A 55,844-nucleotide genomic window follows, 5' to 3' on the forward strand; every position below is an offset into this window, starting at 1 on the left:
TTCTAAAAGCGCAACTTCTTTTTTTACTCAGAAGCCGCCGCCACTCTCTCAAACCCCTCACCAGCCAAACTCAGCAACCAAAGGCTACGTATCAGTCAGCGAGCCCGCCAGTATACGAGGGTTTTCGATAGGGACGCAAGAGGCGTCCTACAAAAATTTTCAAACGGCGGGGAGCATGCCCGCATCCGGGGCGACCAAGCCCAGCGGGGGCGGACAAACAAGGGGCACGCAACCGGGACTGACGGCCGACGAGGCAGGGAGTTTCTCTGGAATGTCATGTCCCACGGCTGTTCGACGGCCCAGGAGCACATCCGCCATCGGCCAGTCGAGACACACCCCTTATAGAAGTAGATGCACAAAAGCAGGGGCCAGCACCAGACGTACCTTCTCACGCGTCTTCCGCGCGGCCCCGCAGCCGAGATGAAGCGACTGGCCAGTCACCCGCACAAGCCAGCCCTTGCTGCCGCACTTCCAGCCGCGTCACACCCGAACAGCCCCGCGCTCCAGAACTGAACGCAGCGCGACGCCCGTGTGTGTGCCTTGCGCGACCACATCCTCGGGCGGCGCCGACGCCACCACCCGTCCGCCGCCGGATCCACCTTCCGGCCCCAGATCGACGATCCAGTCGGCTTCGGCGATGAGGTCGAGGTCATGCTCGATGACGACGACGCTGTGATTGGCATTGACCAGCCGATGCAACACGTGGATCAGCTTCTCGACGTCCGCCATGTGCAGGCCGACCGTGGGCTCGTCCAGCACATACAAGGTGTGGGGCGCCTTGTTGCCGCGGCGCGTGACGTCGTCGCGCACCTTGCTCAGCTCGGTCACCAGCTTGATCCGCTGCGCCTCGCCGCCCGACAGCGTCGGTGAAGGCTGCCCCAGCGTGAGGTAACCCAGCCCCACATCCTTGAGCAACTGCAGCGGATGGCTGATGTTCGGCATGCTGGCGAAGAACGCGACGGCCTCGTCCACCTCCATCTGCAGCACGTCGCCGATGCTCTTGCCGCGCCAGGTGACGGCCAGCGTCTCCGGGTTGAAACGCGCACCGTGGCAGACCTCGCAGGGCACCTTCACGTCGGGCAGGAAGCTCATCTCGATGGTGCGCACGCCCGCGCCCTCGCAGCCGGGGCAGCGGCCTTCGCCAGTGTTGAAGCTGAAGCGGCCCGGGCCGTAGCCGCGGGCCTTGGCTTCCAGCGTGTCCGCGAAGAGCTTGCGGATGGTGTCCCAGAAACCGATGTAGGTGGCGGGGCAGCTGCGCGGCGTCTTGCCGATGGGGGTTTGGTCGACCTCGAGCACGCGGTCGATCTCCTCGTAGCCGGCCACGCCAGTACAGCCGACCCACCGGGGGCGCTTGCCCGCCGCGTCGGCATCACGACCGGCCTTGGTCATGCGCTGCTGCACGATGGCCTGCACGTTGGCCAGCAGCACGTCGCGCGCCAGCGTGGACTTGCCCGAACCGCTGACGCCGGTGACCACCACCAGACGGTTGAGCGGAATGCTCACGTCGACCGACTGCAGGTTGTGCAGGTTTGCGCCGGCCACGGCGAGCCAGGACACGGCGCCCTCGCCTTCCTCGGCGGTCTCTGAAACCAGCCGCCGTGCATGCAGCGGGTGCCGGATCGCATCGCGCAGATACCGGCCGGTCAACGACTCCTCGGACTGCTGGACTTCGTCCACAGTGCCCTGCGCGACCAGACGCCCGCCGCGCTTGCCCGCGCTGGGGCCGATGTCGATCACATGGTCGGCGCGGCGGATGGTGTCCTCGTCATGCTCGACCACCACCAGCGTGTTGCCCTTGTCGCCCAGCTTGTGCAGGGCGTCGAGCAGGATCTGGTTGTCGCGTGCATGCAGACCGATGGTCGGCTCGTCCAGCACGTAGCACACGCCCTGAAGGTTGCTGCCCAGCTGCGCCGCCAGGCGGATCCGCTGCGCCTCGCCACCGCTGAGCGTGGGCGCACCGCGGTCCAGGGTCAGGTAGCCCAGGCCGACTTCCTCCAGGAATTCGAGCCGGCTGCCGATCTCGGGGATCAGGTCGCGCGCGATGTCAGCCTGCCGGCCTTCCAGCGCCAGCGACTCGACCCAGCGCCGCACGTCCGTCACCGACAGCCGCGCGATCTCGGCGATGCCCACGCCCGCGAACTTGACCGCCCGTGCCGTGGCATTGAGCCGCGTGCCTTCGCAGGTGGGGCAGACGGTGTCGCCCACATCCTCCGCCTCGGGCTCGGCGAAGGTCTGCTCGCGGCCACGTTGATCGTCGGCCAGCACCGAGTCGTCGAAGACCTTGCGCTGTTCGCGCGTGAGCTTGACGCCGGTGCCGACGCAGTCGGGGCACCAGCCGTGCTTGCTGTTGTAGCTGAACAGGCGCGGGTCGAGCTCCGCATACGACGTGGCGCACACAGGGCAGGCGCGCAGCGTGGAGAAAACATGCGCATGGCCGATGCCGGCGGTGGACTGCCCCGCCTCCATCGCAGCCCGCAGCGCGCCAATGTCGGACAGTACGTGCACCACGCCCTTGCCGTGCTCCAGCGCCGAGGTCACTGCCTGGCGCAGCAGCGACTCGGCCGAAGGCAGCACATCCGCGCTGGCCACCGGCAGCTCGATGCTGTGTTCCTTGAAGCGGTCCAGGCGCGGAAAGCCGGTGGTCGGCAGGAACTGGCCATCCACCCGCAGGTGCGTGTAGCCGCGGGGGCGCGCCCAGTCCGCCAGCTCGGTGTAGACGCCCTTGCGGTTCGTCACCAGGGGCGCCAGCAGGCCGACGTGCTGGCCGCGGAACTGCCGCATGACCTGGGCCACGATGCTGTCCGGCGTCTGCGGCTGCACGGCCGCGCCATCGCGGATGCAGTGCTGCACGCCCAGCTTGACGTACAGCAGCCGCAGGAAGTGCCAGACCTCGGTCGTCGTGCCCACCGTGCTCTTGCGACCGCCGCGCGACAGCCGCTGCTCGATGGCGACCGTGGGCGGAATGCCGTAGACGGCGTCCACCTCCGGCCGGCCAGCCGGCTGCACGATGCTGCGGGCATAGGCATTGAGCGATTCCAGGTAGCGCCGCTGCCCTTCGTTGAACAGGATGTCGAAGGCCAGCGTCGACTTGCCCGAGCCGCTCACGCCCGTCACCACGCTGAACTTGCCGCGCGGAATCTCCACGCTCAGGTTCTTGAGGTTGTGCTCGCGCGCATTGACGATCTCGATGGCGTCGCGGCCCAGCGCGGGCACCGGGCGGTACCGCGCGGCCGATTCCCGCACGACGCGCGCCGCGGGCCCGAGCGCCGTCTCGTAGGCGGCGAGGGCCATGCCGGTGTGCGTGCCCGGCATCTCGCGCACCTGCTCGGGCGTGCCCTGGGCCACGATGCGTCCACCGCCGTCGCCGCCTTCGGGGCCGAGGTCGATCACCCAGTCGCTGGCGCGGATCACGTCCAGGTTGTGCTCGATCACCACCAGCGAATGGCCGGCGTCGAGCAGCTTGCGCAGGGCGCGCATCAGGCGGGCGATGTCGTCGAAGTGCAGGCCGGTGGTCGGCTCGTCGAAGAGGAAGAGCGTGCCCTTCTTGGCCAGCGGCTGGCGCGACTTGCTGCCGCCACCGGCCGCCTCGGCCAGGAAGCCAGCCAGCTTGAGGCGCTGCGCCTCGCCGCCGGACAGCGTGGGCACGGGCTGGCCCAGCTTCACATAGTCCAGGCCCACGTCGACGATGGGCTGCAGCACGCGCTGCACTTCCCTGTCGTTGGCGAACACGGCCAGGGCCTCGGCCACGGTGAGGTCGAGGACGTCGGCGACGTTGTAGACGCCCATGCCCATGCGGCCGGCGCTTGGTGCGTCCTGGGTTGGCTGCGAGGTCGAGCGGGTTGACCCGGCTTCGACGACAGGCTCAGCCCGAACGGTGGGGGCGTGCTCAGCCCGAACGGTCCTCGGGCGCTCGATGGTGACTTCCAGAATCTCGGGCCGGTAGCGCTTGCCGTCGCAGTCGGGGCAGCGCAGGTACACGTCCGACAGGAACTGCATCTCCACGTGCTCGAAGCCCGAGCCGCCGCAGGTCGGGCAGCGGCCGTCGCCAGAGTTGAAGCTGAATTTGGCCGCCGTGTAGCCGCGCTGCCGGGCCAGCGGCGCGGTGGCAAAGATTTCGCGCACGGCATCCCACGCGCCCACGTAGCTCGCCGGGTTGGAGCGCGCCGTCTTGCCGATGGGCGACTGGTCGACGAACACTACGTCCGACAGGTGATCCGCGCCCAGCAGGCGGTCGTGTGCGCCGGCCGTCTCCGTGGGCTTGCCGAAGTGGCGCATCAGCGCCGGCGCCAGCACGTCCTGGATCAGTGTGGACTTGCCCGAGCCGCTGACGCCGGTGATGGCCACCAGGCGCTGCAGCGGGATGTCCACCGTCACGTCCTGCAGGTTGTGCTCGCGCGCGCCCTCCAGGATGAGCCGCGGCGTGTTCTCGGAGACGAGTCGCTTGAAGCCCATGCCGATGTGCTTGCGCCCACCCAGGTATTCGCCGGTCAGCGTGTCGGCCCCCCGCAGCTCGTCGACGGTGCCGTCGAACACGATCTGCCCGCCGCGCGCACCGGGACCCGGGCCCATGTCGATCACACGGTCGGCCGCGATCATCACGGCGGGGTCATGCTCGACGACCACCAGCGTGTTGCCGGCATCGCGCAGGCGCTGCATGGCCTGGGTGATGCGGTCCATGTCGCGCGGGTGCAGGCCGATGCTGGGCTCGTCCAGCACGAACAGGGTGTTGACCAGCGAGGTGCCCAGCGCCGTGGTCAGGTTGATGCGCTGCACCTCGCCGCCGGAGAGCGTGCGGCTCTGCCGGTCGAGCGTGAGATAGCCGATGCCCACGTCGTGCAGGTAGCGCAGGCGGGTGGTGATTTCTTCGAACAGAAGCTTGAGCGCCTGTCTTTCTCCTTCCCCCTCTGGGGGAAGGCTGGGATGGGGGCTGCCCTCTGCATCGAGCGCCGCAGGCCCACACCCCTGCCCTCCCCCAGAGGGGGAGGGGGAAGAAAGCCGGTCGAAGAACTGCCGCAGGCGCTCGATGGGCATGAGCATCAGGTCATGCAGGCAGAGGCCCGGCAGCGCCTCCAGCTGTTCGCGTGACCACTTCACACCGACCGGCATGAAGCGCTTGGCCGGCGCGAGGACGGCATCGGCATCCTCCTTGCCGCCCACGCGCCAGAGCAGGCTCTCCAGCTTGAGCCGCGCGCCGCCGCAGGCCGGGCAGGGCGTATAGCTGCGGTACTTGGACAGCAAGACGCGGATGTGCATCTTGTAGGCCTTGCTCTCCAGGTAGCCGAAGAAGCGCCGGATGCCGTACCACTGCTTGTTCCAGTTGCCTTCCTTGAAGTTGGGCGTGCCTTCGATCACCCAGTGCTTCTGCTCGGGCGTGAGCTTGTTCCAGGGCGTGTCGCGCGGAATGCCGGCCGATTCGGCATGGCGCATCAGATCCTCCTGCGCCTCCTGCCAGGCCGGCGTCTGGATCGGCTTGATGGCGCCGGCGCGCAGCGTGAGCTTGTCGTTGGGAATCACCAGGTTGAAGTCCACCCCGATAACCCGGCCGAAGCCGCGGCAGGTGTCGCAGGCGCCCACCGCGGAGTTGAAGCTGAACATCGACGGGATCGGGTCTGCATAGCGGATGTCGCTCTCGGGGCAGTGCAGGCCGGTGGAGAACTTCCAGGTCTCGGCCTCGCCGCCCTCTTCCGCCGGCAGCGCATGCACCATCACCCGGCCGGTGCCGCGCTTGAGCGCCACCTCCAGCGCCTCGATCACCCGAGCGCGCTCGGTGTTCGCGATGCGAAAGCGGTCGGCCACCACGTCCAGCACCTTGCGCGGGCCGGTGGGCGTACCCACCTCGCGCTGCGCATGCACACGGGTGAAACCGCTGGCCGACAGCCACTGCTCCACCTCCGCCTCGCTGGTGCCGCCCGGCAGTTCGACCGGGAAGGTGACCACCACGCGCGGATCGCCAGCCGCCGCGGCACGCGCCTGCAGCTCGGCATAGATGGAATCGGGCGTGTCGTGGCGCACCGGCAGCGCGGTCTCGCGGTCGAACAGCCGGCTCGCCCGCGCGAACAGCATCTTCAGATGGTCGTTCAGCTCCGTCATCGTGCCGACCGTGGAGCGCGAGCTGCGCACCGGGTTGGTCTGGTCGATGGCAATGGCGGGCGGCACGCCCTCCACCTTGTCGACCGCCGGCTTGTCCATGCGGTCCAGGAACTGGCGGGCGTAGGCCGAGAAGGTCTCCACATAGCGGCGCTGGCCCTCGGCATACAGGGTGTCGAACACCAGGCTGGACTTGCCCGAGCCGCTGGGCCCGGTGACCACCGTCATCTCACCCGTGCGGATGTCCAGATCGATGTTGCGGAGGTTGTGCTGGCGAGCGCCGCGGATGCGGATGGAACCCTGTGTCATGCGTGCCTTGGGGATGGGGGCAGAGATTCTAGGAACGCGAACCCACCCGCACCGGCGCAAGGCTTTGGCCGGAATCCAGCCCCACGATGATCACCGGAGGCAGTTCCGCACCGTGCGGAGCGGGATCGGTGCAGACGTGCTGCACCGGTCGCGGCTGGCACCTTGCCCTGCCCCCGCCCACCGCCGCGCGGGATAACGCCGATGACAAACGTCAGCATGGCGACTAAGATTTGATCAAACATCAAAACTCCGACCCGCATGGCTCTCGCCACCCCGTCCGACGCGTCGGCCACCGACACCCTGGGCCTGCTCAAGCCGATCACGCGCTCGTCCGTGAACGAGTCGGTGTACCAGGCACTGCGCAACAAGCTCATGAATGGCGAATTCCGCGCCGGCCAGCCGCTGGGCATCCAGTACCTGGCCGATGCGCTGGGCACCAGCACCATGCCCGTGCGGGAGGCGCTGCGACGGCTGGTCGCGCAGCAGGGGCTGGAGCCATTGCCCAACGGCACCACGCGCGTGCCCCTGATCACGCGCGACAAGCTGGCCGACATCCGCCGCGTGCGGATGCTGGTGGAAGGCCAGGCCACCGAATGGGCCACGCCGCGGCTGCTGCCCGCCCAGCTGGACGAGCTGGACGACATGGCCCGGCGCATCACCCGAGCACGGCACGCCCCCGAGAGCCTGCCCGCCAGCCTGGAGATGAACCTGGTCTTCCACTTCACCATCTACCAGGCGGCGCAATCGCCGGTGCTCATCGCGATGATCGAAAGCCTGTGGCTGCAATCGGGCGCCTACCTGCGCGCCACGCGCGCGTACCTGCACACCGACGAGCAGCCCTCCGACCATCTGCACGAGCAGACCGTGGCCGCCCTGCGCGCGGGCGACGCCGCCGCGGCGCGCCGCTGCATGGAGCAGGACATCGCCTGGGTTTTCGACCGCCTCGACCCCGAACTGCCCGATCACCCCCCTTCCACGCCCTTGAAGATCCGCCCCACACCATGACCGACCAACCCCGCTCCCTGCACAAGCACCGTTCCCGCGCCGTCACCGAAGGCCCGGGCCGCGCCGCCCACCGCGGCTTCCTGCGCGCCACCGGCATGGACGACGAGACGCTCGCCAAGTCGATGGTCGGCATCGTCAGCACGGCCGGCGACAACACGCCCTGCTCCAAGTCGCTCGGGCCTCAGGCCGACTACGCCCGCCTGGGCGTGGCCGAGGGCGGCGGGCACCCGGTGAGCTTCACCACCATCTCGGTCTCCGACGGCACCTCGATGGGCCACGACGGCATGCGCATGAGCCTGCTGTCGCGCGAGCTGATCGCCGACAGCGTGGAGCTGGCCGTGCGCGGCCATGCCTACGACGGCCTGGTCACCTTCGGCGGCTGCGACAAGACGCTGCCCGGGATGATGATGGCCATGGTGCGGCTGAACGTGCCTTCGGTCTTCGTCTATGGCGGCTCGATGCTGCCGGGCTATTCGCCCGAGGGCGAGGAGCGCACGGTGCTCACCGCCATCGAGGGCACCGGCCGCCACCAGACCGGCGCCATCACGCTCAAGCAGCTGGACCAGATCGAGCGCACCTGCGCCATGACCGTAGGCGCCTGCCCCGGCCAGTTCACCGCCAACACCATGGCCATGGTGGGCGAGGCGCTGGGCCTGTCGCTGCTGGGCACGGCCACCATCCCGGCCGTCTACAGCGAGCGACTGGCGCTGGCGCGCCGCGCCGGCCTGCGCGTGATGCAGATCATCGAGAACGGCGGCCCGCTGCCGCGCGAGCTCATCACCCGCGAAAGCCTGGAGAACGCCTGCGCCGCCGTGGCGGCCACCGGCGGCAGCACCAATGCGGCGCTGCACATCCCGGCCATCGCACACGAGGCCGGCATCGCCTTCACCTTCGACGACGTGGCGCGCGTGTTCCAGCGCACGCCGCTGGTGGCCGACCTGTCGCCCGGCGGCCGCTACCTGGCCAAGGACCTGAACGTCATCGGCGGCGTGCCGGTGGTGCTCAATGCGCTGCTCCAGAGCGGCCATCTGCATGGCCACACCATGACCGTCACCGGCCGCACGCTGGCTGAAGAGCTGGCCGCCTTCCCGGGACCGGATGGGCGCATCGTGCGCGAATCGGCCAAGCCCATCCATGCCTCGGGCGGGCTGGTCGTGCTCAAGGGCAACCTGTGCCCCGACGGCGCCCTCATCAAGATCGCCGGCCTCAAGTCGCTGCAGTTCGACGGTCGCGCCCGCGTCTTCGAGACCGAAGAGGACTGCATGAAGACCGTCGCCGCCCAGGCCTACGAACCGGGCGACGTGCTGGTGATCCGCAATGAAGGTCCGCGCGGCGGCCCCGGCATGCGAGAGATGCTGGCCGTCACGGCCGCCATCTACGGCCAGGGTCGTGGCGAGCAGGTCGCGCTGCTGACCGATGGCCGCTTCTCCGGCGCCACCCGCGGCATGTGCATCGGCTACGCCAGCCCCGAGTCGGCGGCCGGCGGGCCCATCGCCCTGGTGCAGGACGGCGACCGCATCCGCATCGACGCGGCGGCCGGCAGCATCGTGCTGGACGTCGAGGAAGCAGAACTCGAGCGCCGTCGCGCCGCCGCCAAGCCCTTCCAGCGCGAACGCCTGGCCGGTGCGCTGGAGAAGTACGCCAAGCTGGTCGGCCCCACCCACCTGGGCGCCGTCACACATTCCGGGTGCGTCGATTGGCCCTATCCGGAAGAGGACCAGGTGCCGTCGCTCGACGAAGGCCTCGGCGACAAGGACGCACAGCGATGAGCACCGGCCACCTGACGATGAACCGCGCGCCCCGAAAGGCCGAGCGATGAGCGCCGCCGCAACCCCACGCCCGCTGACCCTGGCCTTCTGCGGCCTGGGCCTGATGGGCGCGCCCATGGTCCGCCGCCTGCTGGCCGCCGGCCACACCGTGCGCGTGTGGAACCGCTCGCCCGCCAAGGCCGCGCCACTGGCCGCCCTGGGCGCGCAGGTGGCCGCCACGCCGGCCGAGGCCGCTGAAGGTGCCGATGGCGCGCTGATGTGCCTGTTCGACGCCGACGCGGTCGAGGCCGTGGTCTTCGGCACCGACGGTCTGGCACACGTGCGCGGCCTGCGCTGGCTGGCGGACCATTCCAGCATCCATCCGCAGCGCACCCGCGACTTCGCCGCCCGGCTGCAGGCCGCCAGCGGCGCGCACTGGCTGGACGCGCCGGTCTCCGGCGGCATCGGCGGCGTGGAGGCCGGCACGCTGGCCATCATGGTCGGCGGCGAGGCCACGCATCTGGACGAAGCCTTCGGTGCCCTGCGCGCCTATGCCGGCAACATCACGCACATGGGCGCCAGCGGGGCCGGCCAGGCCACCAAGCTGTGCAACCAGACGCTGGTCGCCACCGCCGTCGTCGCGCTGGCCGAGGCCATCGGCTTTGCCGAGCGCAACGGCATCGCCATCGAGCGCCTGGCACCGGCGCTGGCGGGCGGCTGGGCAGACTCCAAGCCGCTGCAGGTCTTCGCGCCACGCATGGCGCAGGCCCAGCCGCAGATCATCGGCGCGCTCGCCACCATGCTGAAGGACATCGACACCGTGGCGGCCGTCGCACGCGACAGCGGCGCGCCGATGCCGGTGACCGGCGCTGTGCAGCAGGTGCTGCGCATGGCCGATGCCATGGGGCTGGGCGAGGCCGAGCTGTCAGCGGTGGTCGCACTGATGACGCCGCAGCGCCTCGACGCTTTCCTCGCGCAAGCCGGGAAGCAATGAAGCATCCCCGGCAAAGACGGTTCCGCGAGCGCGCCGCAGGGGCCTGCTCCGGGGCCATTCGAACTCTCACGCTTCCTGCCTGACCCACGCCTCATGCAATTGAACGCCAATCTGGAGTGGCTCTACGGCCACCTTCCGCTCGACCAGCGCTTCGCCGCCGCCGCAGCCGATGGCTTTGCCGGCGCGGAGATGCTGCAGCCTTACGAGCAACCGCCGGCCTGGTATGCCGACGCGCTGAAGGCGCAGGGCCTCACCGCCGTGCTGCACAACACGCCGATCCGGCCGGACAGCCCGGGCCGGCTGGGCTGGGCCGCCATCCCCGGCGGGCAGGCGGAGTTCCGTGATTGCTTCGACCGCGCCCGCGCCGTGGCCGAGGCCACCGGCTCGCGCCGCATCCACGTCATGGCCGGCGACTGCCGCGCGCACGATCCCAAGGCCTGCCGCCAGGCGCTGGACCAGAACCTGGCCTGGGCCCTGCGGCATGCGGAGTCGGACGACCTGATGCTGATGCTGGAACCGCTCAACCGCGCCGACATGCCCGGCTACTTCTACTGGCTGCCCGAGCAGGCGCTGGAGGTGATCCGCGCCTTCGACTCGCCGCGGCTTCGGCTGCAGTTCGACCTCTACCACTGCGTGAAGGAAGGGCTGGACCTGGCGCAGGAGCTGGAGCGTTGCCGCGGCTTCATCGGCCATGTGCAGTTGGCCGGCGCGCCCGACCGCCACGAGCCCGACCTGTCGCGCGACGACCTGCTCGCCACCGTCGCCGCCCTGCCCGCCGCCGGCTACGACAGCTGGCTGGGCTGCGAATACAAACCCCGCAGCACGGCCGCCGAGGGTCTGGCCTGGGCCGCGCCGCTGCGCCAACAAGGATTGCTCTCATGACCCGTATCCTCGTCACCGGTGCCGGCGGCTTCGTCGGCCAGGCGCTCGTGCGGCGGCTGCTGGCCGGCGTCGATGCGCTGCCGCTCACGCAGCTCGTCGCCGTCGATCTCGCACTCGACCTGCCGACGCATCCCAAGCTCACACAACTGCGCGGCTCCGTCGCCGATGCGGCCGTGCGCGCCCAGGCCCTGGCCGAGCCGCCCGACGTGGTCTTCCACCTCGCCGCCATCACCAGCGGCCAGGCCGAGCGCGAATTCGAGCTGGGCCTCACCGTCAACCTGCGCGGCACGCTGGAGCTGTTCGAAGACCTGCGCCGCCAGCACGACGCCACCGGCAAGGCCGCGCGCCTGGTGCAGACCAGCTCCATCGGCGTCTTCGGCCTGCCGCTGCCACCGCACATCGACGACGCCACGCCCATCGTGCCCACGATGTCCTATGGCGCGCACAAGCGCATGCTCGAGATCCTGCTGGCCGACTACAGCCGCCGCGGCTGGATCGATGGCCGCTCGCCGCGGCTGCCCAGCGTGGTGGCGCGGCCCGGCCTGCCCAACGGCGCGCTGTCGGCCTTTGCCAGCGACCTGATCCGTGAGCTGGCCGCCGGCCGCAGCTACGAATCGCCCGTCGATGCCGAAGGCACGCTGTGGCTGCTCTCGCTGCCCGCCTGCGTGGACGCGCTGATCCATGCCGCCACCCTCGATGCCGAGCGCCTGCCGGCCACCCGTGCCTGGACGCTGCCTTCGCTGCACGTGTCGGTGGCCGAGGTGGTGGCCGCGCTGATGCGGCGCTTTGGCGTGGAAGTGTCGCAGCGCCTCAGCTACGCGCCCGACCCGGCCATCATTCCGCAGTTCGCCCGCTGGCCGACCGTGGACACCGCCCTCGCCCGCTCGCTCGGCTTCCGCGCCGATGCCTCGCTGGACGAACTCATCGAACGCTGCCTGCCCGGCGCCGCCTGACCCTCTGCTTCTTCTTCGCCCCATGATCATCGAACTGCGTACCTACACCCTGCGCATCGCCACCACGCGCGACTTCGTCGCCCGCTATGCCGCCGAAGGCCGCGACGTCCAGGTCGAGCACCTGGGCGAGCCCGCGCTCTATGCCGTCAGCGACATCGGCGACCAGAACCAAGTGATCCACGCCTGGCGCTACCGCGACTTTGCCGACCGCGATGCGCGCCGCGCCGCGCTGGAGGCCGATCCGCGCTGGCTGGCCTACAAGCGCCGCAGCCTGGCCGACGACCATGTGCAGCAGCAGAGCACGGCCATCCTGCGCGAAGTGGACTTCGCGGCGCTGACCGCGGCGACCGGAGCCAAGGCATGAGCGGCAGCCCCTCCACGGCGGACGTCGCTCGCACCGAAGCGCAGCGCAACGACGCCCCATCGCCGGACGCGCCCCTGCTGTTGCTGTCGGCCCAGTTGCCCCCACCGCTCAAGGCCGTGCTCCAGGACCGCCATGCCAGCGTGACGGCACCGACGCGCGACCAGATGCTGGCCACCGCCCGCGCGCATGCCGACCGCATCGAGATGGTCGTCACCACCGCCACCGACGGCGCCGATGCCGCGCTGATCGAGGCCCTGCCCAAGCTGCGCGCCATCTGCAGCCTGGGCGTGGGCCTGGACGCGCTCGACCTGGAAGCCGCCAAGGCCCGCGCCGTGGCCGTGAGCTACACACCCGATGTGCTGAACGACTGCGTGGCCGACCTGGCCGTGGGCCTGCTGATCGACGCCGCCCGCGGCATGGGCCGGGCCGAGCGCCTGGTGCGCCGCGGCGACTGGCCGCGCATCGGGCCCGGTGCCCTGGGCACGCGCGTCAGCGGCCGGCGGCTCGGCATCCTGGGCCTGGGCCGCATCGGCCAGACCATCGCCCGCCGCTTCGCCGGCTTCGACATGGACATCCGCTACCACACGCGCACGCCGCGCGAGGGCGTGGCCTGGACGCACGAGCCCTCGCTGGTGGAACTGGCCCGCTGGGCCGACTTCCTGATCGTGGCCTGCGCCGGCGGCGAGGCCACGCGTCATCTCGTCGATGCGCGGGTGCTCGATGCGCTGGGCCCGCAGGGCATCGTGGTCAACATCGCGCGCGGGTCGGTCATCGACGAAGCCGCGTTGGTCCTGGCCCTGCAGCAAGGGCGCCTCGGCGGGGCCGGCCTTGATGTGTTCGACCAGGAGCCGCAGGTGCCGGCCGCGCTGATGGAGATGGACAACGTCGTGCTGCTGCCGCACATCGGCAGCGCCACCGCCCAGACCCGCCGCGCGATGGGCGACCTGGTGCTGGCGAATGTGGAAGAGTTTCTGGGCACGGGGCGGCTGCGCACTCCGGCGTACTGAGCCGCTGCCGCGCGGGCGGTACGTCAGCGTGGCCTCATCGCGCTGTTGCGGGGCAACGCCAAAGGTAAGCAGCACAGGAGCCCGACAGCGTGGAGGGCACCAACATTGGCCATGAAAATGGCGAAGCCATTGCCAGTGTTGGTTGTCCGCCTGACCGCCCAGCTGGGCACTGGATTTTCGTTGTAGCGTTGCACTTTAAAGTTTACTCAGCCCCTCATCGCGAAAAATCCGAAGCTCGCCGCGCATGTCGATCACGAGGTGGTCCATGAGCGCAACAAGGCCTTTAAACTGATCGTACGACTTGGTCACAAGTCCCTGACGCTGGCCAGGAACAACTTCCGCACCCTCGCTCCAAAGTGATCTTGACGCTTGAATTTCCAGTGCCCGATCTACCACGGCGGTCATTGAGTTGGCGATACCGGCAGGGAAGTAGAACTCGGCCAATTGCGCGTGCTTCCACAGTGCCCAGACAGCATCATCCTTGAAGTGAATACCGCCGCCAACAACGCGGGATTTGAACTGCAATAGCGCCTTGTATGCCTCAAGTTGGTGAGTGTGCACGGCAATTTTGTTCTGCGACTTGGCTTCTGCCAGAGCAGCCTTGGCAAGAACGGATTGCGCCTGAGCTTCTCTGACAGCACTCTCGGCGGCTTTTGCCTGCCGCCGAGCTTCGTTCGCAGACCGTTCGGCGTAAACCGCAGCTAACAGGGCGGCGAGGAACATGCCGGCCGAGAGCAAATTCGGAACATCGAACAATATCAACTCCGCCATGTGAGGCCTAACATTTGACGCGAGGGCCCGCCGCAGCGGCGAAGCCGCGCAGGGAATCCACACACGCAGCTTGTGGGCGGTCCCTCTCGACAAAATTGCCGGGCGTCAGCACTGTAGATACCGAAGCGGGTTTTGACTACCACGGACAAACAGGTGGGCTACAGACTGGCCTACATAGCCTGAGACTTGGCTGTGCTGATTTTCACCTGTCATCTTTTTTCGGCTCTCGTGCCCACTGTCTGTCCATCCGCTTGGAACAAAAACCGCTCGTACAAGCCCGCGAGCGACAGCAAGAACGCATTCTGCACGTTGAGCACGAGAAATATTGAGTTTCCACTCCCCTTTAGTAGCTTCGTAAATTTCTTCCCTAGGAACCTTTGTGCCTGAACCATGCTTCGAAACAAGACCGGCCCATTGCCGTTCGATTTTGATTACGAGCATGGGGCGATCTGGTTGTAATTCCTTGGCGCAAAGCGAAAGGGCCAAATCAGCGGCGTCGTATATGCCCTCAGCAACGCCGTGACCGGATACTTCATTTTTTAGGATATCAGGCTGGATGAGGTTTACGAGATCGATAAGTGAAGCCTCAATCTTGAAGGCCTCATCTTCGGAGAGGCCGAAGCGAATTATTCTACTTCCTACAAAGAGGCCGTCGTTTTTGATCTCGGCTATGAGTTGTAGCTTTGCGCTCAAAGGTTCATCTTCAAATTGAACTACTTCATTGCCCAGAGCATGCGAGAAGACTCGGTTTCCGCAGCCCTTCCCGATGTAGAACGGCCACTGCGGATTTCTCGGATCAAAGAGTGCATATACGTAGTAGCCGAGCTGTTCTTGCGCCTTGTTATCAAACACAGCGGACATCTCCAAGTGACTCTCAACGTTTGAGATAATCGGCTTCGCGCGCTTTTTTTTGCGCGAGTTCCGTGGCGACCGAGAGGTTAGCCGTCGATTTCACGATAGTTCTCTCGGCGCCACGCACGCTGCTTCTTGGAGAAGCGCTTGAATGGCTTTATGTAGAGCGGAGTGCATTCCCATTTAACTCTCTCCCAGTCGTGCTTGAGAAGGAGCGCAATGCGGTGAGCGAACACTTTCAGATCATCGGACTCGCCGGAAAATAGACTGTCATAGTGGGCCAGGATTGCTCCATCGTGGCCTTTATCCTTGGGGTTGATCGACGTTTCGAGGCGCGCCCTTAACGAAGCCACCTTTGCAGGAATTGGACTAGCCTTGTTTTCAACATAAGTGGTGGCAATATCTTCGCACAATTTCCGCATGTTGTCTCGCCACTTCGTTCGTTCCTTTGTGACTTGTTCAAGCTGAACGGCGCGTTCATCTTTTCGCAGCGCGACGAAGGATGCAATCCAACCTCCGATGGCTGTAAGAGAAACACCAGCCAGTAGCGAGGTGAGGTCAATAGTGAGGTCAGAAGGGAGGGAGAGCATAAGACGGCTAACGTTCGAGGTAAGGGGCAAAGTGCGGCCTGCCGCACTTCAATAACTTCCTCACCATACGGCTCAGCTATCGCATCGACGGCATCGAGATGATGAGAGTACGGGCGCTTGTCTACCACTGCGCGACAGGTGCGAGCCCAGCAGCTCGGCTGTGGCAGTCGGGCACCAGCGCCATCGTCGTCCAGCCATCCCGGCCCGCCCACACCCGGCACATGTCGGTCGAACAGCGTTCGTTCGGCGCATTTGCCACCGAAGGCAATGATTGGATCCTTGGACGAAAGCCTACCAGTCGCTTGCGCACCTGCCAGCCCCTGAGCTGGAAGATGCGCTGCGCGGTGTTCTTGGTGAATCCGAGCAGGTGCGCCACCGTGCGGTAGCCGAACGAGGGGTTCTCCTCGATCATGGCCTTGTGGCCGGCGCGACCAAATGTTCCTGCAGCTTCGGTTCGGCCTTCACCGGCTTGTAATACACGCTGCGGCGCGGCACGCCGAGCCACCGGCACAGCTTGCTGATCAAGACGGCGATGCCTTCGGCCTGCAGCCCCTGGCGGATCGTCTCGATCACTTCTCGTCCTCGCCCAGCAGGGACTGCAATTTTTTCGGGCACGCAACTCGAGCATCGCCTCGCCATAGGCCTCCTGCAGGTCCTTGAGCTGGCGCCCATACTGCTCACGCACGTCCCGCGGGTTCGCCTTCATAGCATTTTCCATGCCCTTGCGGCCATCCTCTACCCAGCCCTCGATCTCCGAGGGCTGCAGGTGGTAGGCACGGCTTGCCTCCTACACGCTCTTCTTGCCCTGGATGATATACAGCACCGACGCCGTCTTGCGCTTGGCCGTCCAGCGCTTCATCTCCTTCTTCCATCAACGTACTCACCGCGTCTTCCTTTCAAGCAGGTTTTCACTGGGTCAATGTACTCGGGCTCAGTTGTGAATTACTGGCGCGACGAGTGTTAGCCCTGTAGCCTTTGATATGGCGGTCCACAGGACGTCAACTATTGCGTTCCAGACTTTCTCAATCGTTACCATTACCAGTCCGCGAAGAGTCTTAGCAAAACTCAGTGCCATGTCTTCGAGTCCGTCCAAGAAGAACTCATGTGTTTCTGAAGTGATTTGCCCTGTCGCAATGCCGGTTGCAACCAACTCTGCTTGCTGGGCAATAGCTTTGAGTTGGCGATCAGAGAACCCGCGAAGTGAGGAAACATCAGTATTGAGTACTTTACTTGCGGCCGTGTGCATGTCGTTAGCGAGTTGTCCTACATCAAGTGCCATTTGCTTTCTCCTTAAATATTAACGTTGAAGAAAATTCTCGTATGTCAATGCTTGATCAAGGTAGATCAAAATTTGCCCCTTAAAAATCTTGGCCTCAGTTGCTGTGACTCCTTGTTTTTTGTCCGTATCACGCATTTTTGTGACCGTCTCCGCGATTTTTTTAATTGCATGCACACTTGGAGGCACTTGGTCGTCATCTGCAAGCACAGATGTACCACGGCTTTGCAATACTTTATTGACCAGATCCGAAGCCTTGTTTTTCGGCATCGGGCGGGCGCCAGCCTGAACAGACAAAGCCTCAAATTTTCCAATAACTGTGTTATATTTTTCCTCTCGCTGCTGAAATGTCGCATTCGTTGTGGCAGGCGTTACTGCCGCTAGCAAAGTCATCACTTCCGTATTGCCGGAAGTTAGCCCATCAGCAACAGCTTTGTCGTATGCCGGTGCTAGTTGCGTTGCGCAGCCAGCAAACAAGAGTACAAAAGGAGGTAAACAATAGGCGCAGTCTGTTTGCTATTAAGAGTTTTAACATGGTGTGTTCCTTGGTTTCAATGATGAAGAAAAATCAATGGATCGGGTTTGAGTTTGCGTGCGGACAATCCTCCCATGTGATGTCTAACGTGGAAGTGAGCGGCCTGTGCGGCTTTACGCGCAGGGCCGCTCGACTGAAAATTTAGACTTGGGCTGCATTATGCAAATTCTCTTTCTCAAGATCTTCGAGATAGCACTCAAGATTTACCGTGATCTTTTCGAGGACGGGTGGAAGATAACTGACAAGGTCTGAGAAATTTGCATTGTCTCCGCTCGGGCCTCCATGGTAGTTACGACAGTGATCCAGCATATCTTCGCGCTCTTGAGCGGGAAGTTGCTCCAACGGGTCGCGGCCGTTGTAATCGTGGAGGACAGACAGATGAATGAACGCGCAACCAAATTTGTAAACCGAGCGTGCCCACCCTTGAAGATTCTGCGCCAGACCGACCATTTCTCTGTCGGTCACGGAAGCGCTTAGATTTGGTTGTGACCACTTGTCGCCACGAACTGATGCCTCAACAAGTAAACCTCGGCGTTCAGCACTCTGCGTCAGCAGATAAATGATCCCGACCATCGAATCCAGTTCTTGGCGGAGAACGGCGACCATTTGGCCCGAGAGCCTCTCTCGCTCAAGAACTGCCATAGCACGTTGATGCTTTTTGGAGCGGCTGCGGACTTGGCGCAGAAAGATGGGGAGCGCGTCCATTAAGGACTAACGTAGGGTTGAGCGGACTGCGCGGCTTATAGCGCAGATCCGCTCGAACTTAAGGTTATTCGTCGACTGCCACATAATTGCCTCCATCATCTTCTGGCAGGTCGTAGGTTAGATAGTACTGAATACGGTGAATCGATCCGTCCCGCAGGTGAATTGCGACATCGATCATGAACATCCCCCAGGTCCAAATGGTGATCGAGAACTTGTTGGCACGATTCGACGAGGATCGTATCGGTCGTTTGAAAGATGGGTGCAGGGTGTACTCTACGTGCTCAATAGAGTCCAATTCACTCTTAGTGCCTTCAATCCAAATGCCTACGTGAAAATGCTCACGCCCGTTCCCGCTGGGCTTCCAGAACTTAATCTTTCCCGCTGGGTTTTTGATGACCTGTCGAGTTACGGTAAGCGTCATGATTTTCCTCAGGGGGAGTGGCTAGGCTTTCGAGATACGGCCACGATGTCGGGGGCATCAAACCCAAGAATCGTAGGGGCGTCTCCGTCGCCTTCGGGCTCAAGTTCGTAGCGACCAATTATTCCTGCCAAGACAGAGCCATTAAATGCGCGTTCGGCCGAGTCTCGATCTGAAGCGAGGACCTCGAACGGCACTTTCGTCCCCTCGGTTAGGCGCTTGGAAATTTGGCCAAAAGGCTCCATCCCGGATGTCAAATCTGTTGCGTTTTCCATCGCTATCACGCAGGTCACGATGTCCTTTTTTATGCCTTCAAGTTGAGTTCGGCATTCCCAGAATGCCTGCGATGATTTTCCAGGCGCATAGGCTTGTTCGATTGCGGATAGCGTCGCAGTAAGAATGCCGGCAATAACCGTAAGGGGAGGCCAAGGAGTTGCTGTTGTAAGTGCGGTGGCGACTGCCGAAGCGAGAGTGCCGCGTCTCATCCACTCGTTAATTAACCTGTTCCTACGATAGTCACGCTCATAGGCGGAGAGCGTTCCATGAGCCTCTAGCCAATGGTCTCTTGCTAACCGGTACAAGTTGAGTCGCTGCTCGGTTGAAATTGGCATATTGACATCTTGTATGATTAGGAGAATTGAGACGCATAACGTTCGCAGTAAGAGGCGACTTGCGCGTCGGCGCAAAACGTCCCCTCGACTAAGGAGTTAGCGGGCACCTTCATCGTGGCCTCACGATTGCCTCGACGGCAAGGCTGAACAATTGCTGCGGTTGGTTCGTCTCGGCGAATGCGCCAAGCCTCTTTGCCTCTGCCGCAAACTCGGGAGACGCAGAACCGCTGTATATGATGAGTGGTGGCGGGTTCTTTAGACTCTGAACCCGCTTTAGAAGTGTGTACCCAGCGCGCTCGTCATCTACCCGTTTGAAGTCAGTGATTACAAGGGCAAACTGCTGGCTTTGAAGCAAGGGAAGGGCTTCGGATGTACTGCGAGCTTGGACAAATGTGACTCCAAGCGCCGACAAGGCATTGCGCTCGTACTCCTGATTCTGCGGGTTGTCATCCACCCAGAGAACCTTTGCTTTGTCCAACGAGATCGCACTGGCCTTCCGAGCGACGTCCTGAATGGCCTTTGTATTCGGCGGTGCCTCTGGCGGTTTCCCATCGGGGCCGCCACTTTCCACGGCCTGCAGCAGATAGAAGCTGATCTTTATGCCCTTCTCGTTCAGTTCAATGTCTTTGGGGACACTTGTTCCCTTGAAGACCAAGAGAATCAAGAGCAACGCTGCCGGCCAGACAACCACCTTAAGGATTTGAACTAGGCGATCCGGTTGACCTTCGGTCTTAATAGGCTGAGCATTTGACTTGCTAATCATGTCGCTCCTGAGGTTTGTGTGACGGCTCACGTTTGACGTGAGGGGTAACCGGAGCCGCACGCGGAGGGAATTATTGGCAGATTGCACCTATTTTGACGTACTTAGTAGTCAATACATTGATACCCATAGCCGTCAAGCATGCCGTGAGCGGATAGATAAATGCTAAAGCGCTTAAAAAGACCAAAAAATTCTAGCAATGCCATTTCTAATTTGACGCATCGCACATCGACCGGCCCGTTGGCCGAATTTATCTTCTCTTGAACGTTATCGTGATCGCTCGGTGTCGCAAGCAAAAACTCGACATGTACTGGGTCTCTGTGCGTCCCGTGACTCTCGCCTGCGGACAACGTAATACCTAGCAAGAACTCATCGTCTTTGATGAGGCCTTTGCTTTTAAGCCAATCCTTTGCGTCACCTTTATCCGCTGAGTCTGCGGCGGAAGTTCCTTTCCAGTCATCATACTGAACAGAGGCTTTGAATTTTTGCGGGTACATTGGTTGCTCCTATTAAATGATATTGACGAAGACTCGGACGATGAATGCCTAACATGTTCTCAGGAGACAGCTAGCGCCGCCTAGGCAGAAACATTGCGCCCTAGATCGACACGCTTGCCTCACTGTAGGCCGCTGACGCACCGTCAGATTCCCCCATTTGACTGTGCGTTTACAGTGTTCGACTTCCAACAAAAGCGGCACACCGACCACCACCTCGCCGAGGTCGGCTGGCTGCCTGGGGAGCCCCTACGATGCCAGTTGTGCCGGCCATGGGCCTCTCGGAAATATCCGCTTCCATCCGCTGCGGCCCCTGCCGAGATGGGTGGGCCGGAGGTCATCCGGCACAGCATGCAGCGCGCCCCCTAGCCATGAAAAAGGCCCGGCAACGCCGGGCCTAGTCGTGGGTGCCTGCCAAAGGGCCAAGCTGCGTCGCTTCTGCGCTTACTTTGCAGGCTCGTGCTGCACATCCCCGCCGTGCTTCTCGCCACTCATGTCGACCTTGTCGCCGGCCTGCAGGATGACGAACAGCGAGAGGGCGGCAAACACGACGAAGCCGATGGCGATCTTCCACATGAAAAGGGTCTCCTAGAAAGGGTGAACGAGAAACGGAAGCCGCGAAGCAGGCCACGCCAGTGCACCCGCGGAACCGGCTTTGCCGGGCCGGGGGGTGCGCCCCCCTCCAAGCCGAAGGCGCAAGAGAGGGGGGAGCCGCGTAAGCGGCATGGGGGGTGTGGCCCTTAATCCCCAGCGTAGATATCCACGTCCTTCGTCTCACGAATGAACAGCGTGCCGATCACCAGCGTCATGCCGGCGATGACGATCGGGTACCACAGGCCGTTGTACATGTTGCCCGTCGAGGCCACGATGGCGAAGGCCGTGGTGGGCAGCAGGCCGCCGAACCAGCCGTTGCCGATGTGGTACGGCAGGCTCATGGACGTGTAGCGGATGCGCGTCGGGAACAGCTCCACCAGCATGGCGGCGATGGGGCCGTAGACCATGGTCACCAGGATCACCAGGTAGGTCAGCAGCACCACCATCATGATCTTGTTCATCTTGGCCGGGTCGGCCTTGGCAGGGTAGCCGGCCGACTTCAGGTCGTCGCCCACTTCCTTCTTGAAGGCGGCGATGGACTTGGCCGAGTCTTCATCGAACTTGGAATTGACCACGTTGCCGGCCGGTGCCGTGATGGTCTTGTCGCCGATCTTCACCACCGCGGGCGAGCCGGCGGGCGCAGCCACGTTCTCGTAGCTCACCGAGTTCTGCACCAGGTAGCGCTTGGCGATGTCGCAGGAGCTCCTGAAGTCGATCTCGCGCGCCACGGGGTTGCCCTGGAAGGAGCAGGTCGCCGGATCGGCCGTGACGGTGACGGCCGAGCTCGCCTGGGCGCGGGCCAGGTCGGGGTTGGCGGCTTCGGTCAGCATCTTGAAGACCGGAAAGTACGTCACCACCGCCAGCAGGCAGCCGGCCATGATGATGGGCTTGCGGCCGATGCGGTCGGACAGCGAGCCGAACACGATGAAGAAGGGCGTGCCGATCAGCAGGGCCGCCGCGATCATCAGGTTGGCCGTGGTGGCATCCACCTTCAGCTGCGCCGTCAGGAAGAACAGCGCATAGAACTGGCCCGTGTACCAGACCACCGCCTGGCCGGCCGTCAGGCCGACCAGCGCCAGGATCACGATCTTCAGGTTCTTCCACTGGCCGAAGGACTCGGCCAGCGGCGCCTTCGAGGTCTTGCCCTCGGCCTTCATCTTCTGGAAGGCGGGCGACTCGTTCAGCGACAGGCGGATCCACACCGAGATGCCCAGCAGCAGGATGGACACCAGGAAGGGAATGCGCCAGGCCCAGGTCTGGAAGGCTTCTTCGCCGACCGCCGTGCGCACGCCCAGGATGATGAGCAGCGACAGGAACAGGCCCAGCGTGGCCGTGGTCTGAATCCAGGCCGTGTAGGCACCGCGCTTGCCGTGCGGCGCATGCTCGGCCACATACGTGGCCGCGCCGCCGTACTCGCCGCCCAGGGCCAGGCCCTGCAGCATGCGCAGCGCGATCAGGATCACCGGCGCCGCGACGCCGATGGTGGCGTAGCTGGGCAGCAGGCCGACGATGAAGGTCGACAGGCCCATGATCAGGATGGTGACGAGGAAGGTGTATTTGCGGCCGATCATGTCGCCCAGGCGGCCGAACACGATGGCGCCGAAGGGCCGCACCAGGAAGCCGGCCGCGAAGGCCAGCAGCGCGAAGATGAAGGCCGCGCCCGCATCCAGGCCGCTGAAGAACTGCTTGGCGATGATCGCGGCGAGCGAGCCGTACAGGTAGAAGTCGTACCACTCGAACACGGTGCCGAGGGACGAGGCGAAGATGACCTTCTTCTCCTCCTGCGACATCGGCCGGGGTGCCGCGTGCACCCCGCGGGAATCCAGTGTGGCTGCCATGTGTCTGTCTCCTGATTGTTGAATCGGCCGCCGGATCGGGACCGTGGGCGGATTCTTTGAGGAGCGACTGACCGGTTCCTTTCGCGAAACTGAACCGTTTCTGACAACTTCAGGGGAAACCCGGTTCAGCCATTTCGGATGAAGAAAAAAAGTCGGTGGCACGTGACGACAAGGGAAAACACTGAGCCTTTTGGGCGAGCCGGCGACACCAAAACCCGCCCTTACCATATGTTTCGCTGGCACGGTTCAAGAGGAGGCCAGCGTTTAACAAATTCCTACATTCAAAAATCATGAAAAAAATTTCCTTTCTCGTTCTTGCTTCATTGCTTTTTACAGGCTGTGCATCCGTCAAGATGGAAAGCCAGGAATCCGCCGACCGCGCGAAGCAGTTCGTCGCTCCCTCACAGGGGCAGGCCGGCCTGTACATCTACCGGGACAGCGGGATAGGCAGGGCGCTCAAGAAAGAGGTGCGCGTCGACGGCAATTGCGTGGGGACGACGGCACCCGACGTCTTCTTTTTCACCGAGGTCCAGGGCAACAAGGAACACGTCATTTCCACCGAGTCCGAGTTTTCGCCCAATACGCTGAAACTCTATTCGGAGGCGGGAAAGAATTATTTTGTCCGCCAGTACATCAAGATGGGCGTCTTCGTCGGCGGCGCCGATCTCGAACTGATTCCGGAAGCCAAAGGCAAGGAAGCCGTCGCAAAACTAGGAATGGCGACACCCGGCACCTGCAGTGGCAAGTAGTCCAATGGCCCCTGGCTTTCCGCCGGGGGCTTTTTGAGGTTCCGAGCGTGGCGGCTACCCCGGAAACGCCACTCAGCCGCCCACCAGCGCGGAGGGCCGCTGGTCCGCACCAGCCCACTGCGGACCGGCGAACCACGCGTCGCCCTGCAGGTAGGCGCGCAGCATGGGCAGGCTGTCGAAGCCCCAGAACAGCCGGCCATCGACGACGAACGCCGGCACGCCGAAGGCGCCCTGTGCAATGGCGGCGTCAGTGTTGGCCTTGAGCTCGGCCTTCACCGCGGCATCGGCCACGTCGCGCGCAGGCTGAAGGCGGGCCTTGAGCGCATCGAAGCGCGCCGGATCGCTGGCGTCCTGCCCGCCGCGCCACACCTCGCGGAACAGCTGCTCGGCCTGGTGCCGGCTGATCTCGCCGCCGCGCGAGGCGGCCACCGCCAGGCGCAGGTGCGGCAGCGGGTTGTAGGGATGGGTGGCCGGCATGTCGATGGGTACGCCCAGCGAATGGCCCAGCCACAGGATGTGCCGGTAGGTCCACTGCCGCTTGCTCAGGACCTCGGCCGGTGCCTTGTGCCCGTGGTGGCGCACGATGGCGCCCAGCAGCACCGGCTTGTAGGCCACGCTGTAGCTCAGGCCAGCCAGGGCATCGGGCAGGTGCTCGAAGGCCAGGTAGGCATAGGGCGAGATGAAGTCCAGGTAGAAGTCGATGTGCTTCATGGCAGAGGTCTCCTTGTTGTTCGTCCTGGTGCCCAGCGCGCTCAGCCGGGCTGCGGCGCGGGTGCGATGGCGCTGCGGGCAAGCACCTGGTCCCACACGGCCAGGCGGCCCGCATCGGGCGTGCGGCTCCAGTGCCGGATCTCCTCGATGGTGCGGAAGCATCCTTCGCACAGACCGGTGGCCGCGGACATGCGGCAGACATTGACGCAGGGCGAGGGCACCGGCTCCAGGCCCTGCCGCACGGCCTCGCGCATCAGCGCGGCGCGGGCGGCCAGCGGGCTGCGTGCCGTGTCGACGTCGGGCGCACTCACTGGACTACCCTCCGCGCAAGGCGCTCCGGGACTCGCGCTTGGGAGCGGCCCGGCCCGCTCATGCCGCCACCGCCTGCACCACGTCCGCCACCGGCGCGCCGCCGGTGAGGGCCGGCAGGTCCTGCGGACGCAGCGGAAACACCGCATGCGGATGGCCGGCTGCCGCCCACACGGTCTCGAAGCGGAACAGCTCCGCATCGATCAGCACCACCGGCTTCGTCACATGGCCGACCGGCGAGACGCCGCCGATGGAGAAGCCCGTGCGCGACTTGACGAAGTCGGCGTCGGCTCGGCCGGTCTTGCCCACCAGGGCGTCGACCTTCTTCTCGTCCACGCGCCGGTCGCCCGAGGTGACGACCAGCACCGCCACGTCGTCGGCCTTGCGGCGGAAGATGATGCTCTTGGCGATCTGGCCCACGGCCACGCCGAGCACATCGGCCGCCTCCTGCGCCGTGCGGCAGGCGTCATCGAGCATGCGCGGCGCATGCGGATGACCGGCATCGAGAAGGTGGCGCGCCACGCGCTGCACGCCGTCGGGAAGGGAATGGAGTTCGGAACCGCACATAGATGGCAGCGATTGTCGGCGCGGGCGCAAGGCCTCAGCCGATGAAGGCGAAGCGCGGCTGCGCGTGCCCCTCATGCACGATGCTTTCCTCGAACATGCCGAAGGGCCGCACCCACAGGCCGCGGTCGTCGTAGAGCGGCTTGTAGAGCACCATCGGCGCCAGTGTCTCGCTGTGGCGCACGACGCCAAGCACCTCGTACTCCAGGCCCTTGTAGTGCCGGTAACGCCCGAGACGGATGGCCGGCAGCGCGGGCAGGTCGTCGCCGAGCGCCATCAGCCTGCCCGCTTGGTGCGCACAGCCTTGGAGACGCGCGAATTCGGCTCGCGGCCCAGGGCCTGGCTGATGAACACGCCGGCGTCGATCAGCGCATCGAGGTCGATGCCGGTGTCGATGCCCATGCCGTGGAGCATGTAGACCACGTCCTCCGTCGCCACATTGCCCGTCGCGCCCTTGGCATAGGGGCAGCCGCCCAGGCCGGCGATGGAGGACTGGTGGTTCCACACGCCCAGCTCCAGCGCCGCCAGCGTGTTGGAGAGAGCCTGGCCGTAGGTGTCGTGGAAGTGGCCCGACACGGCATCGACGGCAAAGTGCGCCAGCGTGGCCTCCAGCGCCGCCTGCACCTTGCGCGGCGTGCCCACGCCAATGGTGTCGGCCACGTCCACGCGCGCGACGCCGATGCCCTTCATCAGCCCTGCCAGGTAGCCCACCTTCCCGGGGGCGATGTCGCCTTCGTAGGGGCAGCCCACGGTGCAGCTCATGGCGCCGCGCACCGCGATGCCCTGGGCCTTGGCGGCCGCCACCACCGGCGCGAAGCGTTCGATGCTCTCGGCGATGGAGCAGTTGATGTTCTTCTGGCTGAAGGCCTCGCTGGCGGCGCCGAAGACGACGATCTCGTCGGGCCATTCCTCGCGGGGCGCGGCGAGGGCGGCTTCCAGTCCCTTCATGTTGGGCGTGAGCACCGAATAGCGCACGCCCGGCTGGCGACGGATGCCGTGCATCACCTGCGCGTTGTCGGCCATCTGCGGCACCCACTTGGGACTGACGAAGCTGGTGACCTCGATCTCTGCCAGGCCGGCGGCCTGCAGACGGTGCACCAGCTCGACCTTGACCTCGGCAGGCACGGGCTGCTTTTCGTTCTGAAGCCCGTCGCGCGGGCCGACGTCGACGATGCGGACGCGGGAAGGAAGGTTCATGGGGTCTCCGAAAAAAGAAAAGCGAGAGGCAGAGGGAGCGCGTGCAAGTGCACGCATCCAGGTCCCGCGCGCGACGCGCGGATCGCGCACGACATACCGACGTCACGGGGGCTGCCTAGATTGCGGCCTCCATTAAAAAACAGAGTCGGAGTTTCTTCATGCAACAGACACGCATCGCAGCCGCGATCGCCATGAGCCTGGCCTTGGCCGCCTGCGGCGGGGGTGGAGGTGGCGGCGCCACCTTCGTGCCCGGAACGGGCCTCGGCACGGGCACCGCACCCGCCCCGTCGCCCGCTCCTGCGCCAGCGCCCAGCCCGGTACCGGGCACATCCCCAGCGCCCGCGCCCGGCACGGCCCCTGCGCCCAGTCCCGCCCCGGAACCCGAACCCACCGCCAAGGTGCTGCTGGAGGAAAGCTTCACCGGGCTGAGCGACCTGCCCGCCAGCTGGGCACGGCCGGCGGCCAACAAGGGCACGGTGAGCGTGCGCGACGGCAGCCTCTACATCGACGGCCGGGCCGACAGCTTCGCCATGACGGGCGTGGCCCTGCCCGCGGCACTGGCCGAGATGTCCGACTACCGCATCGACGTGGTCTTCACCTTCGAGGCCGCCAACAACAATGCGCGCTGGGGCAGCGTGATGTACCGAAGCTCGGCCGCCACGGCCACGCCGGCCTACGAGCCCTACCACCAGTTCGCGATCCGCCAGAACGCCACCGCCAGCAACGGCACCGAGTTCGCGCTGCGCAAGGCGGGCGCGTGGACGGTGCAGTCCACCAAGGCCTTCGGCTCGGCCATCGACAGCGCAAAGACCTACACCGCCACCGTGATCGTTCACGGCAACCGCGCCCGTCAGTACCTGGACAACGTGCTGATGCACGACGTCACGCTGGACGCCGTCGCGCCCGCCAAGGGCGGCATCGGACTGCAGACGGCCGGCCTGCTGATGCGGGTGGACAGCATCAAGGTGAGCGAGCAGCTCAAGCCGCTGCCCGAGATCGCCACGCCTGCCGCGCTGCAGGACACGGGCACGGCAGCGGCCATGGCGCCGACCCTCGTGCAGCCGATGGCCGCCAGCACCAACCTGGCCGCCACCGGCGCCAGCCATGCGCTGTTCCGCATCGACGGCACGCTGAGCCTGCGCAGCGCCAGCGGCGAAAGCCTGGGCAGCCTGGCCCAGTACCTGGCCGACCGCAACCGTGCCACGGCCCCGGTGCTGCGCGTGGCCGACGACGCCACGGTGGACGCGCTGGCCCGCTACGCGCAGGAGAACGACCTGAGCGACGTGACCCTGCTGTCCGACCAGGTGAGCCTGCTCGCCCGCGCACGCACGCTGATGCCGATGGTGCGCGCGGCGGTGGACTTCTCGGGTTCCGGCCTGCTCGACGCCAGCACCCAGAGCGTGATGCAGGTGGTGAGCGCCACCAACAAGGCCCGCGCCAAGATCGCCGTGCTGCCGCCCGCGATGACGCAGCGCGCCACCGTGGCCCAACTGCAGCGCCTGCTGATCACGGCCTGGGCCGCCAGCAGCGCCGGCACACCCACCGAGGCCGCCCAGGTGCTGACCACCGGCGTGAACGGCGTGCTCGCCAGCGACGGCGCCGTCTTTGCCCGCGTGATGCGCAAGCTGCCCGCCAACACGCTGCTGCGCAAGCCCCTGGTGATCGGCCATCGCGGCATGCCGCAGGGCACGGGCGACGAGAACACGCTGGCCAGCGCGCAGGCCGCCGTGGCGGCCGGTGCCGACGTGGTGGAGAACGACATCTACCTCACCAGCGACAAGCACCTGGTCATCATGCATGACGACACGGTGGACCGGACCACCAACGGCACCGGCCGCATCGAGTCGATGACGCTGGCACAGGTCAAGCAGCTGCGCACGAAGGTGGGCAACCGCGAGGTGCCGACGCTGCAGGAATATTTCAGCGCCTTCAAGGGCCAGCCGATCACGCACTTCATCGAGCTCAAGAGCAGCAACACCGGCCTGGTGGCACAACTCAAGAACGAGCTGGACGCGGCCGGCACGCGCGATCAGGCGGTGGCCATCTCCTTCCTGGGCGACCAGCTCAACCGTGCGGGCCAGACGCTGCCCGAACTCTCGACGGGCTTCCTCAACAGCAATGCCGACGCCAGCGATCCGCAGGTGGCGGTGCGCAACATCCTGGCGGCCGTGCAGCCCTATTCGTCCACCTACAACCCGGCCTACGGCGGGCTGAGCCAGGCGACGATGGAAGCCGGCAAGCACCGCGGCATCACCTTCTGGCCCTGGACCATCAACGACCAGGCGGCGTTCCATCGCTTCTACAGCTATGGCACGCACGGCATCACCACCGACTACGCCTTCTGGGCGAAGGACTTCCCGGTGGAGATCGGCACGGCCGCCACGGCCACCGTGGGGCTGAACACGCCGGTGGCCCTGCCCGTGACGCTGACCACGCAGGTAGGCGGCAGCATCGCCGCGCAGAGCAACGTGATGGCCGTGATCGACGGCACGGCGCCCTTCGTGCAGAGCGCGGAAGGCGACCTGCGCTTCACCGCGGCCGGCACCGCCGTCGTGCTGCCCGGCTACCGCCACAAGATGGGCGACGGCACCTACAGCTATGTGATCGTCGCCAAGCCGGTGAGCCTGACGGTGCGCTGAGCACGCGCCGCCGCAGGCCGGCTGCGGCCCGCGCGCGCCAGTGCTCAGTAGCCGCGCTGCGGATCGACCACGCCCGCGATGGGCTGGCCGGCCTGCAGCGCGCGGATCTTGCCGGCGATCTGTGCGATGGACTCGCTGCGCAGCGTGCGCGCCGAACCGTGCGGCGTGACGGTGATCTTCGGATGCCGCCAGAAGGCATGGTCGGCGGGCAGCGGCTCCTGCTGGAACACGTCCAGCGTGGCACCAGCCAGCTTGCCGCTGTCGAGCAGCGGGATCAGGTCCTCTTCCACCAGATGGCCGCCGCGCGCGATGTGGATCAGGTAGCCGCCGGGCTTGAGCGCCGACAGCGTGGTGCGGTTGAGGATGCCGCGGGTGGCATCGGTCAGCGGCAGCAGGTTGACCAGCACCCGCGTATTGACCAGAAAGTCGCCCAGGCGCGCCTCGCCCGCGAAGGTGCGCACGCCCTCGATGGACTTGGGCGTGCGGCTCCAGCCCAGCACCGGAAACTCGAACTGCTGCACCGCGCGCGCCACGCGTTCGCCCAGCACACCCAGGCCCATGATGCCGACGGGAAAGTCGGCGCGAGCCAGCGGCTTGCGGTAGACCCAGCGGCCCTGCCGCGCCTCGGCCTCGTAGACGTCGAACTCGCGGAAGTGACGGATCAGCGCATGGCACACGTACTCGGCCATCTGCACCGACATGCCGGCATCGTCCAGCCGCACGATCTTCAGGTGGGGTGGCAGGCTGAGCTTCGTGATCGCGTCCACACCCGCGCCGATGTTGAACATGGCCTTCAGGCCCGGCTGCTCGTCCACCATCTGCTGCGGCGGTGCCCACACCACCGCGTAGTCGGCCTGCGGGCTGCCGGGCGTCCAGTCGACGATCTCGGCATCGGGCAAGGCGGCGTGCAGGCCCTCGATCCATGGGGCGGATTTGGTGTCGGTCAGGCAGAGGGCGATGCGCATGAGGGCGTGCAAGAAGGCTGTGGAAGACAGCCCGCGATGCTACGCGGCCAGACGCAGGAGCTCTGCCCCTTCGGTGACCTGGTCGCCGGGCGCGAACAGCAGTTCGGCCACGGTGCCGTCGGCCGGCGCGGCGATGGTGTGCTCCATCTTCATGGCCTCCATCACCGCCAGCGGCTGGCCCTTGCTCACCGTGTCGCCCGCCTTGACGGCGAAGGACACCACCTTGCCGGGCATCGGCGCCGTCAGGCGTCCGCCTTCGGCCTGGATGTCGCCGGCATGGGCGAGACGGTCGACGGCATCGATGCGGCCGGCGCCGGCCTGGCCGAACACATGCCACTGGTCCTGGTGACGATGCACGGCCAACACCTCGCGGCGGCCGGCGAAGTCCAGCGACAGGCGGCCGTCGGGCAGCAGCGTCCAGGCCAGGTCGCCCGCGACCTGCGACTCGCCCTCGCCCACGCTCAAGTGCCGCGTGGCACCGGGGCCGTAGCGCAGCAGCGCCGTGGCGCCCTGGCCATTGAAGTCGAAGGCGAAGGTGCGTGTGGCGAGGCCCAGGCCGCGCCAGCCGTCGGCACGGCCGAAGGGGCCGCCTGCAGCCTGCGCAGCCTCGTCCGCCAACTGGCGGGCCACGACGCCCGCCGCCAGCAGCGGCAGGCCCAGGGGATCGCGGTCGAAGAGCTGCGCCCGCTCGCGCTCGATCAGCGCCGTGTCCAGCCGCGCCTTCGAAAAGGACTCGGTGGCCAGCACGCCGCGCAGGAACTGCACATTGGTCGCCACGCCCACGATGTGAACCTCGGCCAGCGCCGCGTCGAGGCGTGCCAGCGCCTGCTCGCGCGTGTCGCCATGCACGATCAGCTTGGCGATCATGGAGTCGTAATACGGCGATATCTCGCCGCCCTCGCGCACGCCGTCGTCGATGCGCACATCGGCCCGCGCGAAGGCCGCGGCGGCCGGCTTGCGGTACACGGTCAGCGGGCCGGTGGCGGGCAGAAAGCCCTTGTTGGGGTTCTCGGCGCAGATGCGCGCCTCGATGGCGTGGCCGTGGATGCGCAGATCGTCCTGCGCCAGGGGCAGTGGCTCGCCGCTGGCCACGCGCAGTTGCCATTCCACGAGGTCGAGGCCGGTGATGGCCTCGGTCACCGGATGCTCCACCTGCAGCCGCGTGTTCATCTCCATGAAGTAGAAGGTCATGGCCTCGGGCGCGTCGTAGCCGCCGGTCTGCTCGACGATGAACTCGACGGTGCCGGCGCCCACGTAGTCCACGGCGCGGGCCGCATCGACGGCGGCCTGGCCCATGCGCTGGCGCAGCGCGGGCGGCATGCCGGGCGCGGGCGCCTCTTCCAGCACCTTCTGGTGGCGGCGCTGCACCGAGCAGTCGCGCTCGAACAGGTGCACGTAGTGGCCCTGCGTGTCGCCGAAGACCTGGATCTCGATGTGCCGCGGGCGTTGCACGTACTTCTCGATCAGCACGGCGTCGTCGCCGAAGCTGTTGATGGCCTCGCGCTGGCAGCTGGCCAGGGCGGCGCCGAAGTCCTCGCTCTTCTCGACGATGCGCATGCCCTTGCCACCGCCACCCGCGCTGGCCTTGATGAGCACCGGGTAGCCGATGCGGTCGGCCTCGCGCTGCAGCAGGGCCGGGTCCTGGTCGGCGCCGTGGTAGCCGGGCACCAACGGCACGCCCGCCTTCTCCATCAGCCGCTTGGACTCGGCCTTCAGGCCCATGGCCTGGATGGCCGAGGGCGGCGGGCCGATGAAGACCAGGCCCGCCTCGGCGCAGGCGCGGGCGAAGTCCTCGTTCTCGGACAGGAAGCCGTAGCCGGGGTGGATGGCCTCGGCGCCGGTGGCGCGGGCGGCTTCGAGGATGCGCTCCCAGCGCAGGTAGCTTTCCTTGGGTGCGTTGCCGCCCAGGGCCACGGCCTCGTCGCAGGCACGCACATGGTTGGCCTGCGCGTCGGCATCGGAATACACGGCCACGGTGCGCACGCCAAGGCGGCGTGCAGTCGCCGCCACCCGGCAGGCGATCTCGCCACGGTTAGCGATGAGGATCTTCTTGAACATGGGGCAGGTCTCCGGACGATTTGTTGCCGCGGCCAGCGCGGGAAAAGGCAGGCGCGACACCCGGGTCGGGCCGGCCGCTGAAGATGCGCGTGAGGCGGCCGACGAGCGCACGCAGGAAGCGCCAGCTCTTGCGGATCAGCCACACGCTGAGGACGAGCACCAGCGCCAGCGCCACCAGGAAGACCAGCGGATGTGCCAGCGCCAGCCACAGGCCCGCGGGCACCAGCGAGTCCTCGGCCAGCGAGGCGCCCACGTTGGTGAAGGGCTCGGGCGAGGTGTTGATGGCCGCGCGCGTGGTGGCCTTGGCCGCATGGGCCGTGGCCGCGAAGCCGCCGCCCACCAGCGCCGCCACCACGGCCATGGCCGCATGATCGGCGCCGAACACCGAGGCCGCGAGCGCGGCGCCGGCCGGGATCCGGATCACGGTGTGAACCATGTCCCAGAGCGAATCCAGGCCCGGAATCTTGTCGGCGAAGAATTCGACGAAGACCAGAAAGCCACTGACGATCAGCACCACCGGGTGCGACAGCGCCTGCAGCCCGGCGGGCAGCGGCACCCAGCCCAGCCAGCCGGCCAGGCCCACCAGCAGCACCGCGAGGTACAGGCGCACGCCGCTGGCCCAGCCGAGGGCGGCGGCCAGCGCGAGCAGTTGGGGAAAGTCCAGGCCGTCCATCGGGGGCCGATCAGCGCACCTGCGTCCAGGCTGGCTTGCGCTTTTCCAGGAAGGCGCGCAAGCCCTCCTGGCCCTCTTCGCTGGCGCGCAGGGCGGCGATGCGGCGCACCGTCTCGGCGGCGAGTTCGTCGTCGATGGGCCGGCCGGTCACGTCGCGCAGCAGGCGCTTGGATTCGGCCACCGCGCCGGGTGCGGCGGCCAGGATGTTCTTGAGCACCTCGTCCACCTTGGCGTCCAACGCGTCGGCCGGCACCACCTCGTGCACGAAGCCGACGCGATGGGCCTCGGCCGCGGTGAAGCGCTCGGCCGTGAGGAAGTAGCGCTGCGCCGCGCGCGCGCCCATCGCCCGGATCACATAGGGGCTGATGGTGGCGGGGATGAGGCCGATCTTGACCTCGCTGAGGCAGTAATTGGCGCTGTCGGCGCTGATGGCCACGTCGCACACCGACACCAGGCCCATGCCGCCCGCGTACACGTCGCCCTGGATGCGCGCGATCACCGGCAGGCGGCTGTCGGCCAGGGTGCGCAGCATGCGCGGCAGGCCGGCGGCGTCCTGCAGGTTCTGCTCGGGCGTGAAGCTGGCGGCGCGCTTCATCCAGTTGAGGTTGGCGCCGGCGCAGAAGGCCGGGCCGCGCCCGCCCAGCACCACGGCCCGCACGCCCTCGGCGGCCTGGGCCTGCGTGAAGGCCTCGGCCAGCTCGCGGATGAACACGTCGTCGATGGCGTTGCGCATCTCGGGCCGGTTGAGCCAGATGCGGGCCACCGGGCCGTCGATGTGCAGTGCGAGCGTGGTGAAGTCGGTCATGGCGTGTCTCGGTTGGTCGAAGGGTTCAGTCGCGCAGTGCCGGAAAACCCAACCGCTGCAGAAAGCCGGACACCACCGGCTGCCAGGCCTGCGGTGCGCGGGTGAAGGTGCTGTGACCGTCCTCGCCCTGCGGCGGGAACTGCACGAGCTCGCCATTGCCGCCCGCGGCGCGGAAGGCCGAGAACCACTGGCGCGGCCAGTCGGCGCCGAAGTACTGGTCGTTCTCGGCATACAGCCACAGCGTGGGCATTCGCACGCTGCGGCCGTAGCTGGCGAAGAGCTCGCCCATCTGCTGCGGCGAGCAGGGCTGGCCGGCATGGGTGCGCGGGTTGCCACCGCCGCCGCCGGCGAAGTTGATCGCGCCCACCACGCCCGGTGTGGCGCGGGCGGCGGCGGCGATGGCGGTCGCACCGCCGTAGGACTGGCCGACGATGACGGCGCGCCCCGGGTCCGCGCCAGGCATCGCGCGCACGGCAGCCAAGGCCGCGAGCGCCTGGTCGGCCGCGGCGCCGTAGCCGGCGGGATAGTCGCGCCGCTGGCAGGCGCCGCTGTCCTCCACGTCCGGCCCGCCGCTCACACCGTAGCCCACGCGCGTGGGTACGGCCACGATGAAGCCATGCCGCACGAAGAAGCGGGAAGCCTCGTGATAGCGCGCGCGGCCCAGCGCCGCGCGGCCGGCCGCGTCGACCGCCCGGCCGTGGTTGAGCACCAGCACCGGCGCCGGGTGCGGGTTGGCGTCATCGTCGAATACGGTGACGCGGATGGTCTGGGCGACGCGCCGGCCCTGCATGTCCTGCACCGAGACGGGCACATCGAGCTGGGTCTCGCGCAACGTCGCATGCGCAGGAATGAGGAAAGCCGCCAGCGGCAGGGCCAGCCATGCGCGCCGGAGAGCACTGGCAATCGTCCGCAACAACGCCCGCCATACAGGGCCGCGCCCAACCGGCGGGCGGCGGGTGCGAGACGGATGGCGGTGACGTGGATGCATGACCTCAGTCCTTCCAGCCGTTCAGGCCGTCGATGCCGTCGAAATCGCGGTCGCCGTGCAGGAGCGCACAGCCATGCTCCACGCACCAGGCGGCGACCATCAGGTCGATGGGGCTGCGGACGGTGACGCCGCGCCGACGCTGCTGGCGGTAGATGTCGGCGGCGCGCAGGGCGACGGCTTCGCCGCCGGCCGTGGCGACAGGCAAGGCCGCCAAGGCTTCGCGTGCAAGGCGCCACTCCCGGTCGTGCGCAAAGCCGCGCAGCACCTCCATGAGAACCAGATCCAGCAAGACCAATTGGTCTTCGTTGCCCTCCATCAACTGCCGCAGGGCCGAGGTCTGAGACGTCTCCCGATTGCGGAAGAAGTCGATCCAGACACTGGAATCGACCGTCATCATGGCCGCGAGCGCCTCTTCGACACGTACGGCGCAGGCGCCGGCTCCTGGACGGCCTGCGGCTCGGCCGGCAGGCGCGTCCAGTCGATGCTCTCGTCGCCCATCCATTGCAGCTTGCCTCGCAATGCCAGCAGCTTCTGGTAGGCCTCGCGCCGGGCCAGCAACCGAAGGCCCTCTTCGACCGCTTCCTTCTTGGTCTTGAAGCCACCTGCGCGCATGGCGGCCTCCATGAGCGCGTCGTCGATCACGATGTTGGTCCGCATGGCACCCCCTATGTGTATGAAAACGGAAAATCATACACATCACTCATCACATGCGGAACACACCGAACTTGGGCTCCGGAATGGGCGCATGCCGCGCGGCGGCCAGGCCGAGCGCCAGCACGCGGCGGGTGTCGGCGGGGTCGATGATCCCGTCGTCCCACAGGCGCGCCGTGGCGTAGTAGGGATGGCCCTGGTCCTCGTACTGCTGGCGGATGGGCGCCTTGAACGCTTCTTCCTCGTCCTTGCTCCACTGACCGCCACGGGCCTCGATGCCGTCGCGCTTGACGGTGGCCAGCACGCTGGCCGCCTGCTCGCCGCCCATCACGCTGATGCGGGCGTTGGGCCACATCCAGAGGAAGCGCGGCGAGTACGCCCGGCCGCACATGCCGTAATTGCCGGCCCCGAAGCTGCCGCCGATGATGATGGTGAACTTGGGCACGTTGACCGTCGCCACTGCCGTCACCATCTTGGCACCGTGGCGAGCGATGCCTTCGTTCTCGTACTTGCGGCCCACCATGAAGCCGGTGATGTTCTGCAGGAAGACCAGCGGGATCCTGCGCTGGCCGCACAGCTCGATGAAGTGCGCGCCCTTCTGTGCCGACTCCGAGAACAGGATGCCGTTGTTGGCCACGATGCCCACCGGCATGCCCTCGATGGCCGCGAAGCCGCAGACGAGGGTGGTGCCGAAGCGCGCCTTGAATTCGTGGAACTCGCTGCCGTCGACGATGCGGGCAATGATCTCGCGCACGTCGAAGGGTTTGCGGGTGTCGGTGGGGATGACGCCGTAGAGGTCTTCCGGCGGGAACGCTGGCTCTTCGAACGCCGGCCTTCCCCCACCCGTTCGGGCTGAGCCCGTCGAAGCCGGGGCCGGCACTTCGACGGGCTCAGTGCGAACGGACTGGGGAACATTCAGGTTCCTCACCGCCTCCCGCGCCAGCGCCAGCGCATGCAGGTCGTTCTGCGCCAGATGGTCCGCCACGCCCGACAGGCGGGTGTGGACGTCGCCACCGCCCAGGTCCTCGGCCGACACCACCTCGCCGGTGGCCGCCTTCACCAGCGGCGGGCCTCCCAGGAAGATGGTGCCCTGCTCCTTGACGATGATCGATTCGTCACTCATGGCCGGCACATAGGCGCCGCCCGCCGTGCACGAGCCCATGACCACCGCGATCTGCGCGATGCCGTCCGCGCTCATGTTGGCCTGGTTGTAGAAGATGCGGCCGAAGTGATCGCGGTCGGGGAAGACCTCGTCCTGGTTGGGCAGGTTGGCACCGCCCGAGTCGACCAGGTAGATGCAGGGCAGCCGGTTCTGCGCCGCGATCTCCTGGGCACGCAGGTGCTTCTTGACCGTCATCGGATAGTAGGTGCCGCCCTTCACCGTGGCGTCGTTGCACACCACCATGCAGTCCACGCCGCTCACACGGCCGATGCCGGCGATCAGGCCCGCGCCCGGCGCATCGCCGTTGTACATGGCGTGCGCGGCCAGCGGCGCGATCTCCAGGAAGGGCGAGCCCGGGTCCAGCAGTTGCTGCACCCGGTCGCGCGGCAGCAGCTTGCCGCGGGCCGTGTGCTTGGCGCGCGCGGCCTCGCCGCCGCCCTGCTCCACCCGCGCGAACTGGGCGCGCAGGTCGTCCACCAGCGCGCGCATGGCGGCGGCGTTGGCCTGGAAGGCCTCGGATCTGGGATTGAGTTGGGAGACCAGTTTGCTCATGAATGTCCTTGGAGCCTGACGCGCGGCCGCTCGCCGCGCGAAGATGATGCGAACCCTTGGCGGCGACGGACACTCCTAGCCCTGCGCCCCGCCTCATCCAAGAATCGCTCGAATTGCATACCGTCGAAACCGTCCTGCTGGTGCTGATGCTCGGCGCCCTCACCGGCATTGCCGCCCGCTACCTGCGTGCCATTCCGCTGCCGCTGATCCAGATCGCCCTGGGCGCCGCCCTGTCGTGGCCGCAGCAGGGCCTGCACATCGCCTTCGATCCGGAGCTGTTCCTGCTGCTGTTCATCCCGCCGCTGCTGTTCGCGGACGGCTGGCGCATTCCGAAGCGGGAGTTCTTCGCGCTGCACCGGCCCATCCTCAAGCTGGCCTTCGGCCTGGTGGCCTTCACCGTGTTCGGCCTGGGCTGGCTGGTGCACTGGATGATTCCGGAGATGCCGCTGCCCGTGGCCTTCGCCCTGGCCGCGGTGGTCTCGCCTACCGACGCCGTGGCCGTCTCGGCCATCACGCGGCGCCTCGGCATGCCGGCCAAGACCATGCATGTGCTGGAGGGCGAATCGCTGCTCAATGACGCCTCGGGCCTGGTGGCGCTCAAGTTCGCCGTGGCCGCCACGTTGACCGGCCTGTTCTCGTGGGCGCAGGTGACGCGCGAGTTCCTGTGGATCGCCCTGGGCGGCGTGGGCGCCGGCATGCTGCTGGGCTGGGGCTTCGCCCATGCCCGCGCCGCCGTCACCCGCCGGCTGGGCGACGTGGCGGCCACGCAGATGGTGCTGCTGCTGGTGCTGCTGCCCTTTGCGGCCTACATCGTGGGCGAACGCATCGGGGTCTCGGGCATCCTGGCCGCGGTGGCGGCCGGCATCGCCACCAACTTCGCCGACCTGGAGCGCAGCGAGTTCATCGCCGAGCGCATGCAGGCCGAAGGCACCTGGACCATGATCGAGTCGGCCTTCAACGGCGCCATCTTCCTGCTGCTGGGGCTGCAGTTGCCCTCGATCCTGCGCACGGTGGATGAGAGCAAGCACCACGGCGCCTGGACGCTGGTGGGCTATGTGCTGGCGATCTCGGCCGCGTTGCTGGCGCTGCGCTGGGTGTGGCTGCAGTTGGCCATCCGCGGGGGCCTGCGCCGGGCGCACCGCGACGGCCGCATGCCAGAGGCCCCCTCCGGGCGGCTGACCCTGGCCATCACGCTGGCGGGCATCCGCGGCGCGGTGACGCTGGCCGGCGCGCTGTCCATCCCGCTGATGGTGGACGAGACCACGCCCTTTCCCTCGCGCGACCTGCTCGTCTTCCTGGCCACGGGCACCATCCTCGTGACGCTGCTGGTGGGCAGCATCGGCCTGCCGCTGGTGCTGCGCAAGCTGCCCCAGCCGGCCGAAGCGCCCGAGGTGCGCGAGGAACGCGAGGCCCGCATCGCCGCCTGCCATGCCGCCATCGCCAATCTCGTGCGCAGCCAGAAGGACCTGCACGATGTCGATGCCGACACGGCGGCCGAGCGCCAGGAGATGGTCGGCCGCATCACCCAGCAGTACCGGGTCCGGCTGGAGCTGCTGGATGACGCCAGCGCCACCGCCTCCACCCCGGAGACGCGTGCCGAGGAGGCCGAGGCGGTGCGGGCGCGCAAGCAGGGCTTCGTGCATGAACTGGAACTGCGCCTGGCCTGCCTGCAGGCCGAGCGGCACGCGCTGTATGCCGAGCGCCAGTCGCATCGCATCAACGACGCCTCGCTGCGCGAACTGGTGGGCGAGCTGGACATGGCCGAGGTGGCGCTGCGCAAGCGCCTGCGCGCCGCACGTCAGGCCGCCGGGCTGGCGCCGCACGGCCCGGCCTCGCGCGACTGACGCGCGGGGCGCGGTCGACGCACCGGCCATGCCTGCAGCCACCGGCATGCTCATGCCGTCTTCTCGGCCTGAAGGCCCAGTTCCTCGGCCATCTGGTCGCGGATGCGGTACTTCTGGATCTTGCCCGTCACCGTCATCGGGAAGGCATCGACGAAGCGGATGTACTTGGGCACCTTGTAGTGCGCGATCTGGCCCTGGCAGAAGGCGCGGATGTCGGCCTCGGTGGGCTGCTGGCCCGGCTTGGGAATGATCCAGGCGCACAGCTCCTCGCCGTACTTGCGGTCGGGCAGGCCCACCACCTGCACGTCCTGCACCTGCGGATGGCGGTACAGGAACTCCTCGATCTCGCGCGGGTAGATGTTCTCGCCGCCGCGGATCACCATGTCCTTGATGCGGCCGACGATGTTGACGTAGCCCTCGTCGTCCATGGTGGCCAGGTCGCCGGTGTGCATCCATCCCTCGGCGTCGATGGCCTCGCGGGTCTTGGCCTCGTCGTCCCAGTAGCCGTGCATCACCGAATAGCCGCGGGTGCACAGCTCACCCGGCTGGCCGCGCGGCACCGTGGCGCCGGACTCGGGGTCGACGATCTTCACCTCCAGGTGCGGCTGCACCGTGCCGACGGTGGAGACGCGTCGCTCCAGGGGCGTGTCGGTGCTGCTCTGGCAGCTCACCGGGCTGGTCTCGGTCATGCCGTAGGCGATGGTGATTTCGCCGAGGTGCATGCGGTCCACGACGCGCTTCATCACCTCGATGGGGCAGGCGGTGCCGGCCATGATGCCGGTGCGCAGGCTGGAGAGATCGAACTCGGCAAAGCGCGGATGGTCGAGCTCGGCGATGAACATCGTAGGCACGCCGTGCAGGCCCGTGCACCGTTCGGCCTGCACCGCTTCGAGCGTGAGCAACGGGTCGAAGCCGTCGTTGGGGTAGACGATGGCGCTGCCGTGCGTCAGGCAGGCCAGGTTGCCCAGCACCATGCCGAAGCAGTGGTACATGGGCACGGGGATGCACAGCCGGTCCTCGGGGCCCAGCTTCATGCATTCGCCGATGAAGTAGCCGTTGTTGAGGATGTTGCGGTGCGTGAGCGTGGCGCCCTTGGGAAAGCCGGTGGTGCCGCTGGTGAACTGGATGTTGATGGGGTCGGTGGCGCGCAGCGTGGCCTGCACCTGGGCCACACGCGGGTCGGCCGCATCGCCGCTGGCCAGCAACTGTGAGAAGCGGTCGGTGGCGATGTCCGGGCCGGCCTCATCGGCGGCACCGGGCGCGTCGATCCACCAGATGTTCTTGAGGTCGGGCAGCCGGGCCGCGCCCAGCTCGCGCAGCATGGCGAGGTACTCGCTGGTCTTGAAACGCGGCATGGTCACCAGCGCCTTGCAACCCACCTTGTTCAGCGCGTACTCGACCTCGGACGTGCGGTAGGCCGGGTTGATGTTGACCAGCACCAGCCCGGCCTTGGCCGTGGCGATCTGCATCAGCACCCAGGCCAGGTTGTTGTGCGACCAGATGCCGATGCGCTCTCCCGGCTGCAGGCCGGCGCGCAGCAGGGCGCTGGCCAGTCGGTTGGCCTGCTGGCGCAACTCGCCGTAGGAAAGACGCACGCCCTCGTGGCGACTCACCAGCGCCAGCGCCTCGGGCTGGCGCGCCACCATGGCGTCGAAGAAGTCGCCGATGGTCTGCTCGATCAGGGCGGGCTCGGTGGCGCCGCGGGCGTAGCTGTCATTCATTGCGGGTCTCCTTGTGTCTTTCTCCTTCCCCTCCGGGGGAAGGTTGGGATGGGGGCCTGCCTCGGCTGCAAGCGCAGCGCCACGGTCGAATGCCGCGGCCCCCACCCCTGCCCTCCCCCAGAGGGGGAGGGAGAAAAGGCTAGGCCGTCTCGGCGAACAGCTCGCGCCCGATCAGCATGCGGCGGACCTCGCTGGTGCCGGCGCCGATCTCGTAGAGCTTGGCGTCGCGCCACAGGCGCTCGACCGGGAAGTCCTTGGTGTAGCCCACGCCGCCCAGGGCCTGGATCGCCTCGCCGGCCATCCAGGTGGCCTTCTCGGCCGCGTACAGGATGGCGCCGGCCGCGTCCTTGCGGAAGGTGCGCGCATGGTCGGCCGTGTCGCAGGCGCGGCCCACGGCGTACACATAGGCCCGGCAGGCCTGCCAGGTGCTGTACATGTCGGCGACCTTGCCCTGCATCAGCTGGAACTCGCCGATGGCCTGGCCGAACTGCTGGCGCTCGTGCACGAAGGGCAGCACCGCGTCCATGCAGGCGGCCATGATGCCCAGCGGGCCGCCGGAGAGCACGGCGCGCTCGTAGTCCAGCCCGCTCATCAGCACCTTGGCGCCGTTGCCCTCGCCGCCCAGGATGTTCTCCTCGGGCACCTCGCAGTTGTCGAAGAAGAGCGGATAGGTGTTGCTGCCGCGCATGCCCAGCTTGTCGAGCTTGGTGCCGGCAGAAAAGCCCTTGAAGCCCTTCTCGACCAGGAAGGCCGTCATGCCGCGGGCCCCCATCTCGGGCTCGGTCTTGGCATAGATGACCAGCGTGTCGGCATCGCCGCCGTTGGTGATCCACATCTTGCTGCCGTTGAGGACGTAGTAGCCGTCCTTCTTGTCGGCACGCAGCTTCATGCTCACCACGTCGGAGCCGGCGTTGGGCTCGCTCATGGCCAGCGCGCCGACGTGCTCGCCGCTGACCAGCTTGGGCAGGTACTTCTTCTTCTGCGCCTCGCTGCCGTTGCGATGGATCTGGTTGACGCACAGGTTGGAATGCGCGCCGTACGACAGGCCCACCGAGGCCGATGCGCGCGACACCTCTTCCATGGCGACGATGTGGGCCAGGTAGCCCAGCTCGGTGCCGCCGAATTCCTCTTTCACCGTCATGCCGTGCAGGCCGAGGCTGCCCAGCTTGGCCCACAGGTCGCGGGGGAAGAGGTTCTCGCGGTCGATGTCCGCGGCGCGGGGCGTGATCTCGTGGGCGCAGAAATCGGCGATGGCCTCGCGCAGGGCGTCGAGGGTGTCGCCCAGGCCGAAGTCCAGGCCGGGCAGGCGTTGTGCGGACATGCGTCGTCTCCGTGGAAGGTGTGCGAAAGCCCGGCCAGCTTACGCCCGGGGGATTCCCATTTGGCGACACAATGGTTGCAAATCCCGCCATCGACTGATGCCTCGGGTTATCCACTAGATGCCCTCACCCCGCTTCCTCAAACCCCAACGCGCGGCCACGCCGATGGCCTTCGTACGAGCCATCGTGCAGGGCTATGCCCGCTACGGCGTGGACCCCGGCGCGGCCCTGCGCGCGGCACAGATCACGCCGCGCGAACTGTGGCGGCCGGAGGCCCGCGTCACCGCGGCGCAGTTCGAGGCGCTCAACGAGCATGCGATGCAGGAGCTGGACGACGAAGCCCTGGGCTGGTTCAGCCGCCGCCTGCCCTGGGGCAGCCACGGCATGCTGTGCCGCGCCTCGATCACCGCGCCGGACCTGGGCGTGGCCATCAAGCGCTGGTGCCGTCACCACCGGCTGCTGGTGGACGACATCGCGCTGCGGCTGGAGGTGGAGGACGAGGTCGCCTCGGTGTGGATCGAGGAGCGGCGCCCCCTCGGCAGCTTCCGCGAGTTCTGCCTGGTCTCCAGCCTGCGCTTTCTGCATGGCTTTGCCAGTTGGGCCATCGACTCGCGGCTGTGGCTGCAGGAGGCGCACTTTCCTTTCGAGGCGCCGCCGCATGCCGACGCCTACGGGCTGATGTTCAGCGGTCGGATCCACTTCGGCGCGACGCAGGCGGGCTTTCGCTTCGACGCGCGCTACCTGGCGCTGCCGCTGCTGCGCGACGAGGCGGCCCTGCGCACCATGCTGCGCCGCGCCCTGCCGCTGACGGTGCTGCAGTACCGGCGCGACCGGCTGCTGGGCCAGCGCGTGCGCGAGACGCTGCGCACCCATGGCGCGCAGGCCGCGACCGCGGAGGGCCTGGCGGCGCTGCTGCACATCTCCAGCCGCACGCTGCACCGGCAGTTGCTGGCCGAAGAGCAGAGCCTGCAGGGCCTGAAGGACGAGGTGCGCCAGCAGCAGGCCATCGAACTGCTGCAGCGCACGACGCGGCCGGTCAAGCAGGTGGCGCTGGCGGTGGGCTTTCGCAACGAGAAGAGCTTTTCGCGCGCCTTCCGCGAATGGACGGGGCAGAGCCCCGGCGCCTTTCGGGCCGCGGCGGCGCAGCAGAAACCGGAGGGCTGATGGGCAGTCCCTTCTCTGTCGTCACTGGCCTGGCCTGACCGCCTCGCGCATGACCGGGCCACCCATCGCTGAATGACGCCCGCGGCCTACTCGCCGGCAGGCGCCGCGTACACCAGCACCTTCAGCGCCCGGTCGGCCGACACATCCGCGAAGGCGGCCGGGTTGGCCACGCGCTCCACGAACCGCAGCGAAGGCGCCAGCTCGGCCATCTGGTCCTGCAGAAAGGCCACGCCCAGCTCCGGCGCATTGAGGCACAGCAGCGCATGGCCGCCCGGCGCCAGCAGATCGGTCAGGCGGCGCATCAGCCGCGCATAGTCCTTGGTCGCCACGAAGCTGCCCTTCTGGTAGCTGGGCGGATCGACCACCACCAGCTCGTAGGGCCCGCCGCGCGTGACCTTGCCCCAGGTCTTGAAGAGGTCGTGGGGCAGAAAGCTGGCGCCGCCTTCCACGCCGTTGAGCCGGTGGTTCTGCTGGCCGATGGCGATGGCGCCGGCGCTCATGTCCACGTTGACCACGTGGCCCGCGCCGGCCTGCAGCGCCACAACCGAGAAGGCGCAGGTGTAGGCGAAGAGGTTGAGCACCGCCGAGCCCGGCCGCGCGGCCACGTGCGCGCGCACCCAGCGCCGGCCCCCGGCCATGTCGAGGAAGAGGCCGTGGTTCTGGCCGCGCAGCACATGCACGCGGTAGCGGGCGCCGTCCTCGGTCACCACATGCGGGTCGGGCACTGCGCCGGCCATCAGGCGCGTTTCGCTGCGCCCCTCGTGCCGGCACTGGTAGACCCAGTTCAGCGGCTCGCCGGGCGCCACCTCGGCCCATCGCGCCTGCAGGGCCTCACCGATGCGGGCCAGGTCCTCATCGGCCAGCGGCTTGAAGCTGGTGAGCACGAAGACCGGGGGATAGGCGTCGAGCACCAGGTGCTCGCAGCCGGCGTGAAGGCCACCACGGCCGTGGAAGATCCGCCGCGCGTCAGGGGCGGGCGCTAGGGAATGGATGGCGTCGAGAAGGGCTTGCATGAGCCGGCGAGGTTGCCACGAAAACCTCGCCGCCTTGCCCAGGCCTCAGGCGGCGCCGGTCGCGCCCAGCGATGCGGGAACGGGCGGCGCCGCCTCGACCGCCCCGCCATCGCCCACGTCGGCGGCCGCCCAGGCCGACAGGCCACCTTCCAGCACGCGCACCCGCGGCAGCCCTGCCGCCATCAGTACCCGTGCCGCCGCGATGGCCGATGCATCGGCCGGGCAGTCGCAGAACACCACCAGGTCGCGGCCATCGGCCAAGGGGCCGAGCGCATGCGGAAGCTCGGCCAGCGCAAAGCCCACCGCGCCCGGGATGGCCCGCGGGTCGATCGCCCGCACCTGATCGCCACGCACGTCGAGCACCGTCGGCGCGCGCCCCTGCGCCAGCGCCGTGCGCAGGGCGTCGACGCTGATCGTCACGATGTCGTCGGCGCGGCGTGCCATCCGGCGCTGGTGGTAGCGCCAGAGCACGAAGGCCACCAGCAGCACACCGCCCACCACGGTGGCGGCCAGCCCGATGTTGGCCAGCACGGCCAGCACATCGCGGATGGCGGCGTGGAACACGGCACCCAGCAACAGGTAGCCCAGCGTCCAGACCAGGGCGCCGGCCGTCTCGAAGGCCAGGAAGCGCGCATTCGACATGCCCAGCGCGCCAGCCATGGGCGGCGCCACCACCGAGACGCCGGGCACGTACTTGGCCGCGATCAGCGACAGCCCACCCCACCGGCCGAGGATCGCTTCGCTGCGCGACACGCAGGTGTCGGCCGAGAGCGAGACGCGACACAGCAGCCGCATCACGGCATAGCCCCAGCGCCGTCCGGCCAGGAACCAGGCGCCGTCGCCCAGGATGTTGCCCAGCAGCGAGGCGAGGACGATGGCCACGGCATTCAGCGCCGAGCCGCCCATCGCCAGGCCACCCGCCACCACCAGAAACGGCACGGCCGGGACCGGCGCGCCGAGCCGGGCGGCCAGCGTCACCACCAGAACCACGGCGGGGCCCTGGGTGGCGAGCAGCGAGATGAGGTCGTTCATGGCAGCCCCCCTATTCGGCCATGCCACTGGCCGTGGGCCGCGCTTCGGCGCGCACGCCGGCGGGGCCCACGAGGCTCAGGTCGGAGAAGTAGGCCAGGCCGTGGCCGTGCGTGTTGTCGGCATCGGCCGAGACGACCACCGCCGCCACGCCGGGCGTGGCGCCCTGTGCCTCGGTGCCGAAGGCGCGGCGGTAGTCGGCCAGCAGGTTGCGGCGCTCGCTCACCCAGGTGCCGGGCTGCGCGGCGGGGCCGGATTCGAGCACCACCATGTGCATACGGTTGGTGAAGGCGTTGACCAGCATCTGGCCCTTGGCCTCCTTGCCGTCCCAGACGTAGCACAAGGCCTCGCTGGGCACGTCCTCGCCCGAGACGCTGCGCGCCACACCCAGGCGCGTGCGCTCCAGCAGCGGCAGCCGGTCGGTCGGAAAGTCGAAGAAGACGCAGAGCTTGGCCGCGCCATCGTCACCCGTGCGGGTGCGCAGGTCGGCGCCATCGACGAACTGGTCGACGCGCCAGCGCCAGCTGAGCACCGTCGACTCGTTCAGCGGTAACTGCACGCGGTGCGACAGCAGGCCATAGGAATCGTTGGCCTCGACCTTGAGCACGCGGCGCCCGTCTTCCGAGACGACGTCGAAGTGGGTGGGCGTCTTGTTGGGCAGCGTGCTGAAGTGCCAGGGTGCGGGCGGGACCGCACCGGCCGCGGCCGAGAAAGGCGTCAGCGCATTCGGCTCCTGTGCCTGCACGAGCGGCGCAGCAAGCGCCAGGGCCAGCCCGGCACCGGCCAGCGGGCCAGCGCCACGGCGAGCAGAGACGAAAACGGAAGCGATGTGCATGGACGGGCCCCGGGGTGACGCCTCGCGCTCGGATGGCAACGAGACGGCATGGAACCGGTCGCGCGCGGGCAGCCGAAAGTGTGCCGCAGGGCCACCCACAGATAAATCCCGCAAAAGGAATTACTTTGTCTCCCGCATGGGGACAATCCAACGCCGGCGCGCACACCGCCGGGGCGCGCGGCACATGCACGCACCCGAAGGTGACGTCCTCGCCAGCGCCATGCGGCTTGGACACTGGCCCGATCCTCCGACTCGCCTCGCTGGACCCGGCGTGTCGGAACTGGCAGGCCCCCTTCAGCGGCGCGTACGACGCGCCGAAGGCTCAGACATGCCTATCAGGCATGCGACGGCTCGCCCTCGCGCAGAGCCGTCTTCAGCGCCCGCGTTCCGCTGGCCAGCGCGGCCTCGTAGCTGTCCGCGGGCGACTCGCACTCGCGCACGGTGCGCCGGGGCTGCCCCTGCGCATCCGTCTGCTGGAGCTTCCACACGAAGGCGCCGGGTTGCGGCTCCTCCACGATGAGTTGAAGAGGTGGATGGTTCATGTCCGCGATGGTGGACCTGTTGCTGTGCCCCGGCTGTAGTCGCAGGCCTACGGGCTGCCATCCAGAGGGAACGGTGCGATGGCTGCCGCCAAGCTGACCATGCGAGTCAGCTTCCGGTCACTCCGCTTTCATGGCCGGGAACCAGACTCCGCCGCGAGCGAGGAGCTCAGGAATCACCCCACATGAAAACCAGAACCCCAACCATGTCCCTCCAGAAACTTTCCACCCGCCTCGGCGCGGTCGCGCTGGCTGGTGTGACCATCCAACTCGCCGCCTGCGGCGGCGGCTCGTCGTCCGTCTTCACGCCCGTCGCCACTCCAACGCAGAGCGGCAGCACCAGCAGTACGACCACCTCGTCTTCGAGCAGCAACACTGGCGGGTCGGTGCTCACCGCCATCGCCCAGGCCTTCGACGCCGCCTTCGGCAGCATCACGGCCGCCTTCACCGACAGCGAGAAGCGCCAGGTGCGCGCCACCAGCTCGGCCACCATCAACGGGCAGACCGTGCCCACCGGCTTCAACACCATCCTGCGCTCGGGCGACCGCCGCGGCAGCGACGCCAGCCTCAACACCTACGGCCTCATCCTGGACAACCAGATGAAGCCCATCCTGGCCTCGGACGGCTCGACCACCATCTCCGACGCCAACGACTTCACCTCGATCCTCAAGGTCGGCAGCAAGCTGTTCTCCGTCGCGCACATGGAAGACATTCCCGGCGCGCTGTACCTGACCGAGCTGTCGCAGGACAAGCAAAGCGGCGCCCTCACCGCCGTGAGCACCCGCGCGCTGGACCTGTCGGGCATCAACGGCATCGTCAGCCCCTGTGCCGGCAGCGTCACGCCCTGGCAGACCCACCTGGGCAGCGAAGAGGACGCGCCCGACGCCCGCACCGGCCGCGCCGGATACATGGCGACCTACTTCGGCGGCGGCACCACCATCGGCGGCGATGCCTCCAAGAGCAACCTGTACTTCTGGGGCTACCCGGTCGAAGTGGCGGTGGACGAATCGGCCAACGCCACGGTGACCAAGCACTACAGCATGGGCCGCATGTCGCACGAGCTGTCGTACGTGATGCCCGACAACCGCACCGTCTACCAGTCGGACGACGAGACCAACACCAGCTACTACATGTACACCGCCGACAAGGCGGGCGATCTGACGGCCGGCACGCTCTACGCCATCAAGGTCAACCAGACCACCCCGGCCGGCACCACCGACCTGGTGGACGCCAACGTGTCGTGGATCAAGCTGGGCCACGCCAGCGACAGCGAGATCAAGACGCTGATCGACGCCGGCACCAAGTTCTCGGACATCTTCGACACGGCCACGCCGGATTCGAATGCGCAATGCGCCACCGGCTTCAAGTCCGTGAACACGACCTACGGCCTGGAGTGCCTGGCGCTCAAGTCGGGCAAGGAGAAGGCCGCCGCCTTCCTGGAGACGCGCCGCTACGCCGCCTACCTGGGCGCCACCATGGAGTTCCGCAAGGAAGAAGGCATGACCTTCGACCCGGACGGCAAGCGCATGTACGTGTCGTACAGCTTCCTGGAGCGCGGCATGGAAGACAACCGCAAGCTGGGCGTGGCCAACACCCAGTACGACCGCGGCGGCAACAACGACATCAAGGCCATCTTCAACCACTGCGGCGCCGTCTACGCCTACGACATGGGCAGCGATACCACCATCGGCAGCGACTACGTGGCCAAGTCCATGCACGGCGTGCTGGCCGGCATCATGACCACCAAGGCCGACCCCAACCGACTCAACCCGCGCACCGTCGACGCCTACCCGAGCGGCCCGAGCGCCGGCAACGTCTGCTCGCTCGACGGCATCGCCAACCCGGACAACATCACCTTCATGCCGGGCCAGAAGACCCTGCTGATCGGCGAGGACTCCGACGACGGCCACCAGAACGACATGACCTGGGCCTACAACATCGAGACGAAGAAGCTCACCCGCATCATGACCACGCCCTACGGCTCGGAAGTGACCAGCCTCTACTACCACCCCAACATCAACAACTTCAGCTACATCCTGAACGTGGTGCAGCACCCGTATGGCGAGAGCGACCAGAGCATGGTCAGCCCCACCAGCGCGGAGCGCCGCTCGTACCTCGGCTACATCGGCCCGCTGCCGGTGCTGAAGAAGTGATGGGCCGCCAGGGGCGGGCAAGCGCGGCGCTGACGCCCCTGCTGGTCGGCGCGGCATTGCTGCTCGCGGGCTGCGCCGACCCGGACGATGGCGGCGTGAGCCTGGAGGGCCGCACGCTGGAGAACCGGCTCGCCTACATCCCGCCGCAGTGCTACACGATCGCCAAGGTGGCGGCGTTGCGCCACAACCCCTGCTACGTCTGCCATGCGGAGGCGCCCGAGCCCAATCCCAACGGGCAGCCCGAGCTGCAGCAGGAATACGCCTTCCCGCAATTGCAGGCGGGCCGGGTGCCGCGCAACCCCTGGACCAACCTGTTCAAGGACCGGCGGTCCGAGGTCGCGGCCATCGCGGACGCCGACATGGCCCGCTATGTCGCCGAGGACAACTACCACGGCGCCAACGGCACGCTGCGGCTGACCGAGCGCCTGGCGCAGCTGCCCGCCCGCTGGGATGCCGACGGCAACGGCCGCTGGGACGGCTACCGCCCCGATGCCTGGCTGAACTTCGACGCCCAGGGCTGGGACCATGCGCCCGACGGCACGCCCACCGGCTGGCGCAGCTTCGTCTACCACCCCTTCCCCGGCGCCTTCATGCCCACCAACGGCTCCTTCGACGACGTGGCGATCCGCCTGCCTGCGGCCTTCCGCCGCGACGCGCAGGGCCGCGAAAGCCTGGCGGTCTACACCGTCAACCTGGCCATCGTCGAGTCGCTCATCACACGGCAGGACGTGCCCATCGACCCGGTGGACGAGCGCGCCCTGGGCACGGACCTGGACGGCGACGGCCACCTGGGCATGGCCGACCACATCGCCTACATCTGGCCCGCCGAGCCGCAGCGGCGCATGCGCTATGCCGGCCAGGCCGGCGCGCAGCAGGCGGCCGGACAGGTGCACCTGGCGGCGGGGCTGTACCCCGAAGGCACGGAGTTCCTGCACAGCGTGCGCTACCTGGCGGTGGGCAACGACGGCACCGTGTCCGCATCGCCGCGCATGAAGGAGCTGCGCTACGCCCGCAAGGACGGCTGGCGCACCTATTCGCAGCTGCGCCACACCGCCTCCATCGAAGGCAAGGAGCAGGCGCTCAAGCCCGAGAACCCGGAGGTCTTCCCGGGCAATGCGGAGCGGGGGCTGTCCAACCGGCAGGGCTGGGTCTACCAGGGCTTCATCGAGGACCGCCGAGGCCAGCTACGGCCGCAGAGCTTCGAGGAAACCGTCTACTGCATGGGCTGCCACAGCGGCATCTCGGCCACCGAGGACGGCAGCTTCGCCTTCGCGCGCAAGCTGCGCACCGGCGCGGCGCATGGCTGGCTGGCCTGGAGCGACATGGTGCACCAGCCGCCCGTGCCCGACCCGCTACGCACCGATGGACAGCCCGAGTACGCGAGCTACCTGCGCGCCAACCATGCGGGCGACGAGTTCCGGGAGAACCTGGAGCTGCTGACCAAATACTTCGGCCCCGACGGCCGCGAGAAGCCCGAGGCCTTCGCGCGGCTCGCCACCGACGTCTCGTCGATGACGCTGCCCAGCCCGCAGCGCGCCATGGCGCTGAACAAGGCCTACTGGCTGCTGGTGCGCGAGCAGTCCTTCAAGGCCGGCCGCAGCCCGGTGGTGGCCCCGGCGACGAATGTCTACCAGGAGGTGCCGCAGGATGCGACCACCGGCGTGGAAGAGCCGCTGCCCGCGCCACGGCTGGCGGCCGCGCGCGACGTGGCGTACCCGGCGCACTGAACGGGCCGCCCGCAGGCCAGGTGCGCCTTCTCAGCCCTTGGCCGGCTGGATCGGCACGTAGAACTCGCCGCCGCCCTCGCGGAACTCGCGCGACTTCTGGTCCATGCCCTGCGCGGCGTATTCGCGCACTTCCTGCGTGATCTTCATCGAGCAGAACTTGGGCCCGCACATCGAGCAGAAGTGCGCCACCTTGCTCGAATCCTTGGGCAGCGTCTCGTCGTGGAAGTCGCGGGCCGTGTCCGGGTCCAGGCCCAGGTTGAACTGGTCTTCCCAGCGGAACTCGAAGCGCGCCTTGGAGAGCGCGTCGTCGCGCGCACGCGCGCCGGGGTGGCCCTTGGCCACGTCCGCGGCGTGGGCCGCGATCTTGTACGCAATGATCCCCTGCTTGACGTCGTCGCGGTCGGGCAGGCCCAGGTGCTCCTTGGGCGTCACGTAGCACAGCATGGCCGTGCCCATCCAGCCGATCATGGCCGCGCCGATGGCACTGGCGATGTGGTCGTAGCCCGGAGCGATGTCGATGGTCAGCGGGCCCAGCGTGTAGAACGGCGCCTCGTGGCAGTGCTTGAGCTGCTCGTCCATGTTGGCCTGGATCATGTGCAGCGGCACATGGCCCGGGCCTTCGATCATGGTCTGCACGTCGTGCTTCCACGCGATCTGCGTCAGCTCGCCCAGCGTGCGCAGCTCGGCGAACTGCGCCTCGTCGTTGGCGTCGGCGCCGCAGCCGGGACGCAGGCCGTCGCCGAGCGAGAAGCTCACGTCGTAGGCCTTCATGATTTCGCAGATCTCCTCGAAGTGCTCGTAGAGGAAGCTCTCGCGGTGGTGCGCGATGCACCACTTGGCCATGATCGAGCCGCCGCGCGAAACGATGCCCGTCATGCGCTTGGCCGTCATCGGAATGAAGGGCAGCCGCAGCCCGGCGTGGATGGTGAAGTAGTCCACCCCCTGCTCCGCCTGCTCGATCAGCGTGTCGCGGAAGATGGCCCAGGTCAGGTCTTCGGCCACGCCGCCCACCTTTTCGAGCGCCTGGTAGATCGGCACCGTGCCGATGGGCACCGGCGAGTTGCGCACGATCCAGTCGCGCGTGGTGTGGATGTTCTTGCCGGTGCTCAGGTCCATCACGTTGTCCGCGCCCCAGCGGATGGCCCACACCAGCTTCTCGACCTCTTCCTCGATGCTGGAGGTGACGGCCGAGTTGCCGATGTTGGCGTTGATCTTGACCTTGAAGTTGCGGCCGATGGCCATCGGCTCGACCTCGGGGTGGTTGATGTTGGCCGGGATGATGGCGCGCCCGCGTGCCACCTCGTCGCGCACGAACTCGGGCGTGATGATCTTGGGGATGGCCGCACCCAGCGGATTGCCCGCCACGCGGCGCGCGCGCTCCTCGTCGGCCAGGTACTCGGCCATCCATTCGCGGCGGCCGTTCTCGCGCAGGGCCACGTACTCCATCTCGGGCGTGACGATGCCGCGGCGGGCGTAGTGCATCTGCGTGACGTTCATGCCGCTTTTGGCGCGGCGCGGCTGACGCTGCAGGGCTGCTGCCTCGGCGCGCAGCTGGGTGATGCGCTCGTGCTCCTGCGGGGCCTGCTGCTCCGCATGCTTGGCGCCGTCATCCAGCGCCTGGCGGATGCGGCCTTCGTAGCTTTCGGTGTCGCCGCGCTCGTCGATCCAGGCGGCGCGCAGGCCGGCCAGGCCGCGGCGGACGTCGATCTCGGCGTTGGGGTCGGTGTAGGGGCCGGAGGTGTCGTAGAGCGACACCGTCTCGCCATTGGTCAGGCGCACGTCGCGCACCGGCACCTGCAGATCGGGCCGGCTGCCGGCGATGCGGCCTTTGGTGGAAGCGGGAAAGGGCTCACGCGTCAGCGCGAGCAGATGGGCGAACTTGTCGGGGGCGTTCATGGGGCGGACTCTCCAAAGCACATGGGTGGATGGATGCCCCGCCATCGGCGCCAAGGGGGATGCGGGTGAGCCCGGCCCCGCCGATGCATAGACGGACGGATGGACGGACACACGCGCCTTGGCGCTGCAGCTCTTCTTACGCTGGTACTAACCAGATCAAGTTCGCGGTTCCGGCGGTCAGGTCCGCCGTCTCAGCACGCCATACGTGCACCCCGGAGCGGGGGCGATTCTAGGCAGGCCTGGCGGCAAAGCCAACCCAGACACCAGAGCCCGATGCGCACCGCGCCCTGCCGAAGCGGCTGCCGGTGAGAACTAGTTAACCAAAGCTCCGCCGCAATGCCGCAAGCCGGAGGTTGGGCCCAGGAGATGCACCTAAGCTCTTTGCGCCTGGTTGCAGCGCCCCCAGCGCGCCGCCATTGCTCAAGCAGATTCAGGGAGAACGATCCATGCCACACACCACCCTCGCGGTGCAAGGGCCCGCCATGCCCATGCACAACGGCGAGCCTGCCCTTCATCCCGTGCGGCTTTCCGGCCACGAAGGCGTCAACACACTGTTCGAATACGAACTCCTTCTCAAGACACCCGACGCCCTCAACTTCAGCCCCAGCCTCGGGGCCGATTTCGACCTGGACGCGTTCATCGGCCGGGAGATCACATGCTTCATCGACCTGGACGGCGCCGGCGAATTCATTCCCGGTTCGGTCGGTGCGCCGAGCCACGCCATCGGTGCGGGTCACCGGGAGATCAGCGCGCTGGTCACCGGCGCGGACTTCTGGGGCGAGGAAGGACGCCACCTTCAGTACCGGCTCACGCTGCGCCCCTGGCTTCATCTGGCCACGTTGACCACCGACTGCAAGGTATTCCAGAACAAGACCGTGGTCGACATCCTGGATGAGCTGCTGGCGGACTACCCGTATTCCGTGCACAAGCGGCTCTGCGAGCGCTATCCGCTGCGCGACTTCCAGGTCCAGTACAACGAGACCGACTTCGCCTTCTTCGATCGGCTGTGCCAGGAATGGGGCATCAACTTCCACTTCGAGCACATCGAAGGCAAGCACCGCCTGGTGCTCAGCGACGGCAATGCCGCATTCAGCCGCAACGACAGCGAGGCGTACCACACCGTCGAGTACCACGCACCGGGCTGGAAGGTCGACGCCGAATACATCCACAGCTTCGTCCCCTCGCACCAGCTCACCAGTGGCCGCTACGTCACCAGCGACTACGACTACACGCGCCCCAAGGCCGATCTCACCGCATCTCGCCGCGAACCACGGCCCACCGGGCACGCCGACAGTGAGATCTACCAGTGGCATGAGGGCACGGCGGGTACACATTTCGCCCAGCCCCGCGCAGGCACCGCCCCAGACGCCGACCCATTCGAGGAAGGGCGACTGCTGTCGCTGCTGAGGATGCAGGCTCTGCGCACACACGGTGCACGTGCGCGCGCCAGTGGCAATCTGCGGGGAATGCAGCCGGGACACACCTTCATCCTCGCCAAACATCCCCGGCCTGCCGCAAACGCGGAGTACCTCATCCTGCATACCGATCTGTGCATCGAAGAGATCGCACAGGACAGCCAGCCCCACCCAGCGGCAGCACATCGCCGCCAGCAGTGGGCCGTGCGAGTGGACCTGACGGTCCATCCCATCCAGGAGCCGCTGCGCCCCACCCTGACCCGATCAAAGCCTTATACGCGTGGCCCGGCGACGGCCCTGGTGGTGGGGCCCGCCAACGAAAACATCTGGACCGACGAGCTCGGACGCATCAAGGTCCAGTTCCCATGGGACCGCATCGGCCGCAGGAATCAGCACAGCAGTTGCTGGCTGCGAGTGAGCTCGCCCTGGGCGGGCAATCAGCTCGGCGCCATCCACATTCCGCGCGTGGGCCAGGAAGTGATCGTGGACTTCCTGGGCGGCGATCCGGACCTGCCCATCTGTACCGGGCGGGTGCATAACCAGCTGAACCTGCCACCCTGGCATCTGCCGAATCAGGCAGCGCTTTCCGGCGTGCGCTCGCGCGAACTGGCACCGGAAGGCGGCAACAGCGCCAGCGGCCGCTCCAATCATCTGGTGCTCGATGACACCCACGGTGCCATCCAGGCCCAGCTCAAGAGCGACCACCAGCACAGCCAGCTGAGCCTGGGCAAGATCACCCGCATCGAAGACAACGCAGGGCGCAAGGATCCTCGCGGCGAAGGCTTCGAACTGCGCACCGATGGCCCGGGCGCCATCCGTGCCCAGCAAGGCCTGCTCATCAGCACCGAAGGACGGGAGCGGGCAGAGGGCCACATCAAGGACATGGCGGAGGCGCTGTCCCGGCTCGCCACGGCGCAGCGACGGCACGAGGCCTTGGCGGGCGTTGCCACCCATCATCGGGTGCAGGCCAATGGCGAAGACCAGCACACCGTGTCACAGGTCCTGGGCCAGCAGCATCAGGCACTGGCGGGTGCAGGCTCCGCCACGCAGTTTCCCGAGCTGAGCAGTCCCCATCTGGTGCTCTCCAGCCCTGCGGGCATCGAAGCGACCACGCACGGCGCGCTGCACCTGGCCGCCGAAGGCCATACGGCCATCACGGCAGGCGGCCATGCCAGCGTGGCGGCCAGCGGCAGCCTGCTGGCGAGCGCACAGCAGGCGGTGCGCCTGTTCGCCAAGGAGCAGGGCGTGCGCGTCATCGCCGGCGAGGGTGCTGTCGAGCTTCAGGCGCAGGATGACCGCATCGAAATCATCGCCAAGCGCGTCCTGGAACTGATCAGCGAAAGCGACTGGGTGCGCATCAAGGCCGCCAAGGGCATCTCCCTGGACGTAGGCGGCACGCGCCTGGACGTCACGGCCGGCGGCTTCTTCTTCAACACCCCCGGTGCCCACCATGTGTGGGCAGCGGACGTGCAGAACTTCGGCCCCAAGACGGCCAAGACCCTCCTGCCGCAGCTTCCAGAGCGGGTATGCATCCCTTGCCTCATGGCCGCGGCGCGCGCCGGCAGCGCCATCTCCACGCTATGAACGCGACGACGACCTCCATGTACAGATACGTCCTGCTGGACGGTGCACTCGTGCACGAGCAGCTCAAGGCATTGGCCGCGTTCGCCAAGCCAGGCGCGCTGTTCGAGCCGCTGATGCCTCATCCGGAACAACACCTGGCCGGCCCTTTGCTCATCTCGCTGGACCAAGCCCGCGCCGACGAGGGCGTCGGCAAGCAGGTGCGTGCCGTGTTCGGCGGATTCGGGCATGGCCTTCACGTTGCGGTGCTCACGTCCCACTTGGCACTGCCCGAGCTGGCCAGCCACCTGCGCCGCGCCGTCTGGTTCACCGACGACAGCGGCGAAAGCTACGGCCTGCGCATTGCGGACTGCCGGGTGATGGCCTACCTGCCCGGCATCCTGACCCCCGAACAGTGGCGTGCCGTGACAGCGCCAATAGCCAGTTGGTCCATTGGGGACCGGCAGGGCAAGCGCCGCCCGCTGGCTCTGGACGCTGAGCACACGGACGCCTTCGAGGGCCTTCGACTGACAGCCACGCAGATCGACCAGTTGATCGACGCAGGAGAGCCGGACGCGCTGCTGCTGCGCATGGGCCGCGCGGCCGGCCAAGTCGCCGACCCGCGGCACCACGAGGATTTCGCCATCGCCGAGGCCTGTGTGCGCCATTGGCGCGAATCCGGCAGCACCGACCGCGCGCTGCTCCTGGAACTGGCGCGTCTGGCATTCGCGGCCGGCGCGGGGAGCATCAGGAACGCGGCGTGGATGAAACAGGCATGGCAGAACGTCGTGGCGCGCAGGCGATGAGCGCCTG

At 67.2% G+C, this 55,844-nt stretch carries 50 protein-coding genes, 1 pseudogene and 1 riboswitch; of the genes and pseudogenes, 15 read left to right on the forward strand and 36 right to left on the reverse strand.

Annotation, left to right across the window (positions count from 1 at the left end; translation table 11 throughout):
* Positions 1-480 precede the first annotated feature (480 nt).
* Entirely contained in the window at positions 481-6,396 is a 5,916-nt protein-coding gene (locus tag KBC94_RS21645) for an excinuclease ABC subunit UvrA (RefSeq protein ID WP_294374975.1), read from the reverse strand.
* A 258-nt stretch (positions 6,397-6,654) separates the two neighbouring features.
* Between KBC94_RS21645 and KBC94_RS21650 the strand changes: the two genes are divergently transcribed.
* From KBC94_RS21650 to KBC94_RS21680, 7 genes are all read left to right on the forward strand, one after another.
* Positions 6,655-7,401, forward strand: coding sequence for a GntR family transcriptional regulator (locus KBC94_RS21650; protein WP_294374977.1), 747 nt, complete (start codon positions 6,655-6,657; stop codon positions 7,399-7,401).
* Positions 7,398-9,170 carry a dihydroxy-acid dehydratase gene (gene ilvD / locus KBC94_RS21655; RefSeq protein ID WP_294374979.1) on the forward strand — a complete coding sequence of 591 codons (1,773 nt, stop codon included), beginning with the start codon at positions 7,398-7,400 and terminating at the stop codon, positions 9,168-9,170. The genes KBC94_RS21650 and ilvD overlap by 4 nt, the downstream gene beginning before the upstream one ends.
* Before the next feature lie 46 nt (positions 9,171-9,216).
* Entirely contained in the window at positions 9,217-10,143 is a 927-nt protein-coding gene (locus tag KBC94_RS21660) for an NAD(P)-dependent oxidoreductase (RefSeq protein ID WP_294374981.1), read from the forward strand.
* A gap of 93 nt (positions 10,144-10,236) precedes the next feature.
* Positions 10,237-11,025 carry a TIM barrel protein gene (locus tag KBC94_RS21665; RefSeq protein WP_294374983.1) on the forward strand — a complete coding sequence of 263 codons (789 nt, stop codon included), beginning with the start codon at positions 10,237-10,239 and terminating at the stop codon, positions 11,023-11,025.
* Positions 11,022-11,978, forward strand: a complete 957-nt coding sequence (locus tag KBC94_RS21670; RefSeq protein ID WP_294374988.1) for an NAD-dependent epimerase/dehydratase family protein — start codon at positions 11,022-11,024, stop codon at positions 11,976-11,978. Before KBC94_RS21665 ends, KBC94_RS21670 begins: the two co-directional genes overlap by 4 nt.
* A gap of 22 nt (positions 11,979-12,000) precedes the next feature.
* On the forward strand, positions 12,001-12,342 hold the full coding sequence (locus KBC94_RS21675; RefSeq protein ID WP_294374991.1) for an NIPSNAP family protein: 342 nt from the start codon (positions 12,001-12,003) through the stop codon (positions 12,340-12,342).
* Positions 12,339-13,349 (forward strand): 2-hydroxyacid dehydrogenase, encoded by a 1,011-nt coding sequence (locus KBC94_RS21680; RefSeq protein ID WP_294374993.1) that lies wholly within the window; start codon positions 12,339-12,341, stop codon positions 13,347-13,349. Before KBC94_RS21675 ends, KBC94_RS21680 begins: the two co-directional genes overlap by 4 nt.
* Positions 13,350-13,544: 195 nt before the next feature.
* Here the strand turns inward: KBC94_RS21680 and KBC94_RS21685 are convergent, their stop codons facing one another.
* From KBC94_RS21685 to KBC94_RS21750, 15 genes and pseudogenes are all read right to left on the reverse strand, one after another.
* Positions 13,545-14,120, reverse strand: a complete 576-nt coding sequence (locus tag KBC94_RS21685; RefSeq protein ID WP_294374995.1) for a hypothetical protein — start codon at positions 14,118-14,120, stop codon at positions 13,545-13,547.
* A gap of 105 nt (positions 14,121-14,225) precedes the next feature.
* On the reverse strand, positions 14,226-14,987 hold the full coding sequence (locus tag KBC94_RS21690) for a hypothetical protein (protein WP_294374997.1): 762 nt from the start codon (positions 14,985-14,987) through the stop codon (positions 14,226-14,228).
* Positions 14,988-15,058: 71 nt separating this feature from the next.
* Positions 15,059-15,562, reverse strand: coding sequence for a hypothetical protein (locus KBC94_RS21695; RefSeq protein ID WP_294374999.1), 504 nt, complete (start codon positions 15,560-15,562; stop codon positions 15,059-15,061).
* 121 nt (positions 15,563-15,683) lie between these two features.
* A complete protein-coding gene (locus KBC94_RS21700) occupies positions 15,684-15,974 on the reverse strand; it encodes a hypothetical protein (protein ID WP_294375001.1) in 291 nt (96 codons plus the stop codon).
* The gene (locus KBC94_RS21705; protein WP_294375003.1) at positions 15,971-16,135 is read right to left on the reverse strand and encodes a hypothetical protein; all 165 of its coding nucleotides are present in this window, start codon (positions 16,133-16,135) and stop codon (positions 15,971-15,973) included. Before KBC94_RS21705 ends, KBC94_RS21700 begins: the two co-directional genes overlap by 4 nt.
* A pseudogene (locus KBC94_RS28890) lies at positions 16,132-16,421 on the reverse strand (DUF1153 domain-containing protein). The gene KBC94_RS21705 and the pseudogene KBC94_RS28890 overlap by 4 nt, the downstream one beginning before the upstream one ends.
* 72 nt (positions 16,422-16,493) lie before the next feature.
* Complete coding sequence (locus KBC94_RS21710) at positions 16,494-16,841, reverse strand: hypothetical protein (RefSeq protein ID WP_294375006.1); 348 nt, start codon at positions 16,839-16,841, stop codon at positions 16,494-16,496.
* 18 nt (positions 16,842-16,859) lie between these two features.
* Positions 16,860-17,231, reverse strand: a complete 372-nt coding sequence (locus KBC94_RS21715) for a hypothetical protein (RefSeq protein ID WP_294375009.1) — start codon at positions 17,229-17,231, stop codon at positions 16,860-16,862.
* Between the two features lie 283 nt (positions 17,232-17,514).
* Positions 17,515-18,078, reverse strand: a complete 564-nt coding sequence (locus KBC94_RS21720) for a hypothetical protein (protein ID WP_294375012.1) — start codon at positions 18,076-18,078, stop codon at positions 17,515-17,517.
* A 64-nt stretch (positions 18,079-18,142) separates the two neighbouring features.
* The gene (locus tag KBC94_RS21725; protein WP_294375014.1) at positions 18,143-18,499 is read right to left on the reverse strand and encodes a pYEATS domain-containing protein; all 357 of its coding nucleotides are present in this window, start codon (positions 18,497-18,499) and stop codon (positions 18,143-18,145) included.
* An 8-nt stretch (positions 18,500-18,507) separates the two neighbouring features.
* Positions 18,508-18,981 (reverse strand): hypothetical protein, encoded by a 474-nt coding sequence (locus tag KBC94_RS21730; protein ID WP_294375016.1) that lies wholly within the window; start codon positions 18,979-18,981, stop codon positions 18,508-18,510.
* A gap of 235 nt (positions 18,982-19,216) precedes the next feature.
* Entirely contained in the window at positions 19,217-19,870 is a 654-nt protein-coding gene (locus KBC94_RS21735; RefSeq protein WP_294375017.1) for a response regulator, read from the reverse strand.
* A 101-nt stretch (positions 19,871-19,971) separates the two neighbouring features.
* Positions 19,972-20,364 carry a hypothetical protein gene (locus tag KBC94_RS21740; protein ID WP_294375022.1) on the reverse strand — a complete coding sequence of 131 codons (393 nt, stop codon included), beginning with the start codon at positions 20,362-20,364 and terminating at the stop codon, positions 19,972-19,974.
* A 441-nt stretch (positions 20,365-20,805) separates the two neighbouring features.
* Positions 20,806-20,937 carry a hypothetical protein gene (locus KBC94_RS21745; RefSeq protein WP_017758989.1) on the reverse strand — a complete coding sequence of 44 codons (132 nt, stop codon included), beginning with the start codon at positions 20,935-20,937 and terminating at the stop codon, positions 20,806-20,808.
* Between the two features lie 164 nt (positions 20,938-21,101).
* Positions 21,102-22,793 (reverse strand): MFS transporter, encoded by a 1,692-nt coding sequence (locus KBC94_RS21750; RefSeq protein WP_294375034.1) that lies wholly within the window; start codon positions 22,791-22,793, stop codon positions 21,102-21,104.
* A gap of 290 nt (positions 22,794-23,083) precedes the next feature.
* Here KBC94_RS21750 and KBC94_RS21755 point away from each other — a divergent pair, with 290 nt between their 5' ends.
* On the forward strand, positions 23,084-23,542 hold the full coding sequence (locus KBC94_RS21755; RefSeq protein ID WP_294375037.1) for a DUF2846 domain-containing protein: 459 nt from the start codon (positions 23,084-23,086) through the stop codon (positions 23,540-23,542).
* A gap of 72 nt (positions 23,543-23,614) precedes the next feature.
* Here KBC94_RS21755 and KBC94_RS21760 read toward each other — a convergent pair whose 3' ends face one another.
* From KBC94_RS21760 to KBC94_RS21780, 5 genes are all read right to left on the reverse strand, one after another.
* Complete coding sequence (locus tag KBC94_RS21760) at positions 23,615-24,253, reverse strand: 2-hydroxychromene-2-carboxylate isomerase (protein ID WP_294375039.1); 639 nt, start codon at positions 24,251-24,253, stop codon at positions 23,615-23,617.
* Positions 24,254-24,294: 41 nt separating this feature from the next.
* Positions 24,295-24,507: a DUF1289 domain-containing protein gene (locus tag KBC94_RS21765; RefSeq protein ID WP_294375342.1), complete on the reverse strand. Its 213-nt coding sequence runs from the start codon at positions 24,505-24,507 to the stop codon at positions 24,295-24,297.
* Positions 24,508-24,622: 115 nt separating this feature from the next.
* Complete coding sequence (locus KBC94_RS21770; protein ID WP_234197754.1) at positions 24,623-25,129, reverse strand: YbaK/EbsC family protein; 507 nt, start codon at positions 25,127-25,129, stop codon at positions 24,623-24,625.
* 34 nt (positions 25,130-25,163) lie between these two features.
* Positions 25,164-25,403: a DUF1653 domain-containing protein gene (locus KBC94_RS21775; RefSeq protein ID WP_017758995.1), complete on the reverse strand. Its 240-nt coding sequence runs from the start codon at positions 25,401-25,403 to the stop codon at positions 25,164-25,166.
* Complete coding sequence (locus tag KBC94_RS21780; protein WP_294375052.1) at positions 25,403-26,323, reverse strand: hydroxymethylglutaryl-CoA lyase; 921 nt, start codon at positions 26,321-26,323, stop codon at positions 25,403-25,405. Before KBC94_RS21780 ends, KBC94_RS21775 begins: the two co-directional genes overlap by 1 nt.
* Before the next feature lie 158 nt (positions 26,324-26,481).
* Here KBC94_RS21780 and KBC94_RS21785 point away from each other — a divergent pair, with 158 nt between their 5' ends.
* Positions 26,482-28,962 carry a glycerophosphodiester phosphodiesterase family protein gene (locus tag KBC94_RS21785; RefSeq protein WP_294375054.1) on the forward strand — a complete coding sequence of 827 codons (2,481 nt, stop codon included), beginning with the start codon at positions 26,482-26,484 and terminating at the stop codon, positions 28,960-28,962.
* A 44-nt stretch (positions 28,963-29,006) separates the two neighbouring features.
* Here the strand turns inward: KBC94_RS21785 and KBC94_RS21790 are convergent, their stop codons facing one another.
* From KBC94_RS21790 to KBC94_RS21825, 8 genes are all read right to left on the reverse strand, one after another.
* A complete protein-coding gene (locus tag KBC94_RS21790; protein WP_294375056.1) occupies positions 29,007-29,927 on the reverse strand; it encodes a glyoxylate/hydroxypyruvate reductase A in 921 nt (306 codons plus the stop codon).
* A gap of 39 nt (positions 29,928-29,966) precedes the next feature.
* Positions 29,967-31,985, reverse strand: coding sequence for an acetyl/propionyl/methylcrotonyl-CoA carboxylase subunit alpha (locus KBC94_RS21795; protein ID WP_294375059.1), 2,019 nt, complete (start codon positions 31,983-31,985; stop codon positions 29,967-29,969).
* Positions 31,960-32,658 (reverse strand): DUF4126 domain-containing protein, encoded by a 699-nt coding sequence (locus KBC94_RS21800; protein ID WP_294375062.1) that lies wholly within the window; start codon positions 32,656-32,658, stop codon positions 31,960-31,962. Before KBC94_RS21800 ends, KBC94_RS21795 begins: the two co-directional genes overlap by 26 nt.
* 10 nt (positions 32,659-32,668) lie before the next feature.
* The gene (locus KBC94_RS21805) at positions 32,669-33,463 is read right to left on the reverse strand and encodes an enoyl-CoA hydratase/isomerase family protein (RefSeq protein WP_294375065.1); all 795 of its coding nucleotides are present in this window, start codon (positions 33,461-33,463) and stop codon (positions 32,669-32,671) included.
* A 25-nt stretch (positions 33,464-33,488) separates the two neighbouring features.
* The gene (locus KBC94_RS21810; protein ID WP_294375069.1) at positions 33,489-34,295 is read right to left on the reverse strand and encodes an alpha/beta fold hydrolase; all 807 of its coding nucleotides are present in this window, start codon (positions 34,293-34,295) and stop codon (positions 33,489-33,491) included.
* Positions 34,296-34,455: 160 nt separating this feature from the next.
* Positions 34,456-34,848 carry a PIN domain-containing protein gene (locus tag KBC94_RS21815; RefSeq protein WP_294375072.1) on the reverse strand — a complete coding sequence of 131 codons (393 nt, stop codon included), beginning with the start codon at positions 34,846-34,848 and terminating at the stop codon, positions 34,456-34,458.
* Positions 34,845-35,108 carry a type II toxin-antitoxin system VapB family antitoxin gene (locus KBC94_RS21820; RefSeq protein WP_294375075.1) on the reverse strand — a complete coding sequence of 88 codons (264 nt, stop codon included), beginning with the start codon at positions 35,106-35,108 and terminating at the stop codon, positions 34,845-34,847. Before KBC94_RS21820 ends, KBC94_RS21815 begins: the two co-directional genes overlap by 4 nt.
* 46 nt (positions 35,109-35,154) lie before the next feature.
* The gene (locus KBC94_RS21825) at positions 35,155-36,816 is read right to left on the reverse strand and encodes a carboxyl transferase domain-containing protein (RefSeq protein ID WP_294375078.1); all 1,662 of its coding nucleotides are present in this window, start codon (positions 36,814-36,816) and stop codon (positions 35,155-35,157) included.
* Between the two features lie 113 nt (positions 36,817-36,929).
* Here KBC94_RS21825 and KBC94_RS21830 point away from each other — a divergent pair, with 113 nt between their 5' ends.
* Positions 36,930-38,660, forward strand: coding sequence for a Na+/H+ antiporter (locus KBC94_RS21830; RefSeq protein ID WP_294375079.1), 1,731 nt, complete (start codon positions 36,930-36,932; stop codon positions 38,658-38,660).
* A gap of 50 nt (positions 38,661-38,710) precedes the next feature.
* Here the strand turns inward: KBC94_RS21830 and KBC94_RS21835 are convergent, their stop codons facing one another.
* Together KBC94_RS21835 and KBC94_RS21840 are read right to left on the reverse strand one after the other, a co-directional pair.
* A complete protein-coding gene (locus tag KBC94_RS21835; protein ID WP_294375081.1) occupies positions 38,711-40,381 on the reverse strand; it encodes an AMP-binding protein in 1,671 nt (556 codons plus the stop codon).
* Between the two features lie 139 nt (positions 40,382-40,520).
* Positions 40,521-41,702, reverse strand: a complete 1,182-nt coding sequence (locus KBC94_RS21840; protein ID WP_294375083.1) for an isovaleryl-CoA dehydrogenase — start codon at positions 41,700-41,702, stop codon at positions 40,521-40,523.
* A gap of 118 nt (positions 41,703-41,820) precedes the next feature.
* Between KBC94_RS21840 and KBC94_RS21845 the strand changes: the two genes are divergently transcribed.
* Complete coding sequence (locus KBC94_RS21845; protein WP_294375086.1) at positions 41,821-42,864, forward strand: AraC family transcriptional regulator; 1,044 nt, start codon at positions 41,821-41,823, stop codon at positions 42,862-42,864.
* 86 nt (positions 42,865-42,950) lie between these two features.
* Here KBC94_RS21845 and KBC94_RS21850 read toward each other — a convergent pair whose 3' ends face one another.
* From KBC94_RS21850 to KBC94_RS21865, 4 genes are all read right to left on the reverse strand, one after another.
* Positions 42,951-43,877 carry a class I SAM-dependent methyltransferase gene (locus KBC94_RS21850; protein WP_294375089.1) on the reverse strand — a complete coding sequence of 309 codons (927 nt, stop codon included), beginning with the start codon at positions 43,875-43,877 and terminating at the stop codon, positions 42,951-42,953.
* A 45-nt stretch (positions 43,878-43,922) separates the two neighbouring features.
* On the reverse strand, positions 43,923-44,909 hold the full coding sequence (locus KBC94_RS21855) for a VTT domain-containing protein (protein WP_294375090.1): 987 nt from the start codon (positions 44,907-44,909) through the stop codon (positions 43,923-43,925).
* A gap of 10 nt (positions 44,910-44,919) precedes the next feature.
* The gene (locus KBC94_RS21860; protein WP_294375093.1) at positions 44,920-45,741 is read right to left on the reverse strand and encodes a DUF3047 domain-containing protein; all 822 of its coding nucleotides are present in this window, start codon (positions 45,739-45,741) and stop codon (positions 44,920-44,922) included.
* Positions 45,742-46,076: 335 nt separating this feature from the next.
* Entirely contained in the window at positions 46,077-46,283 is a 207-nt protein-coding gene (locus KBC94_RS21865) for a hypothetical protein (RefSeq protein ID WP_294375095.1), read from the reverse strand.
* 203 nt (positions 46,284-46,486) lie between these two features.
* Between KBC94_RS21865 and KBC94_RS21870 the strand changes: the two genes are divergently transcribed.
* Positions 46,487-48,433: an alkaline phosphatase PhoX gene (locus KBC94_RS21870; RefSeq protein WP_294375097.1), complete on the forward strand. Its 1,947-nt coding sequence runs from the start codon at positions 46,487-46,489 to the stop codon at positions 48,431-48,433.
* Positions 48,433-50,160: a hypothetical protein gene (locus KBC94_RS21875; protein ID WP_294375102.1), complete on the forward strand. Its 1,728-nt coding sequence runs from the start codon at positions 48,433-48,435 to the stop codon at positions 50,158-50,160. The genes KBC94_RS21870 and KBC94_RS21875 overlap by 1 nt, the downstream gene beginning before the upstream one ends.
* A gap of 30 nt (positions 50,161-50,190) precedes the next feature.
* On the opposite strand, the gene thiC is transcribed toward KBC94_RS21875, so the two are convergent.
* The gene (gene thiC / locus KBC94_RS21880; RefSeq protein WP_294375105.1) at positions 50,191-52,056 is read right to left on the reverse strand and encodes a phosphomethylpyrimidine synthase ThiC; all 1,866 of its coding nucleotides are present in this window, start codon (positions 52,054-52,056) and stop codon (positions 50,191-50,193) included.
* Positions 52,057-52,172: 116 nt separating this feature from the next.
* Positions 52,173-52,281: riboswitch (TPP riboswitch) on the reverse strand.
* A 221-nt stretch (positions 52,282-52,502) separates the two neighbouring features.
* On the opposite strand from thiC, the gene tssI reads away from it, so the two are divergent.
* Positions 52,503-55,055, forward strand: coding sequence for a type VI secretion system Vgr family protein (gene tssI / locus KBC94_RS21885; RefSeq protein WP_294375108.1), 2,553 nt, complete (start codon positions 52,503-52,505; stop codon positions 55,053-55,055).
* A complete protein-coding gene (locus KBC94_RS21890) occupies positions 55,052-55,837 on the forward strand; it encodes a DUF4123 domain-containing protein (protein ID WP_294375111.1) in 786 nt (261 codons plus the stop codon). The genes tssI and KBC94_RS21890 overlap by 4 nt, the downstream gene beginning before the upstream one ends.
* Positions 55,838-55,844: the final 7 nt, after the last annotated feature.

It is taken from the genome of Pseudacidovorax sp., assembly GCF_017991995.1.
In the GTDB taxonomy this organism is placed as follows: Bacteria; Pseudomonadota; Gammaproteobacteria; order Burkholderiales; family Burkholderiaceae_C; genus Xenophilus.

What these genes read in the sequence shown, in the direction of transcription:
- KBC94_RS21805 (WP_294375065.1), bottom strand. Translation starts at nt 33,463, where the DNA reads ATGACCGACTTCACCACGCTCGCACTGCACATCGACGGCCCGGTGGCC.
- thiC (WP_294375105.1), bottom strand. Translation starts at nt 52,056, where the DNA reads ATGAACGCCCCCGACAAGTTCGCCCATCTGCTCGCGCTGACGCGTGAG.
- KBC94_RS21795 (WP_294375059.1), bottom strand. Translation starts at nt 31,985, where the DNA reads ATGTTCAAGAAGATCCTCATCGCTAACCGTGGCGAGATCGCCTGCCGG.
- KBC94_RS21815 (WP_294375072.1), bottom strand. Translation starts at nt 34,848, where the DNA reads ATGATGACGGTCGATTCCAGTGTCTGGATCGACTTCTTCCGCAATCGG.
- KBC94_RS21725 (WP_294375014.1), bottom strand. Translation starts at nt 18,499, where the DNA reads ATGACGCTTACCGTAACTCGACAGGTCATCAAAAACCCAGCGGGAAAG.
- KBC94_RS21850 (WP_294375089.1), bottom strand. Translation starts at nt 43,877, where the DNA reads ATGCAAGCCCTTCTCGACGCCATCCATTCCCTAGCGCCCGCCCCTGAC.
- KBC94_RS21855 (WP_294375090.1), bottom strand. Translation starts at nt 44,909, where the DNA reads ATGAACGACCTCATCTCGCTGCTCGCCACCCAGGGCCCCGCCGTGGTT.
- KBC94_RS21650 (WP_294374977.1), top strand. Translation starts at nt 6,655, where the DNA reads ATGGCTCTCGCCACCCCGTCCGACGCGTCGGCCACCGACACCCTGGGC.
- KBC94_RS21860 (WP_294375093.1), bottom strand. Translation starts at nt 45,741, where the DNA reads ATGCACATCGCTTCCGTTTTCGTCTCTGCTCGCCGTGGCGCTGGCCCG.
- KBC94_RS21700 (WP_294375001.1), bottom strand. Translation starts at nt 15,974, where the DNA reads ATGATCGAGGAGAACCCCTCGTTCGGCTACCGCACGGTGGCGCACCTG.
- KBC94_RS21770 (WP_234197754.1), bottom strand. Translation starts at nt 25,129, where the DNA reads ATGTGCGGTTCCGAACTCCATTCCCTTCCCGACGGCGTGCAGCGCGTG.
- KBC94_RS21675 (WP_294374991.1), top strand. Translation starts at nt 12,001, where the DNA reads ATGATCATCGAACTGCGTACCTACACCCTGCGCATCGCCACCACGCGC.
- KBC94_RS21720 (WP_294375012.1), bottom strand. Translation starts at nt 18,078, where the DNA reads ATGGACGCGCTCCCCATCTTTCTGCGCCAAGTCCGCAGCCGCTCCAAA.
- KBC94_RS21735 (WP_294375017.1), bottom strand. Translation starts at nt 19,870, where the DNA reads ATGATTAGCAAGTCAAATGCTCAGCCTATTAAGACCGAAGGTCAACCG.
- KBC94_RS21780 (WP_294375052.1), bottom strand. Translation starts at nt 26,323, where the DNA reads ATGAACCTTCCTTCCCGCGTCCGCATCGTCGACGTCGGCCCGCGCGAC.
- KBC94_RS21685 (WP_294374995.1), bottom strand. Translation starts at nt 14,120, where the DNA reads ATGGCGGAGTTGATATTGTTCGATGTTCCGAATTTGCTCTCGGCCGGC.
- tssI (WP_294375108.1), top strand. Translation starts at nt 52,503, where the DNA reads ATGCCACACACCACCCTCGCGGTGCAAGGGCCCGCCATGCCCATGCAC.
- KBC94_RS21820 (WP_294375075.1), bottom strand. Translation starts at nt 35,108, where the DNA reads ATGCGGACCAACATCGTGATCGACGACGCGCTCATGGAGGCCGCCATG.
- KBC94_RS21890 (WP_294375111.1), top strand. Translation starts at nt 55,052, where the DNA reads ATGAACGCGACGACGACCTCCATGTACAGATACGTCCTGCTGGACGGT.
- KBC94_RS21660 (WP_294374981.1), top strand. Translation starts at nt 9,217, where the DNA reads ATGAGCGCCGCCGCAACCCCACGCCCGCTGACCCTGGCCTTCTGCGGC.
- KBC94_RS21835 (WP_294375081.1), bottom strand. Translation starts at nt 40,381, where the DNA reads ATGAATGACAGCTACGCCCGCGGCGCCACCGAGCCCGCCCTGATCGAG.
- KBC94_RS21845 (WP_294375086.1), top strand. Translation starts at nt 41,821, where the DNA reads ATGCCCTCACCCCGCTTCCTCAAACCCCAACGCGCGGCCACGCCGATG.
- KBC94_RS21785 (WP_294375054.1), top strand. Translation starts at nt 26,482, where the DNA reads ATGCAACAGACACGCATCGCAGCCGCGATCGCCATGAGCCTGGCCTTG.
- KBC94_RS21755 (WP_294375037.1), top strand. Translation starts at nt 23,084, where the DNA reads ATGAAAAAAATTTCCTTTCTCGTTCTTGCTTCATTGCTTTTTACAGGC.
- KBC94_RS21715 (WP_294375009.1), bottom strand. Translation starts at nt 17,231, where the DNA reads ATGACTTTGCTAGCGGCAGTAACGCCTGCCACAACGAATGCGACATTT.
- KBC94_RS21730 (WP_294375016.1), bottom strand. Translation starts at nt 18,981, where the DNA reads ATGAGACGCGGCACTCTCGCTTCGGCAGTCGCCACCGCACTTACAACA.
- KBC94_RS21740 (WP_294375022.1), bottom strand. Translation starts at nt 20,364, where the DNA reads ATGTACCCGCAAAAATTCAAAGCCTCTGTTCAGTATGATGACTGGAAA.
- KBC94_RS21775 (WP_017758995.1), bottom strand. Translation starts at nt 25,403, where the DNA reads ATGGCGCTCGGCGACGACCTGCCCGCGCTGCCGGCCATCCGTCTCGGG.
- KBC94_RS21790 (WP_294375056.1), bottom strand. Translation starts at nt 29,927, where the DNA reads ATGCGCATCGCCCTCTGCCTGACCGACACCAAATCCGCCCCATGGATC.
- KBC94_RS21665 (WP_294374983.1), top strand. Translation starts at nt 10,237, where the DNA reads ATGCAATTGAACGCCAATCTGGAGTGGCTCTACGGCCACCTTCCGCTC.
- KBC94_RS21680 (WP_294374993.1), top strand. Translation starts at nt 12,339, where the DNA reads ATGAGCGGCAGCCCCTCCACGGCGGACGTCGCTCGCACCGAAGCGCAG.
- KBC94_RS21870 (WP_294375097.1), top strand. Translation starts at nt 46,487, where the DNA reads ATGTCCCTCCAGAAACTTTCCACCCGCCTCGGCGCGGTCGCGCTGGCT.
- ilvD (WP_294374979.1), top strand. Translation starts at nt 7,398, where the DNA reads ATGACCGACCAACCCCGCTCCCTGCACAAGCACCGTTCCCGCGCCGTC.
- KBC94_RS21865 (WP_294375095.1), bottom strand. Translation starts at nt 46,283, where the DNA reads ATGAACCATCCACCTCTTCAACTCATCGTGGAGGAGCCGCAACCCGGC.
- KBC94_RS21825 (WP_294375078.1), bottom strand. Translation starts at nt 36,816, where the DNA reads ATGAGCAAACTGGTCTCCCAACTCAATCCCAGATCCGAGGCCTTCCAG.
- KBC94_RS21750 (WP_294375034.1), bottom strand. Translation starts at nt 22,793, where the DNA reads ATGGCAGCCACACTGGATTCCCGCGGGGTGCACGCGGCACCCCGGCCG.
- KBC94_RS21710 (WP_294375006.1), bottom strand. Translation starts at nt 16,841, where the DNA reads ATGGCACTTGATGTAGGACAACTCGCTAACGACATGCACACGGCCGCA.
- KBC94_RS21800 (WP_294375062.1), bottom strand. Translation starts at nt 32,658, where the DNA reads ATGGACGGCCTGGACTTTCCCCAACTGCTCGCGCTGGCCGCCGCCCTC.
- KBC94_RS21670 (WP_294374988.1), top strand. Translation starts at nt 11,022, where the DNA reads ATGACCCGTATCCTCGTCACCGGTGCCGGCGGCTTCGTCGGCCAGGCG.
- KBC94_RS21645 (WP_294374975.1), bottom strand. Translation starts at nt 6,396, where the DNA reads ATGACACAGGGTTCCATCCGCATCCGCGGCGCTCGCCAGCACAACCTC.
- KBC94_RS21695 (WP_294374999.1), bottom strand. Translation starts at nt 15,562, where the DNA reads ATGCTCTCCCTCCCTTCTGACCTCACTATTGACCTCACCTCGCTACTG.
- KBC94_RS21765 (WP_294375342.1), bottom strand. Translation starts at nt 24,507, where the DNA reads ATGCGCGAGGCCGTGCGGCAGGGCCTGGAGCCGGTGCCCTCGCCCTGC.
- KBC94_RS21875 (WP_294375102.1), top strand. Translation starts at nt 48,433, where the DNA reads ATGGGCCGCCAGGGGCGGGCAAGCGCGGCGCTGACGCCCCTGCTGGTC.
- KBC94_RS21840 (WP_294375083.1), bottom strand. Translation starts at nt 41,702, where the DNA reads ATGTCCGCACAACGCCTGCCCGGCCTGGACTTCGGCCTGGGCGACACC.
- KBC94_RS21745 (WP_017758989.1), bottom strand. Translation starts at nt 20,937, where the DNA reads ATGTGGAAGATCGCCATCGGCTTCGTCGTGTTTGCCGCCCTCTCGCTG.
- KBC94_RS21760 (WP_294375039.1), bottom strand. Translation starts at nt 24,253, where the DNA reads ATGAAGCACATCGACTTCTACCTGGACTTCATCTCGCCCTATGCCTAC.